Source organism: Micromonospora sp. MP36, from assembly GCF_008119785.1.
Lineage (GTDB): Bacteria > Actinomycetota > Actinomycetes > Mycobacteriales > Micromonosporaceae > Micromonospora.
Genome location: NZ_VSFA01000007.1, coordinates 114,202 through 160,969, shown reverse-complemented (window position 1 = coordinate 160,969; position 46,768 = coordinate 114,202). Strand labels below are relative to the sequence as shown.

The following is a 46,768-nucleotide window of genomic DNA, read 5'->3' as shown; positions in this document are numbered from 1 at the left end:
TTTTTTGCCGCCGGCGGGGGGGGGGTCGCGAAAACACCTGCATGACCAACGGGGGGGGGGGGGGGGGGGGGGGCCGCGGGGGGGGGGGGGGGGGGGGGGAGGGGGGGGGGGGGCGGGGGGGGGGGGGTCAGGTGGCGGCCCTGCCAGAGGTAGCCGCCGGCGAGCGTGGTGATCATCCCGACCAGGGCGAAGAGCAGGCGGTAGTCGAGGACGCCGACGAGCAGGGCGCCGGCGCCGATGGAGACCGCCTGCGGGCCGCTGACCAGCGCCTCCGAGGTGGCGGCGACCCGGCCGAGCAGCCCCGGCGGGGTACGCCGCTGGACCAGCGTGTTGAGCCCGACCATGGTTAGCGGCAGCGACATCCCGGCCAGCAGCAGCGCCACCACACCCAGCCAGAGCCGCGGGTACGCCAGCGCCAGCGCGGCCGGGCCGAAGAAGGTCACCCCGGCGGCGAGCGTCCCCACCTCGCCGGTCCGGCGCACCACCGTCGCCGAGAAGAGCCCGCCGACCAGCCCGCCGATCCCCTGCACGGTGACGAGCACGCCGACGAACGCGGCGTCCCGGCGCAGCCCCTGGTCCACGTACGCGAAGATCAGCGACTCGGTGAAGCCCATCACCAGCGAGCCCAGCCCGTAGCCGAGCAGGGCCCGGCGCAGCGCCGGTTCACCGGCCAGGTGCCGCAGCCCGGCGCTCAGCTCGGCCGGCCAGCGCAGGCCGGCCCCGGACGGGGTGCTCTCGGTGACCCGGAGCAGGCCGACCACGGCCGCGGCGGTCAGGAAGCCGGCCATGGCGAGGGCGGTCAGCAGCCAGCCGCCGACCGCGGCGTACAGTCCGGCCCCGGCCAGTGGGCCGACCAGCCGGAGGCCCTGCCGGACGGTCTGCAGCACCGCGTTCGCGTCGGCCAGTAGTTCGCTCGGCACGAGCTGCCGGATCAGCCCGCTCAGCACCGCGGTCAACGTGATGTACGACAGGCCGTAGAGCGCCGCCACCACGTAGATGAGCCACACGTCGCCGCGGTCCCGGACCGCGAAGAGCGGGCTGAGCAGCACGGCCGTCCCCAGGTTGGCGGCCACGAAGAAGGGCTGGCGACGGTACCGGTCGACGACCCAGCCGACCAGCGGCGCCAGCGTCATCGGGGCGATGATCGCGAAGATGGTCGCCCCGGCCATGCCGTCCGATCCGGTCAGATCCTTCACCCAGACGGCGAGGGCCAGCAGCAGGATCGACTCGGCCGCCATGCTGGCCAGCAGGGCGGCGAAGAGCAGGCGGAAGTCGGGGCGGCCCAGGACGGTGCGCATCAGGTTCCCTCCGGCGGGGGGTGCGCCCGGAGGCGCGACGGGGCGGGTGCCGGGCCCGGAACGGCCTCGTCCGGACCGGTCGGACCACCTCCACGGTCCTCTTTTTGTCGCAAGACACGCCCTCGCCGGGACCTCCGACACCGGCCGCGCCGTCCATACTGACCGTGGGGGGCGAATTCCATACAGTTACCGTCGCTTCTCGCGGCGGTCGACGGAAAGAGGACACCGTGCCTCCTGCCGCACCAGGCCCGATCCTGCGCCGTCGCAGGCTCGGCACCGAGCTGCGCCGGCTGCGTGAGCAGGCTGGCCTCACCGGCGACCAGGTCATCGAGCGGATCGGCTGGGCGTCCGCGTCCAAGCTGTCCCGCCTGGAGAACGGGCGCAGCCGCCCCGACCCGGACGATGTCGACGTCCTGCTGACCCTCTACGGCGCGACCGACGAGCTGCGCGAGGAACTGCTGGGGATCGCCCAGGAGGCCGGCGACATGCGCGGCTGGCTACGGAACTTCCCGGTGATGACCCAGCAGCAGCGCGGCTTCGCCGAGCTGGAGGCGGGCTGCGCGGAGATCTCCGAGTACAACCCGGTGCTGGTCCCCGGCCTGCTGCAGACCCCCGGGTACGCCCGGCACCGGATCCGCTCGGCGGCCCAGGTGGCGGAGGAGGCCGGCGACCCGGACGTCGAGGACCCGGAGACCCAGGTACGCGCCCGGCAGGCCCGCCAGTCGCTGCTCACCCGCTCCCCCGACGCGCCCCGCTACACGGCCGTGCTGGAGGAGGCCGCGCTCGGCCGCCGGGCCGGTCCACCCGAGGTGCTGCACGAGCAGATCGTCCACCTCTGCGAGCTGGCCATGCTGCCGAACGTGACGCTGCATCTGCTGCTGCGCGACACCCGGGTCGGTGACTGGTACCTGCCGCCGACCGCCTTCTCGGTCTACCGGTTCGCCGATCCGCTCGATCCGGAGACGCTGGCAATCGAAGGCGGGTTCACCGACGTCATGTCGACCGAGGCGAACACCCTAAATCGCTATAAAGTGGTGTTCGAGTGGCTATGCTCGGCGGCGCTCTCCGCATCGGACACCCTCTCCTGGCTCATCGAGGCGACGGGACGGCTGACCGACACGGCGGCCGGGTCCACAGTGGCGCACGGGCCGGCAACGGCGCCGGCCCAGCGCCGCCGCGACTCGGGGCGCCTGGCGACGGACCGGTGATCCACGGGGAGCGCCGTCCGGCCTGCGGCGTCACTCGTCCCCATCGGAGCACTCCAGACCAGGAGCAGAACCATGAACGAGATCCGCAACAACTCGTCCGACCTCGCGCCGCAACTCGCCGGCGCCGCCTGGCGCAAGAGCACCCGGAGCCAGACCTCGAACTGCGTGGAGGTCGCGCCGCTGCGTACCGGGCCGGCGGCGGTGGCACTGCGGGACAGCAAGGACCGGAGCGGTCCGGTGCTGCTGTTCAACCGGGCCGGCTGGCTCGGCTTCATCACCGGCGCGAAGAACGGGCAGTTCTCGCTGAACTGATTAGCTGAGTGACCGGGGCCGTCGGCGTGGCGCCGGCGGCCCCTTCCCCTGCCCATCCCGACAACCGTGCCGACCGGGGTCACCCGATCGGTCGGGGCGCGCGAAGGACGGTCGAGTTCACTTGCTGGGACGACCACGAGGCGTAACATCTCGATTGAGTGACGTGGAAGTTCCATCGCGTATCCGTCCGTCCGTACCGGGGGACAGCCATGCGGTTCCTGATCGTCCGCACCGAGATCCGAGCCGCCGCCGACACCGACATCGCGGCCGTCTGGGCCGACGGTGGCCGGCTGCGGGACGAGACCACCGCGCCGGAGCCGCGCCGCCAGGTCGTCCACGCCGAGGACCGGGACGCCGCCCTGCTGCTGGCCCGGGCGCTGGCGTCCGTCGGAGCAGTACGTGCCGGCCGGCACCGGGTGAAGGTGCTCCCGATCGAGGACCCCGACCCGGGCCCGTGGTACGTCAATCGGACGTGACCTGACGTCCGTCGTGGTCGGACCGGCTCCCCCGCCGCGTTCCTTGCCTCACCCGGCCACGACGGCCCGTGTTCCCGGCCCGTGACCGCCGCGGCAACGACGGCCACGGGCCGGGACCGTGTCCGGCCCCCGCCGGTCGCCGCTCGCCGGTCGCCGGTCGCCGCTCGCCGGTCGCCGGTCGCCGGTCGCCGGTCGCCGGTGCGCAACGCCACTTCGGCGAGGTGGCGGTGTCCCGCTCGCCGCAACCCCGCCATGTCGGCGAAGTGGCGATGACCCACCCGGTCGCTCAGATCCCGTCGGCCCGGCCAGTCAGCAGTGGCCGTCGAGCCAGCGGTGGATCAGGAACAGGGCGATGGAGGACGGTGGCGGAAGGGCCAGCCGGTGGCCGTCGACGTCGACCGCCTCCCCGGCCAGCGCGGCGCCGATCTCCCGCCGGGTGAACCAGCGGGCGTAGGCGATCTCGGCCGGGTCCACCCGGATCTGCTCGTCGGCGTCGGCGCGGGCCAGGAAGCCGAGCATCAGCGAGCCGGGGAACGGCCACGCCTGGCTGCCCGCGTACGCGATCTCCTCGACCCCGACGCCGACCTCCTCGCGGACCTCGCGGAGCACGGCGGCCTCGGCCGATTCCCCGGGCTCCACGTAGCCGGCCAGGCAGGAGAAACGGCGCTCGCCGGGGGTACGCGCCCAGGCGGCGTTGTTGCCGAGCAGGCACCGCCCCTCCGGGCCGGCCACCCCGTCGTGGACCAGCACGATCATGGCCGGGTCGGTACGCGGCCAGACCCGGTCGCCGCCCGGGTCGACCCGGGACCAGCCGGCCTCGTCGACCTGTGTCGGGTGCCCGGTGACCGACGAGTAGCCGTGCCGGACGTGCCAGTTCAGCAGGGCGAGCGCGGTGGTGAAGAGGCCCGCGTCCCGGTCGGCCAGGAGATGCCCCACCTCGCGCAGGTTGGCCCGCCGGGTGCCCGGCAGCTCCGGCAGCGGCGCGTCCACCGCGAAGACCGGTACGCCGTCGGGCTCGACGCCGAGGAACATCGGCACCGACCGGGGCACCTCGGGCAGCTCGGCGGGGCCGACCAGCACCAACTCCGGCGGTGCCGCCGTGCCGCGGACCAGGGCGCGCCCGTCGTCGGCCGAGTCCAGCACCAGCACCCGGGCCCGCTCCCACGCCTCGGCGAGCCAGTCCGGGTCGGTACGCCGGTGCGCCGCCCGATCCAGCGTGGACCGGGCCAGCGGTGGGGCAGGCTCGCCGGTCACGCCTCGCTCCGCTCGCCGGCGGCGCGACCCACCACGGTGCTGAGCCAACTGCTCCGCTCGCTCCGCTCGCTCACGCCGCCTCCGTCCGCACCGGACCGAGCGTGGCCAGCGAATCCGCGATCCGCTCGGCGTCACCGAGCACGACGGTGACCGCCTTCGCCGGGGCGAGGTAGCGGGCCGCCGCCTCGGCCACGTCGTCCACGGTCGCCCTGGCGAGCCGGGACGCGTGCTCGGCGAGGAAGTCCAGGCGCAGCCCGTTGCCGGCGTACGCGCTGGTCAGCGACGCCAGCCCGGTCTGGGTGGACATGCCGAGCTGGAGCGTGCCGAGCGCGTACTGGCGGGCCTGCTCCAGCTCCTCGGGCTTCGGCGGCAGCGCGGCCAGCCGGCCCAGCTCGTACGTGGTCTCCAGCAGGGCGGGGGCGGTCACCTCGGTGGCCACCTCGGCGGCGGCGATCAGCACCGACCCGGCCACCGAGTGCTCGACCAGCGAGTGGGGCCCGTACGTGTAGCCCTTGTCCTCGCGGATGTTCTCCACCCAGCGGGAGGAGAAGTAGCCGCCGAAGAGCAGGTTGGCCAGTTGCAGCGCGGCGTGGTCCGGGTGGGTGCGGGGCACCGCGGGCAGGGCGATCCGCAGCGAGGACTGGACCGAACCGGGCCGGTCGACCAGCAGCAGCGGGCCCGGCTCCAGCGGCGGGGCCGGCGGCAACTCCTCGGCGCGCCCGGCCCCGTTCCACCCGGCGAGCGCCTTCTCGGCGGCGTCCACGGCCCGCTCCGGCTGCACGTCGCCGACCAGCACCAGCACCGCGCCGGCCGGGTGCACACGTTCGGCGTGCAACCGCCGCAGGGCCGGCGGGCGTACCGCGCGCACCTGGTCGGGCTCCGGGGTCTGAACCGCGTACGGGTGCCGGCCGTAGATCCGCTTGAGCAGCGCGGTCCGGGCCAGGTGGGCGGGCTGGCTCTGGGCGACCTGGATCCGGTCGACCAGCCGGTCCCGCTCGGTCTCCACCCAGTCGCCCGGGTAGGTGGCCCCGGTGAGCACGTCGGCGAGGATCTCCAGCATCCGGTCCAGGCCGGTGCCCAGGCTCGCCCCGGAGAGCATCAGCCGGTCAGGGTCGAGCCCGGCGGACAGCGCGCCGCCGACCTTCTGCAACTCGGCGGCGATCTGCGTCGCGCTGAGGGTCGGCGTGCCGGCGAGGATGGTCTGGGCCAGCATCGCGCCCCGGGCCAGGTGGGTACGCCCGGCCGGCATCCAGAGCCGCAGCTCGACCAGCGGGACCGCGTTCCGGCGTACGGCGATCACGGTGAGCCCGTTGGCGAGCGTGCGCTCGGCCTGCTTCGGCACCTTGAGCCTGCGGTTGGGGCCGAGCGGCGGCAGCGGCCGCGTCCCGGTCTCCACGGTTGCCGTCACTGGACCTCCTCCGTTCGCGACTGCGGGGCTCGCAAACCACTCCTCGCGCTCATCGGGCACCTCCGGCGAGGACCTCGATGGACGCGCGGCGCTCCGGCCGCAGGGTGGCGGCGGCGGCGACCACCTGTTCCTCGGTGACCTCGCCGACCAGCCGGGGCAGCTCGTTGAGCAGGCCCGGCTCGCCGCGTTGCTGTTCGAGGACGGCCATCCGCAGCGCCCGGCCGAGCAACGCGTCGGTGTCCCGCAGCAGGTGGGTGGCCATCCGGGCCTGGGTGCGGGCCAACTCGCCGTCGGTCAGCCCGTCGGTGGCGAGCCGGTCCAACTCCTCGTCGATGGTGCGCAGCACCTTGTCCACGTCGCCGCCGGGCGGCAGGTGGGCCTGGAGCAGCAGCGCGGTGGGGTCGCGTACGTCGAACGGGTCGCCCATGAAGCCGAGGTAGCCGCCGAGGCTGGTGACCGTACGGTCCCGCTGGACCAGCCGTTCGACCAGCCGGGACGCGTCCCCGTCGGTGAGCACCTCGGCGAGCACCACGTACGGCAGGTAGCCGGTGAAGTCGGTCAGCGGGTCGGGCACCCGCCAGGCCCCGGCCACCGCGGGCAGCGGGGCCAGCTTGTCGGTGTACGACCGGCGCCGCTCGGCGGTCAGGTCGGGCTCGGCGAAGTCGGGCCGCGCCGGGGCGGGGCGGGCCGGCACGTCCCCGAAGTGCCGCTCGATCAGCTCCGTCGCCTCGGTCACGTCGATGTCGCCGCTGACCGCCAGCACGGCGTTGCCGCTGGCGTAGTAGCGCCGGAAGAAGTCGGCGGCGTCCGCCACGGTCGCCGACTCCAGGTCGTCGAAGGAGCCGTAGCCGTCGTGCGCGTTCGGGAAGGTGTCGAACATCACCGGCGGCAGGGTCAGCCAGGGAAACCCGCCGTACGGCCGGTTGAGCACGTTGACCCGGATCTCCTCCTTGACCACGTCGACCTGGTTGCGCAGGTTCTCCTCGGTCAGCCGGGGGCCGCGCATCCGGTCGGCCTCCAGGAAGAGCGCCCGTTCCAGGGCGTTGCTGGGCAGCGTCTCGAAGTAGTCGGTGTAGTCCAGGTGGGTGGAGCCGTTGAAGGTGCCGCCGGCACCCTGGACATGCCGGAAATGGGCCAGCTTCTCCAGGTTCTCCGAGCCCTGGAACATCAGGTGCTCGAAGAGGTGGGCGAAGCCGGTCCGCCCCTCCGGCTCGGACCGGATGCCGACGTCGTAGACCACCGCCACCCCGATGACCGGGGCGCTGCGGTCGGGGGTGAGCACCACCCGCAGGCCGTTGTCGAGGCTGAACCGCTCGACCGGGTACTTCGTCGCTGGGATCTTCGTTCTCCGCGTCGGCACGAGATCGAATCTAGCCCCTCGGCACCGGACGCACGGGCGGTGTGGCCGCGCACTCCGGACGGACGCGCCGGCAGTCGGCCGTCCGGGGCCACATACTCCACCGAACAGGTGGGAATTGCCGAGAATTCCCAGGTGAGCCGTCCCGGATGCTGGATGGGTCTTGACGCCGCTCCCACCCTGCCCCACTCTTCCTACTAACTAAGTAGGAATACTGTGGATTGGACACACGATGAGACGGCTCCCCTTCCGTCGACTGGTCTCCCTGGCCACCCTCGCCGTGGTCGGCGCGGCGACCCTGGGCAGCACGGCGGCCTGCGGCGACGACACCGGCGACGCGGCCGCCGGCCCGGTGACCCTGCGCCTCGGCTACTTCCCCAACATCACCCACGCGCCCGCCGTGGTCGGCGTGGAGAAGGGGATCTTCAAGGAGAAGCTGGGCAGCGACGTCACGCTGGAGACCAAGACCTTCAACGCCGGCCCGGCGGCCATCGAGGCGGTCTTCTCCGGCGCGCTCGACGCCACGTACATCGGTCCGAACCCGACCGTGAACGCCTTCTCGAAGTCCAAGGGTGAGGCGGTCCGGGTGGTCTCCGGCGCCGCCTCGGGCGGCGTCGCGCTGGTGGTCAAGCCGGACATCACCTCGGTCGAGCAGCTGCGCGGCAAGAAGATCGCCACCCCGCAACTCGGCAACACCCAGGACGTGGCGCTGCGCTACTGGCTCAAGGAGAAGGGCCTCAACACCACCAAGGAGGGCGGCGGCGACGTCACGGTGGTCCCGCAGGAGAACGCGCAGACGGTGGACACCTTCGCCAGCGGCGCGATCGACGGCGCCTGGGTGCCGGAGCCGTACGTCTCCCGGCTGGTCAACGCCGGCGGCAAGGTGCTGGTGGACGAGCGCGACCTCTGGCCGGACCGGAAGTTCGTCATCACCAACCTGCTGGTCAGCACCAAGTTTCTCAAGGCCCACCCGGACGTGGTGAAGAAGCTGGTCGAGGGGCAGGTCGCGGCGAACGAGTTCGTCAACACCAAGCCGGACGAGGCGCAGCAGGCCATCTCCGACCACATCGGCAAGATCACCGGCAAGCCGCTCGACGTCAAGCTGATCAAGCAGGCCTGGCCCACCCTGGAGTTCACCAACGACCCGATCGCGTCCTCGCTGAAGACCGGCCTGGACCACGCCGTCGCCGTCGGGCTGACCCAACCGGTCGACCTGAACGGCCTCTACGACCTGAAGTTCCTCAACGAGGTGCTCAAGGCGCAGGGCAAGCCCGAGGTCACCCAGCCGTGACGTCGACCACGACGACCCCGCGCAGCGCGACCGGCTCGGTCGCGCTGCGCGGCGTGACCAAGGTGTACGGCCAGGGCGAGCACGCCGTACTGGCCCTGGACGGGGTGTCGCTGGACGTCGCCCCCGGTGAGTTCGTCTGCCTGGTCGGCGCGTCCGGGTGCGGCAAGAGCACGCTGCTCAACCTGGTCGCCGGGCTGGACCGGGCCAGCGGCGGCCGGATCGAGCTGGGCGAGGGGGTCAACCCCGGCCTGATGTTCCAGGAGCCGGCCCTGTTCCCCTGGCTCACCGTCGAGGCCAACGTCGAGGTGCCGCTCAAGCTGCGCGGGCTGCCCCGCGCCGAGCGCCGGGCGAAGGTGGCCGACCTGCTGCGTACGGTCCACCTGGCCGAGTTCGGTCGCAAGCGCCCGCACGAGCTCTCCGGCGGCATGCGGCAGCGCGTCGCGCTGGCCCGCACCCTCGCCCTGGACACCCCGGTGCTGTTGATGGACGAGCCGTTCGGCGCGCTCGACGCGATGACCCGGGACATCCTCCACGACGAGCTGGAGCGGATCTGGTCCGAACGCCGGCTGAGCGTGCTCTTCGTGACGCACAACGTCCGCGAGGCGGCGCGGCTCGCCGACCGGATCATCCTGCTCTCCAGCCGGCCCGGCCGGATCATCTGGTCCACCCGGGTCGACGTGCCCCGGCCCCGGCGGATCGACTCCCCGGAGATCGCGACCATCGCCGCCGAGGTCACCGACCGGCTGCGTACGGAGGTGGGCCGCCATGGCCAGTGACACGCTCACCGGATCCACGCGTACCGACGCGGAGATCTCCGGACTGGACGCCCTGGAGACCGCCGGCCGGCAGCGCGGGCCGTCCCGGGTCCGCCGGGCCTGGTCGGCGCTGTGGCCGAAGCTGGCCGCCCTGGCCCTGGCCATCGCCTTCTGGCAGGTCGTGGTCTGGACCGGGTGGAAGGACCCGTGGGCGCTGCCCGGTCCGGCGACGGTGTTCGCGGACCTCGGCCACTACCTGGTCAGCTCGGCGCTCTGGGACGGCCTGGCCACCACCGGCCGCCGGGCGGCCGTGGGCTTCGCCGCCGCGGTCGCCGTCGGGCTGGTGCTCGGCCTGGCCGTGGCCCGGGTGGCGGTGCTGCGGGCCGCGCTCGGCTCGATGATCACGGCGCTGCAGACCATGCCGTCGATCGCCTGGTTCCCGCTGGCCATTCTGCTCTTCCAGCTCAGCGAGCAGGCGATCTTCTTCGTGGTGGTGCTCGGCGCGGCGCCGTCGGTCGCCAACGGCGTCATCCACGGCGTCGACTACGTACCACCGCTGCTGGTGCGGGCCGGCCGCAACCTCGGCGCCCGCGGGCTCCACCTCTACCGGTACGTGATCGCGCCGGCCGCGCTACCCGCCATCGTGGCCGGTCTCAAGCAGGGCTGGGCGTTCGCCTGGCGCAGCCTGATGGCCGGCGAGCTGCTGGTGGTCATCGCCACCCGGACGTCGATCGGCGCACAGCTCACCTACGCCCGGGAACTGAACGAGGCACCCCGGCTGATGGCGATCATGATCGTCATCCTGGTGGTGGGCCTGCTCGTGGACGCCGCCTTCGGCGCGGCGGACAAGGCGATCCGCCGCCGGTGGGGCGTGCTGGACCAGGCCGGCAACTGACGGTGTACGTCTCCGCGCGCGCCGACTACGCGCTCCGTGCCATGCTCGCCGTCGCCGACGCCGCCGGGTCCACCGGCGACGGGGGGTTCGGCGGCGGCGAGCTGGTGAAGGCGGCGATCCTGGCCGAGAGCCAGGACATCCCGCTCAGCTTCCTCCAGGGCATCCTGCTCGACCTGCGTCGGGCCGGGCTGCTGCACAGCCACCGCGGCACCGAGGGCGGCTACACCCTCACCCGGGCCGCCGCGGAGATCAGCGTGGGGGACGTCCTGCGCGCGGTCGGCGACGCGCTGACCAGCGTCCGGGGCATGCCCGCCGACCGGGCCGGCTACCACGGGGTGGCCATCGGGCTGCGGGACGTCTGGCTGGCGGTGGACGGCGCGATCGCCCTGGTGGTGGACCGCACCACCCTGGCCGACCTGCTGGCCGACCGCACCCCGGCGGGCTGACCCCCGGCCGTCCGTCCCGGCGCCTAACCCGCCGTCGACTCGACGGTCCGCCCGGGCGGGCTGTGCAGCTCGACCAGCCCGGCCCGGGCGGGATCGCCGGAGGTCGGATGCCAGGGCCCGAACGCGGCCGCCATGGCGAGCACCAGGCCCAGACCCGCGACCGCGAGGACCAGCAGCAGCTCGCGCGTCGCTTCCGAGTGGGCCCCGCCCGTCATGGTCACCCCTTCCGCGCCCGGCCGGCCCGCCCGACCCGCGCTCCCGGGGGACAGGATGGCGAGCCCGACGGCCGGCCGCAGTCGGCCATCGGACGCACCCGGCGCTGATCCCCGACTCAGCAATGCGATCGGGGATCCCGACGAGCCATCGGCCCGCAGCCGCCGAGCGGTCAGGCGGTCCGGGGACGGCGCGGACGGCGGGAGCGGCTGGAGGTGCGGTGCGCGGAGCGGGCGCCGTCGGCGGCCCCCTCCGCCCTACCGGCCCGGCGGGCGGGCGCCGGCTGCGGGACGGTGATTGTCACCGGCACGCCGGACGGCTCGCGGGCACCGGTCACCCGGGCCAGCACCTCATCGCCGGGCTGGATCTGCCTCGACTGCGGCTTGATGCCAGCCGCGCTCATCAGCCGGGCCACGTCCCGGCGCTGCTCGGGCAGGACCAGGGTGACCACGGTGCCGGACTCCCCCGCCCGGGCGGTACGCCCACCCCGGTGCAGATAGTCCTTCGCCTCCGTCGGCGGGTCCACGTTGACGACCATGTCGAGCCCGTCAACGTGGATGCCACGGGCCGCCACATCGGTCGCGACCAGCGCCGTCACCTGACCGGTACGGAACTGTTCGAGGATCCGGGTGCGCTGCGGCTGCGACTTGCCGCCGTGCAGCGCGGCGGCGCGTACCCCCTTGGCCAGCAACTGGCGGGCGAGCCGGTCGGCGCGGTGCTTGGTGCCCATGAACAGGATGGTGCGACCCTCGCGGGCGGCGATCCGGGCCAGCGCGGCCGGCTTGTCGGCCGCGTCGACGTGCAGCACGTGGTGCGTCATCCCGGTCACCGTGGCGGTGCCCGGGTCGACCGAATGCGACACCGGGTCGGTCAGGAAGCGGCGGACCAGCTTGTCGACGCCGCCGTCCAGGGTGGCGGAGAAGAGCATCCGCTGGCCGCCCGGTGCGACCTGCTCCAGCAGCTTGACGACCTGCGGAAGGAAGCCCATGTCGGCCATCTGGTCGGCCTCGTCCAGCACGGTGATCGCGACCTGGTCGAGCCGGGCGTCGCCCCGGTTGATCAGGTCGTGCAGCCGACCCGGGGTGGCCACGACCACCTCGGCACCGGCGCGCAGCGCGTCCGCCTGACGCTGCAGGGAGAGGCCGCCGACCACCGTGGCGCAGCGCAGCCCGACGGCGCGGGCGTACGGAGCGAGTGCCGTCTCGACCTGCTGGGCAAGCTCACGAGTCGGCACCAGTACCAGGGCGAGCGGACGGCCCGGACGGGCCCGACGACCGGCGGTGCGGGAGAGCAGCGGAAGCCCGAAGGCGAGCGTCTTGCCGGAGCCGGTACGGCCCCGGCCGAGCACGTCGCGGCCGGCGAGCGAGTCCGGCAACGTCGCCGACTGGATCGGGAACGGCTCGGTGATGCCCTGGGCGGCGAGTTCGGCGAGCAGCGCCGGAACCAGCCCGGTACGGGCGAACGACGGAACGACGGTGGTCATGGTCATACGGAATGCCTTCCTCGACGCGGCACGTGTCGAGGAAGGGCGCTGCTGCGCAGCGCGTCACCGGCGTCGCCGGTGGTCACAAGCACGAACCGAAGGGGTACGGGCCGGTCCACCGCGGCATGCCGTCCCGCGGAGGGGCGGCGCGGCGGACCGGGCCCGTCATCGCACCCGGGGGGCGCGATGGGTGTTACTTACTGGTCGATCCGAAGATCAGAGCGGGCGGATGTTCTCCGCCTGCGGGCCCTTCTGGCCCTGGGTCACCTCGAACTCGACCCGCTGGTTCTCGTCCAGGCTCCGGTAGCCGGAGCTCTGGATCGCCGAGAAGTGGGCGAAGACGTCGGCGCCGCCGCCGTCCGGGGTGATGAAGCCGAAGCCCTTGTCAGCGTTGAACCACTTGACGGTGCCAATAGCCATTTGTTTCGTCTCCTTGACGGAACGTTCGAACCCGCACCTGTTGCGGGCCGAAGAGGAGCGTCCCACGCGTCTGATGCGCGGACCGCCTGTCGCTGCTGGTCGCCCCGCCCGGAGAACTCCGGACACAACAAAGTGCGCCTGGGGCCACAATCCGCCAGGCGCACACAGAGTCTCTGGAAACCAAAACTGCAACGCGCCTAACCTATCACGAATTAGGGAACGCCGGGCCGTCCGCCGAAATTTCCGGTACTCCGGCGACCAGCGCGGTCAGCCCGGCGGCGTCGAGCAGGTCGGCGGGACGGACGGTGACCCCGTCCCGGACGTAGTGGAAGGCTGCGCCCACCCGCTCCACCGGCACGCCGGCCAGCTCGGCCCAGGCCAGCCGGTAGACGGCGAGCTGCACCGCGGCCGCGTCGGCCTCCCGGCCGCCGGGCTGCCGGCCGGTCTTCCAGTCGACCACGTCGTACCGGCCGCCGGGGCGGGCGAAGACCGCGTCCATCCGCCCCCGGACCACCACGCCGGCGAGGACGGTGGCGAACGGCACCTCCACCTCCACCGGCACCCGGTCCGCCCACTCGCTGGCCAGGAAACGCTCCTGGAGTTCGGTGAGCGCCTCGTCCGGGGCGGCGTCGTCGTCCGCCGCGCCGGGCAACTCGTCCACGTCGAGCAGTCGATCGGCGCCGAAGCGCTGTTCCAGCCAGGCGTGGAACGCGGTGCCGCGCCGAGCGTACGGGTTGGGCTCGGTGGGCATCGGTCGCCGCAGCGCCCGGGCCAGGGCCTCCGGGTCCCGGCGCAGCGCCACCAGCTGGGTCACCGAGAGATGGCCGGGAAGTTCCACCTCCACCGCCTCGGCCCGGCGGGCCAGCTCGGCCCGCTCGGCGAGAAGCAGGTCCGCCTCGCGCCGCCAGCGGGCCACCTCGGGATCGTCCGCCCGGCCCCCGGGGCCGCCGTCCCTCGGCCCGATCCCGTCCGCCGCCGCGGCCCCGCCGTCCCTGGGCGCGCCCGCCGGCCCGGCGTCCGTCGCGTCGGTGCCGCCGTCCCTGGACGCGCCCGCCCGCCCGGCATCCGTCGCCTCGGCGATCGCCGGCAACGCCGCCTCGCGCCGGGCCGCCTCCGGGTCGGCGAGGTAGCGGCGGACCAGCGCGGCGGCCTCGGCGAGCGCGGGCCGGCGGGCGCCGAGCGGGTCCGCCGGCCACTCGGCCCGCGACACCGTCTCGGTGGTCGGGTTCACCGCGTCCCCGGCCGGCTCCGGCGCCCACTCGTCGACCAGGTGACCGTCCCCACCGGCCAGGCAGGCGTCGTGCACCTCACGCAGGAACACCGCGGGGCCGCGGAACCTCTTCGTGCCCTCCCCCCACCAGTAGCCGGAACAGAGCAGCAGCCGCCGGGGCCGGGTCACCGCCACGTACGCCAGCCGGCGCTCCTCGCGCTCGTCGTGCGCCCGCCAGGCGTCGGTGAAGTCCTCCAGCGCCCGGGCCACCCCGCGCTGGTCCTCCGCCCCGGCCAGGCCCAGCACGGGCAGCCCGTCGGCGTCGCCGCGCAGCGGGAACGGCAGCACGCCCAGCCCGCCCAGCCAGTGGTCGGAGTTGCGGACCGGCCCCGGCCAGACCCCCCGGGTCAGCCCGGCCGCCGCCACCACGTCCCACTCCAGACCCTTGGCGGCGTGCGCGGTGAGGATCTGCACCGCGCCCTCCACCACCTCAACCTCGCCGGGGGTGAGGCCGCGCTCCTCGTCCTCGGCGGCGGCCAGGTAGGCGAGGAACCCGGCGAGGGTCGCGCCGGGCGTCTCGCCGGAGAACCGGGCCGCCACGTCGCCGAGCGCGTCCAGGTGGCCGCGGGCCAGGCCGGCGTCGCCGGTGCCGTCCCGGCCCGCGCGCACCGCCACCTCCACGTCCAGGCCGATGGTCCGCTCGATGTCCGCGATCAGCTCCGGCAGGGACTGGTCCAGGCGGTAGCGCAGCAGCGCCAACTCCATCCCGTACGACCGCAGCCGGGCGTACCCCTCCGCCGAGTACGCCTGCGCCGGCCCCAGGTCGGCGAGCGCCTCGACCAGCGTGGCCTCGTCGAGCGCGTCCACGGTGATCTCGGGCCCGTCGTCGCCGGCCAGGTCCCGGCGGGCCTTGGCGATGGCCTTCGCCCGCCGGTGCAGGGCGACCAGGTCGCGCGGCCCGATCCGCCAGCGCGCACCGGTGAGCAGCCGCAGCAGCGCCGCCCCGTCGGTCGGGTCGGCGAGCACCCGCAGCGTGCAGACCACGTCCCGGACCTCGGGGGTGTCCAGCAGGCCGCCGAGCCCGACCACCTCGACCGGCAGACCCCGGGCGCGCAGCGCCGACTCGATGGCGGGGATCTGGCTGCGCAGGCGGACCAGCACGGCGGTGGTGGGCCGCCGGGGCACCGGGATGTGCTCGGGCAGCGCGTCCGGCATCCCGGCCTCCCCGCGCCAAGCGGCGAGCACACTGTCGCCGATCCACTCGGCCTCGTCGGCGTACGTCTCCAGCAGCGCGCAGTGCACGGTGCCGGCCGCCTGCCCACGGGGGCTACGGTGCGGGATCGGCTCGCGGACGCTGAACGCGGCGTGCAGCTCGGGCACCTGGGCGCCGGCCGCGCGCAGCGGCACCGACAGCGCGTTGGCCACGCCGAGGATCTCCGGCCGGTTACGCCAGCTCGTGGTGAGGCTCAGCACCTGGGCCGGGGTGCCGTCGGCGCGGGCGAACTCGGTGGGGAACCGCTCCAGCGTGCCGGCGCTGGCGCCACGCCAGCCGTAGATGGACTGGCACGGGTCGCCCACTGCGGTCACCGGGTGCCCGCCGCCGAAGAGCGCGTTGAGCAGCACCACCTGGGCGTGGCTGGTGTCCTGGTACTCGTCGAGCAGCACCACCCGGAACCGGTCCCGCTCGATCACCCCGACGCCGGGATGGTCCCGGGCCACCCGGGCGGCGCGGGCGAGTTGGTCGGCGAAGTCCATCGCCTCGAAGTCGTCCTTGCGCCGGGCGTACGCGCGGACCAGCGGCAGCAGCTTCAGCCGGGTCTGCTGGAGCTGCAACGCCTTGCGCACGTCGGCGTAGACCCGACCGGGGCGGGACTGCACCTCGGCGAAGAACCGGCCGGTCCAGGCGGCCAGCGCGTCCGGGTCGACCAGGTGCTCGTCCAGCTCACCGGCGACCGCCAGCACGGCGTCCGTGACGGTGCTGGGCATCCGGTCCACCTCGGACATGTCGCCGTCGTAGTTGCGCACCAGCAGGTCGACGAGCTGCCAGCGGGACGCCTCGGTGAGCAGCCGGGTGGTCGGCTCGTACCCGGCGCGCAGCCCGTGCTCGGTGACGATCCGCCCGGCGTAGGAGTGGTAGGTGGAGACGGTCGGCTCGCCCGCGAGCGGGTCGTCGTGCGGATCGCGACCCTGCCGGCCCAGCCGGCGGATGAGCTGGTCGAGCCGGGTACGCACCCGGTGCGCCAGCTCGCCGGCGGCCTTGCGGGTGAAGGTGAGGCCGAGGATGTGCTCGGGTCGCACGTAGTGGTTGGCGACCAGCCAGACCACCCGGGCGGCCATCGTCTCGGTCTTGCCGGAGCCGGCGCCGGCGACCACGAGCAGCGGCTCGACCGGTGCGGCGATGATCGCCGCCTGCTCCCGGGTGGGCGCCGGCAGCCGCAGCAGCTTCGCCAGCTCGACCGGGGTGTAGCGGGGGCCGGCGTCGGCGGTCCGCGGCGCCGGGGTGGTGGCGGTGCCGAAGAGCGCGGGCTGGGTCACGGCATCGTCCTCGCGCTCACTGGTCCCCGGGCGCCGGCTTGGTCGGCGGCTCGACCACCTGGCGCCCCTGCCCGGACACCGGGCAGCTCGTCCGCACCGGGCAGACCCGGCACTTCGAGTTGGCGACCGCGGCGAAGGTGGCCGCGGCCATGGTATCCGCGGTACGCCGGACCAGCGCCGTCGCCCAGCCGGCCTCCGGTCCCTCCCCCGCCGCGGCCTGGGTCTGCTCCTTCGCGTCCTTGGCCGACGTGCCGAGCTGCACCAGCGCGGCACCCCCGGGCTCGTCGCCGAACTCGGCGAAGGCCCCCGCCTCCACCGCCGCCTGGTACGCGCCGAGCTGCGGGTGCTCGGCCACCTCCCGCTCGGTGACCGCGGTCGACTTGCCGGTCTTCAGGTCGATCACCACGAGCCGCCCCTCGGCGTCGACCTCCAGCCGGTCCACCCGGCCGGTCAGCTCGACGGGCCGGTGCGGGTCGTCGAGGCGTACCGCGAACTCGTGCTCGATGGCGAGCAGCCGACGCGGGTTGCCGGCCAGCCAGCGGAGCAGCTTGTCCACCATGGCCTCGGCGCGGGTGCGTTCCGGGCCGACCATCCAGCGGGCGGCCAGTTCGATCGCGTCGAACCGGGCGGCCACGTAGTCCAGCAGTGCGGTCCGGTCGACGCTGGCGTCCTCGGCCAGCATCGCGGCGGCGTGCACCAGGTTGCCGACGCCCTGCGCAGCGCTGGCCGGGGCGCTGCCGCCGTGCCGTTCCAGCAGCCAGCGCAGGCTGCACCGGAGCGCGCTCTCCATCGCCGACGGGGTGACCCGGACCGGTTCGCCCTCGTCGACCAGCGGCCGGTCGTCGGAGAGGCCGCGCAACCCCCACCAGTCGTCGGGGTGCGCGCCGGGCACCCCGGCGGCGGCCAGCCGGGCCAGCTCGGCCGCCGCCGCGTGCCGCCGGGTGGGCGGCGCCGCCGGGTCGGTGACCGCGGTACGCAGCTCCGCCACCAGCGCGGACAGGGTGAGCCCGCGCGGCGGCAGGGTGACCGGCAGGGCGGCGGGCGGCCCGTCCTGCGGGTCCTCCTCGACGGTCGGCACCGGCCCGTCCGAGCCACCGGACCCGCTCGGCGCAGCGCCCACGCCCGCGCCGGTCGACGCGGCGCCGTCCCCCGGCCCGCCGGCCGGATGGGTCCCGGGCTCAGCCAACGCGGCGCCGTCTTTCGGGCGGGTGGCGCCCGGACCGGGCGGCCGTGGCGCGGGATCCGGGCCGGACGGGGTGGTGCCGCCGCCGGTCGTCGGCGGCTCGGTGGCGCCCAGCTCGTGCAGGAAGCGGCTGGGCTGCTCCTCGTGGTCGTCGCCGCCCACCGCCGCCGACGCGACCGCGGTGACCAGCAGTCGGTGCCGGGCCCGGCTGACCGCGACGTGGAACAGCCGCCGCTCCTCGTCGAGCAGCGCCGAGGTCTGCCCGACCAGGCTGGCCCGGACCGCGGTGCCGTCGGCCCGGCCGGCGAGCACGTCGACCAGCCGTTCCGAGCCGAGCAGGCTGCCGCGCAGCCGCAGGTCCGGCCAGACGCCCTCCTGCACCCCGGCGACCGCGACCAGGTCCCACTCCAGGCCCTTGGCGGCGTGCGCGGTGAGCAGACGTACCGCCTCGCCCCGGTCGGCGCTGGCGGCCAGGGTGTCGGCCGGCAGGTCCTGCCCGAGCACATGGTCGAGGAAGACCTCCGTACGCGCACCGGGCAGCCGGTCGGTGAACCGGGCCGCCGCGTCGAAGAGCACCAGCACGGCGTCGAGGTCCCGGTCGGCGGCCTCCGCCCGCCAGCGCTGCGCGGTCTCGTGCTCGCCGGTGGCCGCCCGGCCCCGGGTGATCGCGCCGGCCCAGCGCTCGGCCAGCCCGCTCTCCCGCCACACCGCCCAGAGCACGTCCTCGGCGGTGGCCCCGGGCGTGGCCGTGGCCTGCCGGGCGGTCGCCAGCAGGTGCGCCACCGCCTGGGCAGGCGCCGCCCAGCGCCGCTCGATGGTGGCCAGCTCGGCCGGGTCGCGCAGCGCCTCGACGATCAGCTCGCCGGACGGGCGGCGGTCGCCGGCAGCCAGCGCGAGCGCGCGCAGCCCCTGGCGCAGCCGCCGCTCGGCGAGCGGGTCGGCGCCACCGAGCGGCGAGTGCAGCAGGGCGACCGCCGCCTCCTCGTCCAGCCGGTCGGGCTCCAGGGCGCAGCGGAGCAGGAGCAGCAGCGGGGCCACCCCGGGCTGGAGGTGCAGCGGCAGGTCCTCGCCGTGCACCACGGTGGGCACCCCGGCGGTGTGCAGGGCGCGTTGCAGCGACGGCAGCTGCCGGCCGGTGGCGCGGACCAGCACCGCCATCCGGGACCAGGGCACCCCGTCGAGCAGGTGCGCCTCGCGCAGGGCGTGGGCCAGCCAGGCGGACTCGCTGGTCGCCGAACGGAAGGTGCGAACCTCGACGGTGCCGGGTGGCGCGTCGGGCAGCGGACGCAGCCGCCGGTGAGCCGCCGGGCCGCGCAGCCGGCGGGACAGCCGGGCGGTCGCGGCGAGCAGCTCCGGACCGGCCCGGTAGGACGTGGTCAGCACGACCTGCGCGGCCGGCGCCCCGGAGGCGGTGCGGAACCGGTGCGGGAAGGTGGTGACGCCGGCCGGGTCGGCGCCGCGGAAGGCGTACGTCGAGGAGTCCGGGTCGGCGAAGGCGACCAGGGACTTGCCCCCGCCAGCCAGGACGGCGAGCAGCTCGAGCTGGGCGGGGTCGGTGTCGGCGAGCTCGTCGACGTAGACGTGGGCCAGCCGGCGGCGCTCCGCCGCCAGCAGCTCCGGGTCGTCGCGCAGCATGCCGGTGGCGGCCCGGACCAGCTCCGCCGGGTCGTACGCGATGGAACCGCGGTTGCTCACGTCGCGCAGGGCGAGGACGGCCACGTACTCCCGGAGGAAGCGGGCGGCGGCCGGCCAGTCGGCGCGGCCCAGCTTCTCCCCCAGCCGGGCCAGCTCGACCGGGCCGACGCCCCGCTCGGCGGCGCGCATCAGCAGGTCGCGCAGCTGCTGCGCGAACGCCCGGGTGCGCAGCGCGGGACGCAGGTCCTCCGGCCACCCGACCGGGTCATCCTCCGGCTCCGCACCGACCACGTCGAGCAGCTCGCGGATGATCAGATCCTGCTCGGGGCCGGTGAGCAGCCGGGGCGACGGCTCGCCCCGCTCGGCGGCGGCCCGGCGGAGCAGGCCGAACCCGTACGCCGGGAAGGTGCGGACCAGCGGCTCGCGGACCACCCGGGCGGGTCGGGCCGCGGTGCTGCTCGCCGCCGGCGGGCTGCTGGTCGCCCGCCCGGTCTCGGGAAACTGGCCCGCGCCGGCGATCCGCGCCTCGATCCGTTGGCGCAGGTCGGTGGCGCCCCGCCGGCTGAAGGTGAGCACCAGGATGCGCTCGGGGTCGACGCCCTCGGCCACCCGCGCGGCGACCGCCTCGACGAGGGTGCTGGTCTTACCGGTGCCCGGCCCGCCGATGACCAGCATCGGCCCGTCGGTGTGCGCGACCACCTCGGCCTGCACCGGGTCGGGCCGGCGTGGCGGCGGGTGCGCGGGATCGCCCGCCGACCCCCCGGATCGCGGCTCCGCCACGGTCGCCCCACCGGGCCGACCGACCCCCTGCCCCGCCCCGCCGGAGTGGGCGACCCCCGCCCCCGCCCCGCCGGGCCGACGCACCAACCGGTACGCCTGCACCACCTCATCCCACCACGCCCCTCCGACACCCCACCGCCCCCACCCGCCCTTCCTGCGTGATCATGAAGTTGGCGACACTCAGGGAGATCGACTTCGCCGCCAACTTCATGATCACCGGGGCGGGGCCAGGCGGGGGGTGGTCAGGTGAGGTGGGCGTCTAGGAGGTCCAGGGCGGCGGGGACCGAGTCGGCGACCAGGAGGAGGTCTAGGCCCGCCGGCTTGAGGAAGTGGCGGTCGGCGAGGGTGCGCAGCCAGTCGAGCAGCGGGCGGTAGAAGCCGTCCGCGTCGACCAGCACCATCGGCTTGGCGTGCAGGGCGAGTGTGGCCGTGGTCCACACCTCGAACAACTCGTCGAGGGTGCCGAGCCCGCCGGGCAGCGTGATGAAGGCGTCCGACTTGTCGATCATCAAGGTCTTACGGCTGGCCATCCCGTCGGTGACCAGCAGCTCGTCGGCGGCCAGGTCGGCGACCTCCAGGTCGACCAGGGCCTGCGGGATCACCCCGAGGGTGTAGCCGCCGGCGGCCCGCGCGGCGTCCGCCACCGCGCCCATCATGCCGACGCAGCCGCCACCACTGACCAGGGTGTGCCCGCGCCGGGCCAGCTCCGCGCCGGTCTCCCGCGCCAGGTCCAGCCAGCGCTGGTCAAGCGTACGGGAGGAGGCGCAGAACACGCAGATGGCGGCCACGGTCAGCCCCGCCCCGCCGGGCGCGACCCGGGCTGGCCTTCGGCCGGGGCCTCGGGCGCGGCCTCGGCCGGCGGCTCGGGTGCGCTCTCCGCGGCGGCCTGCTGGTCGGCGGCGGCCCGGGCGACCGCCTCCTCGCGGATCGCCTCCTGCTCGGCGGAGAGCACCGCCTCGGCCTCCACGATGTGCCGGACCGCCTCGTCCACGTCGTCGGTGAGGCAGATCAGCTCCAGGTCGGTCGGGCCGATCTTGCCCTCGGCGGCCATGCTCTCCCGCAGCCAGTCGATCAGGCCCCGCCAGTAGTCGATGCCCATCAGCACCACCGGGAAGCGGGTGACCTTGCCGGTCTGCACCAGGGTGAGTGCCTCGAAGAGTTCGTCCATGGTGCCGAAGCCGCCGGGCAGCACCACGAACGCCTGGGCGTACTTGACGAACATTGTCTTGCGGGCGAAGAAGTAGCGGAAGTCGATGGCCAGGTCGACCCACTCGTTGATGCCCTGCTCGAACGGCAGCTCGATGCCGAGCCCGACGGAGAGCCCACCCGCCTCGCTGGCCCCGCGGTTGGCCGCCTCCATCACCCCCGGGCCGCCGCCGGTGATCACCGCGTAACCGGCGCGGGCCAGGGCGGCGCCCAACTCCTCGGCGAGCCGGCACTCGGGGCTGTCCGGCTTGGCCCGAGCCGAGCCGAAGACACTGACCGCGGGCGGCAGGTCGGCGAGGGTGTCGAAGCCCTCGACGAACTCGGAGAGGATCCGCAGCGCCCGCCAGGCGTCCTTGGTCTTCCAGTCACCCCGGCCCCGGGAGTCCAGCAGCCGCTGATCCGCCGTGCTGGTCGGGATGGCCCGGTTGCGCAGCGTGACGGCACCCCGGTGCCGTTCCGCGCTCGGCCCGCGGCCGAGTTGCCGCCCGTTGCTCTGACTCATGGAGCCACCGTAGTGGAGCCACGACGGCACGGTGCGGAGCCGGGCCAGCCGGAGAAATTCTTCGCGATCTTGGGCAACTAATTCGGTCGCTCGTACGTCTTACTATTCACATACGGGGTATGCCCCGGCGCGACCTTCGGGGGAGGGAGCAAGCGTTGATCAGCAACACCGAGATGATCCGGATCCGCCGGCAGATGCAGCGGCGGATCCGCGACGTGGTGGCCGAGCGCCGCCGCGCCCGCATGATGGAGACCCACCACACCGACCTCACCGGCGACACCACCGAGCCGGACACCACGCTGACGACGGCCGGCTGACCGTCCGCCGAAACGACCTCGGGGGGTCCGCGTCACCGACGCGGGCCCCCCGGTCGCGTACCCGGGGGGTCAGGCGGGGGCGAGCCAGCGGTGCAGGGTGGCCGCACCGTCGCGGATCTTGGTCAGCTCGACGTGCTCGTCCGGGTGGTGGGCCAGGTTCGGGTCGCCGGGGCCGAAGTTCAGCGCCGGGATGCCCATGGCCGCGAACCGGGCCACGTCGGTCCAGCCGAGCTTGCCGATCGGGGCGGCGCCCACCGCCGCGAGGAACTCCTGCGCCGGTGCGGCCGTCAGGCCGGGCGGTGCGCCGGCCGCCGCGTCGGTCACCGCCAGCTCGAAGCCGGCGAAGACCTCACGCAGGTGCGCCTCGGCCTGCTCCGGTGTACGGTCCGGGGCGAAGCGGTAGTTGACCTCGACCTCGCACCGGTCCGGCACCACGTTGCCAGCCACCCCGCCGTGGATGCGGACCGCATTCATGCCCTCCCGGTAGTCGCAGCCGTCGATGGTGACCCGCCGCGCCTCGTACGCCTGCAGCCGCCGGAGCACCTCGCCGGCCGCGTGGATGGCGTTCACGCCGTGCCAGGAGCGCGCCGAGTGGGCCCGTACGCCGGTGGTCGACACGATCGCCCGCATGGTGCCCTGGCAACCGGCCTCGACGATCCCGTACGTCGGCTCCAGCAGCACCGCGAAGTCGGCCTGGAGCCATTCGGGGTGGGCCTGGGAGACGAGGGTGAGCCCGTTGTACTTCGACTCGATCTCCTCGGCCTCGTAGAAGAAGTAGGTGACGTCGTAGCGCGGGTCGGGCAGGGTCACCGCCAGGTGCAGCGCGAAGGCCACCCCGGACTTCATGTCGGAGGTGCCGCAGCCGTACATCAGGTCCCCGCGCATGGTCGACGGGAAGTTGTTGTTGAGCGGGACGGTGTCCAGGTGGCCCGCGAGCACCACCCGCTGCGCCCGGCCCAGGTCGGTGCGCGCCATCACCGTGTTGCCGTGCCGGAACGTGGTCAGGTGCGGTACGCCCCGAAGCACCGCTTCGACGCAGTCGGCGATGGCCTTCTCGTTGAGGGAGACGGACTCTATGTCGACCAGGGCGCGGGTCAGCGCCACCGGATCTGCCAAGACCTCGGGGGTCAGCGGGTTCTGCATGGTTGGCACGGTACCGTCATTTTCGTGACGACCGCACAACCCGCCTGGGGCATCGGCCTGGCCACCATCACCGCTGACGACCAGGTGCTCGACACCTGGTACCCGACCGGCAAGCTGGGACTCGGCGAGCTGCCGCTGGTCCCCGGGGAGGACCAGGCCGACGTGCTCGACCTGCCGCCCGGCGCGATCGGCGAGCGGGCGCTACCCGGCCTGCGTACCGTCGAGGTGACCACGGTGATCGGTTCGCTGGACGACCCGATCAAGGACGCGGCCGACGCGTACCTCCGGTTGCACCTGCTCTCCCACCGGCTGGTCCGGCCCAACGAGCTCAACCTCGACGGCATCTTCGGCAAGCTGGCCAACGTGGCCTGGACCTCGGCCGGGCCGTGCCCGCCGGAGCGGGTGGACGAGCTGCGCGTCATCGAGCGGGCCGCCGGCCGCCACCTCGCCGTGTACGGGGTGGACAAATTCCCCCGGATGACCGACTACGTGGTCCCCTCCGGCGTGCGGATCGCCGACGCGGACCGGGTCCGGCTCGGCGCGCACCTGGCTTCCGGCACCACCGTCATGCACGAGGGCTTCGTCAACTTCAACGCCGGCACCCTCGGCACCTCGATGGTGGAGGGCCGGATCGTGCAGGGGGTGCTGGTCGGCGACGGCTCCGACATCGGCGGCGGCGCGTCGATCATGGGCACGCTCTCCGGCGGCGGCACGGAGAAGGTGCGGATCGGCGAGCGGAGCTTGATCGGCGCAAACGCCGGCGTGGGCATCTCGCTCGGCGACGACTGCGTGGTGGAGGCCGGCTGCTACATCACCGCCGCCTCGAAGATCACCCTGCCGGACGGCCGGGTGGTCAAGGCCCGCGACCTCTCCGGGGTGGACGGCCTGCTCTTCTGGCGCAACTCGGTCACCGGTGCGCTGGAGGCGAAGCCGCGTACCGGCCGGGGCATCGAGCTGAACGCGGCCCTGCACGCCAACGACTGACGCGGCCCGGGCCGGGGGTTCGACCCCGCCGCCAGCGGCCCCGGGCCGGGGCCGCTGGCCCCGGCCCGTCCGCCGTCCGGGCCCGCGGCGGGGAGACCGCGGACCCGGACGGGTTTCTCATCGCAGGCGGTACGCCTGGATGATCCGCTGGGACACCGTGTTGCCGGCGCTGTCCCGGGCGGTGGCGCGCAGCGAGACGTAGCCGGGGCCGGCCGGGTGCCGGACGATGGCCGCCCAGCCCGCGTCCTGCCGGTGCAGGTCCGCCTTCCGCCAGGTCTTGCCGCCGTCGTACGAGACGTCGACGGTGAGCGCCGCGACCGTGGCGGCCGGTGCGCCGGGCTGCCGTTCGACCGTCACCGGGATGGTGAAGGTCCGACCGGCGGGCGCGCTGTTGTCGACCGCCAGCGGCGGCGCGAACCGGACCGCCATGGCCGGCAGCCGCGCCCAGTCCTCACCCGACACGTGCCCGGAGCGGAACGTCCAGGCGGCCGACACCTCGGTGCTCAGGTCGGTGACGCTCCGGGTGGCCGAGGTCTCGACCCGGTAGTTCGCCAGGCCCGGGGGCACCTCGAACTCGCCGTACCCGGGATAGGGCTGCTCCGCGACCAGCGTGCCGTTGCGGTAGAGGGCGGTCCGCTCGGTGTCAACCAGCGACCCACCGCCGTGCCCGGCGGCGTCGCTGAACACCGGCAGGCTGACCAGCAGGGTGTTGCCGTTACGGGTGATGCCCTGGTACGGGAACCGCGGCCGGGGGAAGGACGGCCCGTACGGCGCCGCGTTCCAGTCCTCCCGGACGGTACGCGCCGGCCGGTAGCCGGCCTGCGTCGAGCTGAGGCCGACCTTCGGCACCAGCCAGCCGTCCTCGTCCAGCGCCCCGAAGTTGATCTCCGAGCTCCAGCGCATCCCGGCCGTGTTGTAGTGCTCGACCCGCTGACCGGGTGCGGTGGTGGGCAGGACGATCGCCGAGCCACCGATGTTGTAGTCGCTCTCGGGGAAGACGACGCGCTCGGCCGCCAGACCCGGGTAGCCGCCGCGGAACCGCTGCACCACGGTCGCCAGGTCCCGCTGCTGGTAGTGCTTGACGAAGCCGGTCGGGAACCGGCCCGGCAGGACCCCGCTGGTCGCGTAGAGGTAGGGGCTGCTCGTCGCCTGCCAGTCGGCCCACTGGACGCTCACCGCGCCGACGAACGTGCTGGCCGTCGCCGCCTGGCCGAGCTGGCCGCTGGTCAGCCCGGCGAAGTCGAACGACCACAGGGTGAAGCCGTAGCTGGCGTCCGCGCTGAACCAGTTGGCGGACACGTCGATCAGCGCCACCTTGGCGTCACGCTGCGGGACAGTGGCGAGGACAGGCTTCGCGGATCGGGCGTCCACGGTGATCCGCAGGTCCTGGTCCACCACCAACTGCGGCTGCGCGAGCATGCCGGCACCGGCCGGCTCGCCCTGCGCGTCCGTCTCGAAGATCACGCTGTTCAGGCCGTACCGGCCCTTGGGGACGCGCACCTGGGCCTCGCCGTCGGCGTCGTAGACGTCGACCGAGCGGTATTCGTCCAGCCCGACCAGGGTGGTGAAGTAGAACTCGGGGGTGCCACCGGCGCGGTCGCGGTGGCTGACGGTCAGGTTGTAGCTCTCCACCTCCCGGTTGACGGCCAGCGGGGTGACCGCGACCAGGCCGCCGGAGCGGGCCCGGATCCGCCCGGTCCAGTAGCCGTCCACCCCGAGGCGGGTGTCCGCGGTGACCGTGACCTGGGCGGTGCCGCCGGCCGGCACGGTGAGCCGGGACGCGCTGAGGGTGAACATGCCGGCCGGCGCGGAGCGCCCGTCCGGACCGGTGACCTCGGGCGCGAGGTCGAGGGTCAACGGCGCGGTACCGGCGTTGCGGTAGGTGAGGGTCCGCGCGATCGGCTGGTCGTCGTTGTGCGGCCAGGCCGCCACCCCGAACGAGACGCTGGCCGGCTCGCTGGTGATCTGCTGGTTGATCGCCTGCGCCACGTCGACCCGCCCGGCGCCCTGCTGGAACGCTGTCTGGTCCGGGTGCGGCTTCGCCGAGGCCATCAGGGTGGCCTTGTACTGCCCGGCCGTCCAGCCGGGGTGCTGCTGGGCCAGCAGCGCCGCCGCGCCGACCACGTGCGGGGTGGCCATCGAGGTGCCGGAGAGTGACACGTACTTCTCCCCGACCGGGTCGCCGATGGCGCCCTTGGCCGCCCGGGCGGCCACGATGTCGACACCGGGCGCGGTGATGTCCGGCTTGAGGCCGCTGTCACCGACGCGCGGCCCCCGGCTCGAGAAGACGGCCAGCTCGTCGTTCCGGTCGACCGCGCCGACGGCCAGCGCGGCGTCGGCGGTGGCCGGCGAGCCGACCGAACCGTCCGAGCCGTCGTTGCCGGCCGCGACGACGAAGAGGGTGCCGTGCTGCGCGGTCAGCGTCTCCACGGCCTGCTCGAGCGGGTCGGTCTCCGGGGTGTCCCAGCCACTGAGGCTCATGTTGACCACGGTGGCCCGCTTCTCCGCGGCGGCCCACTCCATGCCGGCCAGGATCGCGGATTCGGTGCAACCGTAGTCCTCGCAGACCTTGCCGGAGAGCAGGGTGGCGTCCGGGGCGACGCCCCGGTACTTCCCGCCGGAGGCGGCGCCGCTGCCGGCGATGATGGAGGCGACGTGGGTGCCGTGGCCGACCGTGTCGTCCGCGTCGGACTCGCTGAAGTTGCGCGAGTCGGCCACCTTGCCGGCCAGGTCCGGATGGGTCGCGTCCACTCCGGTGTCGAGCACCGCGACCGTGACGCCCTTTCCGGTGAAGCCGGCCGCCCAGGCGGCCGGCGCGCCGATCTGCGGCACGCTGTGGTCCAGCGTGACCTTCCGCCGGCCGTCCAGCCAGATCCGGTCGACACCCTCCGCCGCGTCGATCCGGGCGCCGGCTCCGCCGGTGGTGAGGGCGGCCCAGACCGTCCCCGCCTGTGACTTCGCCGCGCTGAGCGCCGCGCCGCCGATCGCCGGGAGGTCGCGGGTCACCCGGGTGCCGGTCACCGGGGCGCCGCTCCGCCTGGCCAGCCCCTTGGGGTACGCGACCAGCAGCGGCAGGCTGTCCCGGTGGGCGTCGTCGTAGCCGGCGGAGACCAGCTCGGTGATGTCGAAGAGCCGCCGGTCGACCCGGCCCGAACGGATCAGTGGCAGCGCGTCCCGGGGCACCACCGAGAGGTGGCCCCGGTCCCGGCCGACCACGAACTCCATGCCCGTCCGGTCCGGGCCGGGGCGTACCGCGGCCTGCCCGGTGTCGGTGACGGTGACCCGGTCACCGGTGAGCAGGGTGACGGTGACCGGGCGCCCGGCGGTCGTGGCCGCGCGCTCGCCAGCGGCCGGGGTGGTCGGTACCGCGGCCGGGGCGGCGCCGGCCGTCGCCGGCAGGCCGAGCACCAGTCCGACGGCGAGGCCGAGGCCGGCCAGTTTTCTTCTGTTTCCGCGCAACGTTTCCTCCTCCGGAAGCGTCTTCATCGATGAGGGATCCATCGATGCGAACCGCCAGAATTACATACCGCGTATGCAATTGGAAGTCGCCAACCTGACTGTCGCCGCACGAGAAGCAGGGCGAACCGGGCATGATCGGCCGGTGGAATCCATGCGGGAACGGATGCTCGCCGGCGAGCTCTACATCGCGGACGACCCCGAGATCATCGCCGACCTGGACCGGGCGGCCCGGCTCACCGAACGGTTCAACCGCAGCTCCGCCGACGACCCGGAGGGGCGGCTCGCCGCACTGCGCGAACTGCTCGGCTCGGTGGGCGAGGGCGCCTGGGTCCGGCCACCGTTCCACTGCGACTACGGCTGGCAGACCCACCTCGGGCCGCGTACCTTCGTCAACTTCAACGCGGTCTTCCTGGACGTCGCCCGGATCACCATCGGCGCGGACGTACAGGTCGGACCGAACGTGCAACTGCTCACCGCCACCCACCCGATCGAGCCGGAACCCCGGCGGGCCAAGTGGGAGGCGGCGAAGCCCATCACGATCGGGGACAACGCCTGGCTCGGGGGCGGCGCCATCGTGCTGGCCGGGGTCACCATCGGGGAGAACACCGTGGTCGGCGCGGGCGCCGTGGTGACCCGGGACCTGCCCGCCAACGTGGTGGCCATGGGCAACCCCGCTCGCCCCGTACGCACCCTCTGACCGACGGGCCCGTCACTCCGCCAGCGGGTCGGCCAGCCGGACCACCAGGTCGGCGTGCCCGGCGGTCCGGGCGACCAACGCGGCGTTCGTCTCGTCGCTGCCGAGCGCCCAGGCCCGCGCCTGCTCCGGAGTCTTCCCGCACGCCTCGTGCCGGGCGGTCAGCCGGCGCACCCGCAGCTCGGCGTCCAGGTCGAGGAACCAGACCTCGTGCAACAGCGTGCGTACCTCGTCCCACGGTTCGTCGCGGAGCAGCAGGTAGTTGCCCTCCGTCACCACCAAGCGGACCTCTGGCGGCACCTCGATCGACCCGGCGATCGGCTCCTCCAGGTCGCGCCGGAACGCCGGCGCCCACACCGACGTGGGCTCCAGCCGGCGCAGTCGGCGCAGCGTGGTGACGAACCCGTTGACGTCGAACGTGTCCGGGGCGCCCTTGCGCCCGCCCCGGCCCAGCGCGACCAACGCCGACTGGGCCAGGTGGAAACCGTCCATCGGGACCAGCCGGGCGAGCGGACCGACCTCGCCGACGATCCGCTCGGCCAGGGTCGATTTGCCGGCACCGGGCGCACCGGCGATGCCGAGCAGCTGTCGTGGGCCGGCGTCCGCGAGGGCACGTGCCCGGGCCACCAGCTCCTCGACGGGGAGCACCTGCGCCGGAGCGTCCGCCATGCTGCTCACCCTAGTGGCGCGGCAGTTGGCAGGTGCGCCGTGTAGGTGACCGCTCCGGCCTCGACCCGGCAGCCGGTCAGGTGGCCGCCGGCCGCGCCCAGCTCCCGCAGGTAGGCCAGCTCCCCCGCGTGCTCCGCGCTGGCCGGAAACTCGCACCGGTGGGTGGTGAACGAACGCTCACCCAGCGCCGCCCGGGCCGCCCGTCCCTCGTCGAGCCGGCCGGCGAGCGCCCCGGCGTCCCCGGTCCGCAGCGCGTCGGCAAGCTCGTCGAGGACGTCCCGGACCGCGTCCAGCTCGATCAGCACCCGCTCCCGGTTGCCGAGCAGCATGTTCGCGGTCCGCTCGGGCGGGCCGCCGGCCACCCGCGTACCGTCGGAGAAGCTGCCGGCGGCGAGCGCGAGCACCGCGTCGCGCAGCGCGGACCGCTGCACCGCCCCGGCCAGCGCGGCGGCGAGCAGGTGCGGCACGTGTGAGGCGAGCGCCGCGGCGATGTCGTGCTCCGGGGCGGACATCGGCACCACCCGGGCGTGGAAGACGTCGATGACCAGCGTGGCGAGCCGCCGGAACGCGTCCAGCCCGGTCGGCCCCGGGCAGAGCACCCACGCGGCCCCGTCGAGCAGCGTCGGGCTGGCGGCGGCGAGGCCGGCCCGGTCGGCGCCGGCCATCGGATGGCCGGGCACGAACCGGTGCCCGAGCCCGTGCATCATGGCGGCGGTGGCGACGTCCGACTTGGTGCTGCCCACGTCGGTGAGCACGCACCGGTCGTCGGTGGCGGTGGCCACCCGGGCCAACGTGCCGGGCAGCGTCGGCAGTGGGCCGCAGAGAAAGACGACGTCCCGGCCGGCGACCGCCTCCTCCACCGTGTCCGGGGCGGGGACGCCCTGCCGGTGGGCGTACCGCCGGATCGCCGGGTCCGGGTCCCAGCCGGTCACGTCGAGGCCGGCGTCCCGGAGCCGGAGCAGCACCGAACCACCGATCAGGCCGGTGCCGACCACCGCCACCCGCACCTGCCCGCCGACCCCGCCCGTCATCGGCCCACCTCGGCGTCCCGTCGTACGGGGCCCGGTCGGCCCCGCTGGAAGTCCCGCCGAGGATATCGCCCGGGCCCCGGTCCCCACCCCCGGTCACCCGGCACCGTGCCGCCGGCCCGGTGCCGGAACCGCCCATCGGCCCGCCACGATCCTCTTCGAAGATCCAAAGGGTGGTCGGATGGGGACGGAAGGGGGTTGTCCGCGCAGCGCGTACGTCGTACGGTCCCCCGGCGACCCGCCCGGCATCGACGGCGGGCTCTTCTCACGGGGAAAGGAAGCACATGTCCGCGACGTACCGGGCACTCGCCTCGGTGGTCATGTTGATCGGTTTCTACGTCGTCGCGCTGCTGCAGCTCGCCGCGGTGGCCGCGCTCGGCGTGTGGTTGTTCCATCACACCACCGGCGCGGTGACCGTGAAGCTGCTGCTCCCGCTGCTGCTCGCCCTCGGTGCGGTGGCCGTCGGGATGTGGAAGGCGATCAGCACCAAGAGCGAACCGGCGCCCGGCCTGATCCTGAGCGAGCAGGGGGCGCCGCTGCTCTGGGCGACCGTACGGGAGCTGGCGCAGGCGGTCGGCACCCGGGCGCCGGACGAGATCCGCCTGGTGCCGAACGTGAACGCGGCGGTCAGCGAGCAGAGCCGCCTGCTCGGCCTGCTCAGCGGCCGGCGCACCCTCTACGTCGGCCTGCCGCTGCTGCAGGGGATGCGGGTCGACCAGCTCCGGGCGGTGCTCGCGCACGAGCTCGGCCACTACTCGGGCAGCCACACCCGCCTGGGCGGGGTCGCCTACCGGGGCCGCCTGGCCATCGAGGAGACGATCGAGCGGATCAGCCCGCGCAACCCGATCGGGTGGGTCTTCAAGGGCTACTCGAAGCTCTACCTGCTGGTCGACCGGGCCAACGTGCGGCGGCAGGAACTGGAGGCGGACCAGGCCGCGGTGCGCCTCGCCGGCCACGAGGCGATGACCTCCGCGCTGCGTACGCTGCCCGCGCTCGGCGCGGCCTGGAACTTCTACGAGACCCGGTACATCGACCCGGGCTGGGCGGCCGGGCTGGCGCCGGACGACTTCTTCGGCGGTTTCGGTCACCTGCTCGAGGCCCGCCGCGACGAGATCGACGAGCTGCGGGAGAACGCCCCGGACCGGGAGCCGTCCCGCTGGGACACCCACCCGCCGGTCGGGGTCCGGGTGGCCGCGATCGCCCAGATGGCCCCGGTGCCGGTGGCGCCGGACGACCGGCCCGCGTCGCTCATGCTGGCCGACGTGGCCGCCGCCGGCCGCGCCCTGCAGGGCGCCGTCGTGGCGTACGGGTCGCGGCGCTCGCTGCCCTGGGCCCAGTTCACCGCGGAGTCGGTGGCCGCCTCGGTGCAGGAGCGGGCGGACCACCTCTACCGGGCGGCCGGCCGGTTCACCGGTACGCCGTCGCCGGGGCTGCCGACCATCCTGGACCTGGTCCGCGCCGGCCGGCTCGGCGAGTTCGCCGAGCAGTTCTTCACCGGCGCCACCCGCAAGGAGGCGGCGGCCGCCTTCGCCGGGCCGATGGAGACGCTGCTCGACAACGCGGCCGTCCGCTCCGGGCAGGCGTACTGGCAGCTCTCCTGGTCCGGTCCGGCTCAGCTGGTCGGCCGCTCCGGCGAGCCCTGGGACCTGGCCGAGATCGCGAAGCTGGCGGTCTCCCCGGAGACTCTGGACGAGGCGCTCGCCCGTTTGGCCGAGCGCGGTGTCGACGTGCGGCAGTCGACGGTGGTGCAGGCCCGCGCCTCCGCGCGCAACGCCGACCTGATCGGCGCCCTCGCCAACATCAAGATCGACGGCCGGGAGCACGACGTGTTCGTGCTGGACAACGGGCTGGTCCTGGTCCCCGACCCAGGGAAGTCCCACGAGGGCGAGAAGCGGCTCAAGCAGGTGCTCGGCGCGACGCCGATCGCCGAGCTGGCCAGCCGCCACCCGTACCTGCCGTACGAGGAGATCCGCTCGGTGGAGGTGACCAAGCGGGTGCCGCTGAAGGCGACGCTGACCCTGCACGACGGCCGGACGGTGCAGGTGCAGGAGCTGATGGCCAGCGAGCTGCTGGAGAAGCACAGCCGGGACACCCTGCTGCGGGTGTTCGAGCAGTTCGACGACTGACCGGACGCGGCGGCCGACCCCACCGGGCCGGCCGCCGCGCGAGGGCGGCCGGCCGCCGGGTGGATCCCACGCGGGGCCGGCCGCGGTCGACGGTCAGGGTTGGGCGAGCGGCTGAGCTAACGATGCGGCGGCCGCCCCGACGACGGTCAGGGCCGCGCGAGACGATTGGCGACGGCCGCGATGTGCTCGTCGGACTCGGTCAGCGCCGCCCGGACGTGCCGGGCGCCGGCCGGGCCGTAGAAGATCCCGGCGGCGACCAGGATGCCCCGCCGGGCCAGCCAGTCGACGGTCTCCCAGCAGTCCTCGTCCCGGGTCATCCACAGGTAGAGCCCGGCCTCCGAGTGCTCGACCGTGAAGCCGGCGCCGGTGAACGCCGCGTACAGCCGCTCGCGCCGGGCGCGGTAGCGCTCCCGCTGCTCGTCGGCGTGCGCCTGGTCGCCGAGCGCGGCCACCATCGCCGCCTGCACCGGGGCGGGCACGATCATGCCGGCGTGCTTACGGATCTTGAGCAGTTCGGCCACCAGCGCCGGGTCACCGGCGACGAACCCGGCCCGATAGCCGGCCAGGTTGGAGCGCTTGGAGAGCGAGTGCACCGCCAGCACGCCCTCGTACGACCCGCCGCAGACCTCGGGCGAGAGGATCGAGACGGGCTCGGCGTCCCAGCCGAGCGGCAGGTAGCACTCGTCGCTGGCCACCACCGCGCCGCGTTCGCGGGCCCAGTCGACGACCTTGCGCAGATGGGTGGCGGGCAGCACCCGCCCGGTCGGGTTGCCGGGCGAGTTGACCCAGACCAGCCGTACCCGGGGGGTGGGGCCGACCGCGGTCAGTGAGTCGGTGCGCATCGTGGTGGCGCCGGCCAGCCGGGCCCCGTCCTCGTAGGTCGGGTAGGCAATGGACGGCACCACCACCACGTCACCCGGCCCGACGCCGAGCAGGGTGGGCAACCAGGCGACCAGTTCCTTGGAGCCGATCGTCGGCAGGACCCCGAGCCCGTCGACGCCCGCACCGCAGGCCCGGGCCACCCAGGCCACGATGGCGTCGCGCAGCGCGGGGGTGCCCGCGGTGAGCGGGTAGCCCGGGGCGTCCGACGCGTCGGCCAGCGCCTGCCGGATCACCGGCGGCACCGGGTCGACGGGCGTGCCCATGGAGAGGTTGATGAGACCGTCCGGGTGCGCCGCGGCCGTCGCGGCCGCGGCGTCCAGGGTGTCCCAGGTGAACTCGGGCAGCCGCGACGAGACCGGCGCGGGCCGGTTCAGTGGCCCTCTCCGCGCGGCGGCTGGGCGGCCACGAACGTCGCGTCCTTGTCCACCTTGCCGATCTTGGAGGCGCCGCCGGGCGAGCCCAGGTCCTCGAAGAACTCGTAGTTGGCCCCGGTGTAGTCCTTCCACTGCTCCGGGACGTCGTCCTCGTAGAAGATCGCTTCGACCGGGCAGACCGGCTCACAGGCACCGCAGTCGACGCACTCGTCGGGGTGGATGTAGAGCATCCGGTTGCCCTCGTAGATGCAGTCGACCGGGCACTCCTCGATGCATGCCTTGTCGAGCACATCCACGCACGGCTCGGCGATGATGTAGGTCACCGGTCTTCTCCTCCGCAAGACTCATCGCGATCACCCGCGACGGTAAGAGCCTAGTATCTCGCCGGGGAGGGGGTCGATCGTGCTCCGACAGCAGGACGTAGGACACCGGATCGTGGTCCGCCGGATTGTGGGGATTCGCGAGGGCAGACCGCTCTTCTCCGACGCGCTCGGCGACCTGGTCGAGCTGAGCGAGACCCACATCACGTTGGCCACCGACCAGGGGCGGCTCCGGGTCCCGGTCGGCGAGGTGCACCGGGCCAAGCGGGTTCCGGCGGCCCGCCGGCCCACCGCCACCGCGGTGGCCGCGCTGGAACTGGCCGCCGACGAGGCCTGGCCCGCCCCGGTACGCGGGCGGCTCGGTGACTGGCTGCTGCGCAGCGCCGCGGGCTGGACCGGCCGGGCCAACTCGGCGCTGCCGGTGGGCGATCCCGACCGTCCGCTGCCCGCCGCGCTGGACGCCGTGCAGCGCTGGTACGCCGACCACGGCCAGCCGGCCCTGGTGAACACCCCGCTGCCGCTCGCCGCGCCGGTCGGAGCGGAGCTGGACGCCCGCGGCTGGGCGGCCCGACCCCCGGTGCTGGTGCAGACCGCCCCGCTCGCCGCGCTGGCCGCACCCGCGGCGCCACCCGCCCGGCGGACCGGCGCCGGCCTGCCCCCGGTCGAGCTCACCCCGAGCCCGTCGGATGACTGGCTGGCGATAGCCGCGGGCCGCAAGGGCGGCCTGCCGGATGCCGCCCGGCACGTGCTCACCGCCGTGGAGAAGATCCGCTTCGCCCACCTGTACGCCGACGGCCGGCTGCTCGCCGTCGGCCGGGGCACGGTGACCGGCGAGGGCCGTTGGCTCGGCCTGACCCTGATCGAGGTGCTGCCCGAGGCGCGCCGGCAGGGGTTCGCCGGCCGGGTGATCCGAGCGCTGGTCGACTGGGGCGCGGCGGAGGGCGCCACGCGCGCGTTCCTCCAGGTGGAGCAGCGCAACACCCCGGCGGTGAATCTCTACCGGGGGCTCGGCTTCACCACCCACCACACCTATCTGACCCGGGTCGCCCCGGCCTGACCCACGCCCCGGCCTGACCCACGCCCCGGCCGGCCACCGGCCGTGATCAACTCCAGGTCGGCGACCTGGCGGTATCACGCGGCACGGACACCGCCAGGTCGGCGACCTGGCGGCGCCACGGTCAGCGGCGGACCACCTTGCGTGGCTTGGCTGCCTTCAGCTCGGCGAACCGCTTGAGCTGCTGGGAGCGGTAGTCCCGGCCGAGCGCGGTGAGGGTCAGGTAGCCCACCAGCACGCCGGCCCCGGTGGCCGCCAGGTAGAGCCAGATCTGGGCGAAGAACAGGCCGGCGCCCCCGCCGAACGGGTTCTCGCCGACCAGCAGCGGACCGATGAACACGGTCAGCGCCAGCGCCACGGCGACCGCGGCGGCCAGATCACCGGCCAGGCGGCCCAGCGGCCGGTCGGCACCCCAGCGGAAGGCCAGCACCGCGAGGACCAGCCCGATCACCAGGAACATCGCCAGAGAGACGCGGTCACCGGCAGTGTCGTTGTCCGGGAAGGCAAACTTGATCACCAGCCGGGCCACCACGTTGACCACGAACAGCGCCGCCGCCAGCACGCCGACCGCGCGCCACCGCTCCCTCATCGCACGCCTCCCGCCGTAAGCGCCCGCCCCCACGGCGGACTCCTTGGCAGGAATATCTACCACCGCAACCTGTGCGGCGTCTGCACCTCAATGGGCGGTCAGTGGCACCACGAGCTGCCGGAAACCCAGCACCGCGAAGGTGATCGCGCCGGCCACGACCAGCGCCACGCCGAGCACGTTGTCGCCGCTCAGCCCGAGGTCACCCTCGGTGGTCCGGAGCCCGCCCGCGACGATCACCACGAACCAGGGCAGGGCCGGCAGCGCGGCCGCCCAGCGGGTGCCGACCGCGGCGTGGGCGAACGAGGCCACCAGCACCGTCAGCATCACCACCGCGGCGATCCCGCCCACCGCGAGCGCCGTGCCGACCAGGCCCTTGGCCGCGCCGCCGGACAGGCCCTTGACCACCTGCCACGCCCAGGTGGCGAAGAGCAGATCCAGCACCGCGGCCAGCACGCCGGCCCAGACCGCCACCACGCCGCCGGCGACGCGCAGGGCGACGTCCAGTGCCCGCGCCGGCCGGGCCGGCGGCGCGGCGGGCTGCTGCTCGGGGGCAACCGACATCGGTACGGCCGGCAGCGTCACCGGAGGCCGGCCGCCGCGACCGGGGACCGGTCCGGCTCGTCCAGCGCGAGCCCGGCGAAGAGGTCGTCCTCCCAGCCGTACGGGCCGTTGCCCGGGCCCTTCTCGCCGACCGCGAGGGTGAAGTATTCGACGCCCATGAACTCGGCGCCGAAGTTGCCGGCGATCGAGTAGAGCCAGGACGTGGCCGGGATCTGGGTGGCGTGGGCGCGCATGGCCGCCTCCTTGGCGGCGTGCCGGTCGGTGGCGTCGATCCGCGCGGCGATCTCCGGATCCGGCGTGCCGAACGGCAGGTCGTCGGCGCTGTCGATGCCGGCGAAGGGGTTGTCCGAGGCCTCGGTGAAGGCGTCCAGGCCGGCCTCCAGCACGCTGCGCGGCATCGCCGTCCAGTAGACCTTGGCCGGGGCGATCCCCTCCGCGACGGCCAGCTCGTGGGCGCGCATCGCCACCCGGTGCGCCTGGATGTGGTCCGGGTGGCCGTAGAAGCCGTTCGGGTCGTACGTGATCATGACCTGCGGGCGGACCTCGCGCATGATCTCCAGCAGGTGGCCGGCGGCCTCGTCGAGATCGGCACCCCAGAAGGCCCGGGGGTGCTCGTTGGTGGGCAGGCCCATCATGCCGGAGTCGCGATAGCGGCCCGCGCCGCCGAGGAAGCGGTGGTCGGTGACGCCGAGCGCGGCGCAGGCGGCCCTCAGCTCGCCGATCCGATAGCCACCGAGCTGGTCGGCCTCGGCCGCGGCGAGCTGGGTCAGCTCCGGCACGTGGATCTCGCCCTCCTCGCCCAGGGTGCAGGTCACCAGGGTGACGTGAGCGCCGGTGGCCGCGTAGTGGGCCATCGTCGAGCCGGTGCCGATGGACTCGTCGTCGGGATGCGCGTGGACCAGCAGGAGGCGTCGATCGGGCAGCTTCGTCACGACCGTCACTCTATCCGGCGGTCCTCCTCCACCGAGGCTGACGCGTCCGCGCAGGTCGGCCACATCACGCCCGACGCGCCTCTACGATCCGAGGCGTGGACTATCCCGAGCTGGCCGCCCGTACCCGTCGGTTCAGCCACGGGGCGCCGCGCGCCGTCTCCGTCGCGGACGACGGCTCCCGGGTGATCTTCCTGCGCTCCTCTGGGCCGGAGGACCCGGCCGACGCGCTCTGGCTGCTGGACGTCGCTTCCGGCGAGGAGCGGCTGGTCGCCGACCCGGGGGTGCTGCTCGGCTCGGAGAGCGACCCGGCCGCGCTGGCCCCGGGCGAGCGGGCGCTGCGCGAGCGGCTGCGGCTCGCCGCCGGCGGCATCGGCTCGTACGCGCTGGACGCCGCCGGCCGGGTGGCCGCGTTCGCGCTGGCCGGCCGCCTGTTCCGGGCCGACCTGGTACACGGCGACGTGGTCGAGGTGACCGCGATCGGCCCGGTGATCGACCCCCGCCCCGACCCCACCGGCGAGCGGCTTGCCTACGTCACCGACGCCGCCGAGGGGGTACGCCGGGGCCAGCTGCGGGTGGTCGAGCCGGACGGCACCGACAACCTCCTCGCCGGTGAGGACAGCGGCGTGACCTGGGGGCTCGCCGAGCACATCGCGGCGGAGGAGTTCGACCGGTTCCGCGGCTACTGGTGGGCCCCGGACGGGCGCTCGGTGCTGGCCGCCCGGGTGGACGAGTCCCGGCTGCCGCACTGGCACCTGCACGACCCGGCCGACCCGGCGAGCCCACCGACGACCGTCGCGTACCCCCGGGCGGGCGGACCGAACGCCGAGGTCAGCCTGCACCTGCTCGACCTCGACGGCGGCTGGGTCGACGTGCACTGGGACCGGGAGACCTACCCGTACCTGACCTCGGTCGACTGGGCGGACGGCGGGCCGCTGATCACCGTGCTGCGCCGCTCGCAGCAGCACGGGCTGGTGCTCGCGGTCGACCCGCGTACCGGGGAGACGCAGGTGCACGCGGAGCTGGCCGACCCGCGCTGGGTGGAGCCGATCCCCGGCACCCCGGCGCACCTGCCGGACGGTCGGGTGCTGGTCGGCGGCGAACTGGCCCACGACGGGTACGACGCGCGGTGCCTGTTCGCCGACGGCACCCTGCTCACCCCGCCCTCGCTCTACGTACGCCGGGTGGTGGGGCGGCTGCCCACCAGCGGCGGCGGGCCGACCGACCTGCTGGTGGAGGCGAGCGAGGGCGAGCCGAGCCAGCGCCACCTCTACCGGGTGCGCACGGTGATCGGCGGCGGGGTGGACGCCCGCCGGATGGGCAGTGACCCGGGTTGGCACACCGCCGCGATCGGCGGCGCCACGCTGGTGGTCGGCGCCGCCTCGCTGGAACACCCGGGCATCCGCTGGTCGGTGTGGCACGGCGACCGGGAGGTGGGCGAGCTGCGCTCGCTGGCCGCGGTCCCGCCGTACGCGCCGCGGCCGATGATGGTCCGGGTGACCGACCGGCGGCTGCCGAGCGCGGTGCTCTACCCGGGCGAGCACGTCAAGGGCACGAAGCTGCCGGTGCTGCTGGACGTCTACGGCGGGCCGGGGCACCAGGAGGTGATCGCCACCCGGGCGGCCTGGCTGGAGCGGCAGTGGTGGGCGGAGCAGGGCTTCGCCGTGGTGACCATCGACAACCGCGGCACCCCGGGCATCGCCCCGTCGTTCGAGAAGGCGATCCACCGCCGGGTGGCCGACGTGATCCTGAGCGACCAGGTGGACGCGCTGACCGCGCTCGCCGGCAAGCACCCGGACCTCGACCTGGCCCGGGTGGCGGTGCGGGGCTGGTCGTTCGGCGGCTGGCTGGCCGGGTTGGCGGTGCTGCGCCACCCGGAGCTGTTCCGCTGCGCGATAGTCGGCGCCCCGGTCACCGACTGGGCGCTGTACGACACCGCGTACACCGAGCGCTACCTGGGCATGCCGGACGACGGGATGGACGTCTACGCCCACCATTCGCTGGTCGAGCTGGCCGCCGAACCGGTCGGCGACCCGGCGCAGGCCCGGCCGATGCTGCTGGTGCACGGCCTGGTCGACGACAACGTGGTGGCCGCGCACACGCTGCGGCTCTCCGCGGCGCTGCTGGCCGCCGGCCGGCCGCACGCCGTGCTGCCGCTCACCGGGGCCAGCCACATGGCCGCCGGGGGCGTCGCGGAACGACTGCTCCGCCTGGAGCTGGACTTCCTCCGCCGGAACCTGTGACGAAGAGGGCCCCGCCCTGACGCCGGGCGTCAGGAAGGGGCCCCTTGCTCTCAGGCCGTCACTGCTTCACGTAGGCGTCCACGAAGCTGGGCCAGCCGAAGATGCTGCCGATGAAGACGCCGCCGGCCTTCTCGCCGTGCGCGACTGAGGTGACCTCGTTGTACAGCGGCACCGCCGGCGCCGACTCCTTCATGAGCCGCTCGTCCAGCTTGCTCCACTCCTCGGCCTGCTTCGCCGGGTCCTCCGCGAGTACCCGGTCGAATTCCGCGTTGATGGCGTCGTTGTTGAGCTGGGAGGTGTTGTTGCTGCCCTCGGCCTTGATGCCGCGGCCGTCGAAGAGCACCGGCAGGATCGCCGCACCGCTGGGCCAGTCCGCCGCCCACGAGTCGACCCAGATGTCCCACGGGTTGCTCTTCTTCTTCACAAAGTCGAGGTAGCCGTCCGCGGGGATCGGCTTGATGGTGACGGTGAAGCCGGCCTTCTCCAGGGCGGTCTTGACCTGGGTGGCAGTCTCCTGCTGCCAGGTCTCGTCGCCAGTGCCCAGCACCAGGTTCACCGACTTGCCGGCGAGCAGCTCCTTCGCCTTCTCCGGGTTGCCGCTCTCACCGGCCGGGTACGCGTCGAACTTCTGGTAACCGAGCGTGGTGGGCGGCAGCAGCGTGGTCAGCGGCACGGCGCCGTACGGGCCGCCGAGGTTCTTGGTGATGCTGCTGCGGTCGATCGCATAGTTGATCGCCTGCCGCACGGACAGGTCGGTGACCCGCGAGGTGTTGATGCTCAGCCGGTACGCGTTCGGCGTCGCCGCGACGATCATCCGCGCCTTGAGGGCGGGGTCACCGGTAACCTTCGCGATCAGCTCGGAGGGGACGCCACCGGTGGCCACCGCCGCCGCGTCGTTGCCGGTGCCGGCAAGGACCCGGTTGGTCTGGGTGGCCTGGTCTGGGCCGAACGACCAGATGAACTTGTCCGGGTAGGCGTGCCGCACCGGGTCGGTCGCCGGGTCCCAGTTCGTGTTGCGCTCGAGCACCATCTCCACGCCGGGCTTGTGGCTGGTGATCTTGTAAGGCCCGGACGAGAACGGCTGGAGGTCGAGGTTGACGCCGGTGTCCTTGTCCGGCGGCAGCGGCGCGGTGGCCGGCAGCGACACGGCGAACGGCAGGTCACAGCGCGGCTTGTTGAACTCGAAGCGCAGCGTGTGGTCGTCCGGCGTGGTCAGGCCCGGCGGCAGCGAGGTCTTGTTGGCCTTGAAGTTCCACTTGGTGTCGTACTGCGGGCTGTCGACCAGCCACTCCTGCAGGTAGGTCGGGCCGCCGGTGAGATCCGGGTCGAACGAGCGGGCGATCCCGTACGCGATCTCCTTCGACGTGATCGGGCGGCCGTCCTCGAACTTCACCCCCTGCTTGATCTTGAATTCCCAGACCTTGCAGTCGTTGTTCACGTTCTTGCCGGGGGTCTCGGCCAGGTCGCCGACCAGGGTCACGTTGCCCTTGCCGTCATCCTTGAAGGTGGTGAGGAAGCGGGCGTAGAGCTGGCTCCCCATCAGGCCGGCGAACGAGTAGACCCGCTGCGGGTCCAGGTGGGAGATCTTGTTCTCCCGCAGGATATAGAAGGTCCCGCCCTTGGCCGCGCCGGCCACCTCGGCCGCCGGCCCGAGCGAGTCCTTCGGGTCGCTCGCGATGGCGCCGGTGCGCGGCTTGTTGGTGTCCACGCTGTCGGCGTTGTCGCCGGTGTTCTTGCTGCATGCACTGAGGGCAACCACCAGTGCCATCGCACCGCCCATGGCGGTGGCGAGTCTTGCTCGCATACTCACTCCTCCGGGTCCGATGAAGGAAAGCTTCGCCTAGCTTTCGCTCGCGGTAAATTTCGAGCAGATAACGGGGGCACAACGATCGGCACCCGGGCTACGGGAGGTCAGCCGAGGCGTACCCGCGGGTCGATGAACGCGTAGAGCAGGTCGACCACGATGTTCGCGACGACCACGAAGAGCGCGGAGATCAACACGGTGGCCATGATGGTCGGCAGGTCACCCTGGCGGACCGCCTCCACCGCGGTACGCCCCAGCCCCTGGATGCCGAAGGTGGTCTCGGTGATGACGGTGCCGCCGAGCGCGGCGCCCACGTCCAGGCCGGCGATCGTCACGATCGGCGTGATCGCCGCCCGCAGCGCGTGCCGCCCGTAGACCTTCCGCTTCGCCACGCCCTTGGCCCGGGCCGTCCGCACGAAGTCCTCGGACAGCGTCTCGAGCATCTGGGCCCGGGACAGCCGCGCGTAGATCGCGGAGAAGAGCAGTGCCAGGGTCAACCAGGCGAGCACCAACCCACGGGCCCACTCCACCGGATTATCGAAGATCGGCGTGTACCGCGGTGTCGGCAGGATCTTCAGCGAGTAGACGAAGATCAGCAGCAACACGGCCCCGACGAAGTAGAGCTGCAACGAGGCGAAGGTCAGCGTGATCCCGATCGAGACGCGGTCGAGCAGCGAACCTCTCCGGAGTGCCGAGATCATCCCGAGCCCCACCCCGATGGCCAGCCACAGCACCGCCGCCGGGAGCACGATGTTCAACGTCACCGGCAGCACCCGGGCGAAGGTGTCGCTGACCGCCTCGCTGTTGACGTATGAGTAGCCGAGACAGGGCGCCTCGCACTTGCCGCCCTGCGCGCTGCCCAGGTCGCGGCCGACGAAGATGCCCTTCATGTAGTTGACGTACTGCTGCGGCTTCGGATCGTTCAGCCCCAGCTCGGTACGCACCCGCTCCAGGCGTTCGGCGTTGCAGTTCTTCGGACACATGCCGGTCACCGGATCGCGGGGCAGCGCGAAGAACATCAGGAAGCTGACGACGCTCACCGCGAGCAGCACCGAGACCGCCAGCAGCAGCCGCTTCAGCAGGAACCGCACCATGTGCCGAACCCCTTACCGTGACGACTTCGGGTCGAGCGCGTCGCGCAGCGCGTCGCCGAAGAGGTTGAACGCCAGCACGAGCGCGAAGATGGTGATGCCGGGGAAGAAGACGTACGCCGGGTCGGTCTGCAGGTAGTCGATGCTGCGGTAGATCATCCGGCCGAAGCTGGGCACCGACTCGGGCAGCCCGACGCCGAGGAAGGACAGTGCCGCCTCGCCCGTCACGTACGACGGCACGGCGAGCGAGAACGCCACCAGGATCGGGGCCCAGATGTTCGGCAGCAGTTGCCGGAAGAGCATGTGCCACAGCCCAGCCCCGCTGGCCCGGGCCGCCTCCACGAACTCCCGCTCGCGCAGCGACACCACCTGCCCGCGTACCAGTCGGGCGGTGCCGGTCCAGCCGAACGCGGCGAAGACCACGATCAGCGTGGTGACCGCGAACCAGGTCGGGATCGCGTCGCGGGGACCGTAGAAGCGCAGCGAGAACGTCGGCACCACGGCCAGCGCGAAGACGAGGAACGGCATCGCCAGCGCGACGTCGGTGAACCAACCGATCACCGCGTCGACCACGCCGCCCAGGTAGCCGGCGATGATCCCGAGCACCACGCCGATCGTCGTGGTCACCACGGCGGCGCCGAGCGCGATCAGCAGGGAGGTGCGAATGCCGTAGATCATCCGGATGAAGATGTCCCGGCCGAGGCCCGGCTCGAGTCCGAACCAGTGGTCGCCGCTGACCCCGCCGACGTAGCCGAGCGGCATGCCGGTGGCGTCCAGCAGGTCACCGAACTGCTGGCTCGGCGACGTCCCGTAGAGCCGCGAGATCAGCGGCGCCGCCACCGCCGCCAGGATGAGCAGGACCAGCACGATGCCGCTGACCAGCGCGGTGCGGTCGCGTCGCAGCCGGTTCCAGACCAGTTGGCCGGGTGAACGCCCGACGAGTCCCTTCTGCTCCGGCCCCTCACCGGTGGACTCGATCTCGGCGAGTGCCACGCCCTCGACCGGGGACAGGCTCATTTCGACACCTCCTCGGCGGTCGCGCCGACCGGCCCGGAGTCCTGGCTGATCGTTCCCGTCTCCGGGAAGTGGCAGGCGGTGAGTTGCCCGCCGCCGTCGCGGGTGATCAGTGGGGGTTCTTCGGTGGCGCAGCGGTCCTGGGCTTTCCAGCAGCGGGTGCGGAATCGGCAGCCGGATGGTGGGTTGAGTGGGGTGGGTACGTCGCCGGCCAGGCGGATGCGTCCGGCGGGTCCGAGGGTGGTGACGTCGGGGATGGCGGACAGCAGGGCCCGGGTGTAGGGGTGCTGGGGTCGTTGGTAGATGTCGTCGCGGTCGCCGATCTCGACGATTTTGCCGAGGTACATGACCGCGACGCGGTGGCAGAAGTGGCGTACGACGGCGAGGTCGTGGGCGATGAACACGAAGGCCAGGTCGAGGTCGCGTTGCAGGTCGCGGAGCAGGTTGATGACCTGGGCCTGGATGGAGACGTCCAGGGCGGAGACGGGTTCGTCGGCGACGATCAGTTTCGGGCGCAGCGCGAGCGCGCGGGCGATGCCGATGCGTTGGCGTTGGCCGCCGGAGAACTCGTGCGGGTACCGGTTGTAGTGCTCCGGGTTCAACCCGACCAGTTCGAGGAGTTCCTGGACGCGTTTCTTGATGCCGCCGGGTGGGTTGATGCCGTTGACCTGCAACGGCATGGCCACGATCCGGCCGACGGTGTGGCGGGGGTTCAGCGAGGCGTAGGGGTCCTGGAAGATGATCTGCAGGTCCTGCCGCAACGGCCGCAACTGCGCCCGGCGGGCGTGGGTGATGTCCCGCCCGTCGAACTCGATCGACCCGGAGGTCGCGTCCAGCAGCCGCACCAGCATCCGACCCGTGGTGGTCTTCCCACAGCCGGACTCCCCGACCAGACCCAACGTCTCACCCGGCCGCACGTCGAAGTCCAGCCCGTCGACGGCGCGAACGGCGCCTCTGGCCCGGAAACCGTCGCGGACCGGGAAGTGCTTGGTCAGCCCGCGCACCTTCAGCAGTGGTTCGGTCATTGCGCGACTCCCACCTGGGCGATGTCCTGCTGGTAGAGCCGGGTGCGCTCGTCGGCCGGCAGGTGGCACGCGACCAGGTGCCCCGCCTCGCCAGCCGGGCGCAGCTCGGGTACCTCGGTGCGGGAGCGGTCGCCGTTCCGGTCGGCGTAACGACAGCGAGGGTGGAACGCGCACCCCGACGGCAGATTGATCAACGACGGCGGGTTGCCCTTGATCGGCACCAGATCCGCGTCCGCGTCACCGTGCAACGACGGCACACTCGACAACAAACCCCACGTGTACGGATGCTGCGGCCGCCGCAACACCTGCTCCACACTGCCGTGCTCGACCGCCCGCCCCCCATACATCACCAACACGTCATCAGCCACCTGGCTGACCACACCCAGGTCATGCGTGATCAGAATGATCGCCGACCGGAACTCCCCCTGAAGATCCTCCAACAGATCCAGGATCTGCGCCTGCACCGTCACATCCAACGCCGTCGTCGGCTCATCCGCGATCAACAGATCCGGATCGTTCACCAACGCCATCGCGATCATCGCCCGCTGCCGCATCCCACCCGAAAACTCGTGCGGATACTGATCAAACCGCTTCCCCGGCTGCGGAATCCCCACCCGACCCAACATGTCCACCGCCCGGCCACGCGCCTCCCGCTTACCGGCCCTCGGATGATGCACCCGGTACGCCTCAGCGATCTGCCGCCCCACCGTGTAATACGGATGCAACGCCGACAACGGATCCTGAAAGATCATCGCCATGTCCCGGCCCCGCAGCCGCCGCACCTCCTCCTCCGGCATGCCGACCAACTGCCGGCCACCAACGGAGATCTCCCCACTGATCGCGGCGCGCTTCGCGTTGTGCAGACCGAGGATCGCCAGCGACGTGACACTCTTCCCCGAACCCGACTCCCCCACGATGCCCAGGGTGCGACCCCGCTCCACCGAGAAGGACACCCCGTCGACAGCGCGGACGACCCCGTCCTCGGTGTCGAACCGAACACGCAGATCCTTCACCCGCAGGTAGGGGCTCTCACCCGAGCGGGGCTCCGGCAGCTTCACCATCTCGATCCCTCCCTCAGCTCAGCCGAACCCGCGGGTCGATGACCGCGTAGAGCACGTCGACCACGATGTTGGCGACCACGATGAACACCGCCGCCAGCAGCACGGTCGCCATGACCACCGGCAGGTTGAGGAACTGCACCGCCTCCACGGTCGCCTTGCCCAGCCCTTGGAGGCCGAAGATGGTCTCCGTGATGAACGTCCCGCCGAGGCTGGTGCCGATGTCCAGGCCGGCGATGGTGACGATGGGCGTGATGGCGGCCCGCAGCGCGTGCCGGGTGTGCACCTGCCGCGCGGAGAGGCCCTTCGCGCGGGCCGTCCGCACGAAGTCCTCGGACAGGGTCTCCAGCATCTGCGCCCGGGACAGCCGGGCGTACAGCGCCGAGTTGAGGAAGCCGAGCGTCATCCAGGGCAGCAGCAGGCCCACCGCCCACCGGCCCGGGTTCTCGGTCAGCGGGGTGTAGCTGGGGAACGGCAGCAGCCCGGTGGCGTACACCAGCAGGTAGAGCAGGATCAGCCCGAAGAAGTAGACCTGCATGGACGCCCCGGCCAGGGTGATGCCGATCGCGGTCCGGTCGAAGACCGTCCCCCGACGCAGCGCCGACACCATGCCCAGCGAGATGCCCAACACCAGCCAGAGCACCGCGCCACCGAAGACGATGCTGAAGGTGACCGGGAGACGCTGGGCGATGATCTCGGTGACCGGCTGGTTGTTGCGGAACGAGTAGCCCAGGCAGGGGGCCGGACAGTCCTGGCGGAAGTCCCCCGAGCCGTACGTGCGGCCGACGAAGATGCCTTTGACGAAGCCCGCGTACTGGCGGGGCAACGGCTGGTCGATGCCGAGCCGCTGCTCGACCTGCGCGATGTCCGCCGCGGTGCAGTTCTTGCCGCACATCACCTTGGCCGGGCTGCTCGGCACCGCGAAGAAGAGACCGAAGGTGACCAGGCTGATGACCACGAGGGTCACCCCGGCGACGAGCAGCCGCCGGACGACGAAACGGAACACTCCGAACACCTCCCCGGTGGACGGTGGGGGCGGCTCGGGGCCGCCCCCACGGACGGTCACTTCTTCACGTAGATGCCGTTGAGCGAGATGATCCCGAAGGCGTCGCTGAGGAAGGCGTTGCCGACCTTCGACCCGTGCAGCTCGTAGGTGGCGTCGTAGTAGCAGGGCACGACCGGGGCGTACTCCCGCATGATCTTTTCGTCCAGGGCCATCCAGCCGGCGTCCTGCTCGGCGGCGGGCAGGTTGCGGATCCGGTCGACCTCGGCGCTCACGGACGGCTCGTTGAGGTACGAGAGGTTGTTGTTGCCCTCCGCCACGATCTCCCGCCCGTCGTAGACCGGCGGGATGATGGTGGACCCGGTCGGCCAGTCCGAGCCCCAGCCGCTGAGGTAGAGGTCGTACGGGTTGTCTTTCCGGCCGACCTCGTCGTAGTAGCTGCTGCTCTCGATGGGCTTCATCACGATGTCGAAGCCCATGTCGGTGAGGTTCTTCCGGATCGCCTCGGCCTGCTGGGTCCGTAGCTCGGTGTTC

40 protein-coding genes (1 of these 40 cut by a window edge) are annotated in these 46,768 nt (G+C 73.3%); 13 read left to right on the top strand and 27 right to left on the bottom strand.

Annotation, left to right across the window (positions count from 1 at the left end; translation table 11 throughout):
• Positions 1–1,298 (bottom strand): MFS transporter (locus FXF52_RS10095; protein ID WP_187413412.1); only part of this gene is annotated, 1,298 nt, incomplete at its 3' end.
• A 227-nt stretch (positions 1,299–1,525) separates the two neighbouring features.
• Between FXF52_RS10095 and FXF52_RS10090 the strand changes: the two genes are divergently transcribed.
• The 3 genes from FXF52_RS10090 (at position 1,526) to FXF52_RS10080 (ending at position 3,294) form a co-directional block, all read left to right on the top strand.
• Positions 1,526–2,506 (top strand): helix-turn-helix transcriptional regulator, encoded by a 981-nt coding sequence (locus FXF52_RS10090; RefSeq protein ID WP_148795745.1) that lies wholly within the window; start codon positions 1,526–1,528, stop codon positions 2,504–2,506.
• Between the two features lie 72 nt (positions 2,507–2,578).
• Positions 2,579–2,818 carry a DUF397 domain-containing protein gene (locus FXF52_RS10085; RefSeq protein WP_148795743.1) on the top strand — a complete coding sequence of 80 codons (240 nt, stop codon included), beginning with the start codon at positions 2,579–2,581 and terminating at the stop codon, positions 2,816–2,818.
• 209 nt (positions 2,819–3,027) lie between these two features.
• Positions 3,028–3,294, top strand: coding sequence for a hypothetical protein (locus FXF52_RS10080; protein ID WP_148795741.1), 267 nt, complete (start codon positions 3,028–3,030; stop codon positions 3,292–3,294).
• A 309-nt stretch (positions 3,295–3,603) separates the two neighbouring features.
• Here the strand turns inward: FXF52_RS10080 and nudC are convergent, their stop codons facing one another.
• The 3 genes from nudC to FXF52_RS10060 all read right to left on the bottom strand — a co-directional run bounded on the left by nudC (position 3,604) and on the right by FXF52_RS10060 (position 7,316).
• Positions 3,604–4,548 (bottom strand): NAD(+) diphosphatase, encoded by a 945-nt coding sequence (nudC, locus tag FXF52_RS10070; protein ID WP_148795739.1) that lies wholly within the window; start codon positions 4,546–4,548, stop codon positions 3,604–3,606.
• A 70-nt stretch (positions 4,549–4,618) separates the two neighbouring features.
• Entirely contained in the window at positions 4,619–5,956 is a 1,338-nt protein-coding gene (locus tag FXF52_RS10065; RefSeq protein WP_148795737.1) for a pitrilysin family protein, read from the bottom strand.
• A 49-nt stretch (positions 5,957–6,005) separates the two neighbouring features.
• Positions 6,006–7,316, bottom strand: coding sequence for a pitrilysin family protein (locus FXF52_RS10060; protein WP_148795735.1), 1,311 nt, complete (start codon positions 7,314–7,316; stop codon positions 6,006–6,008).
• A 229-nt stretch (positions 7,317–7,545) separates the two neighbouring features.
• On the opposite strand from FXF52_RS10060, the gene FXF52_RS10055 reads away from it, so the two are divergent.
• The 4 genes from FXF52_RS10055 to FXF52_RS10040 are packed head-to-tail and all read left to right on the top strand — an operon-like array spanning position 7,546 to position 10,700.
• Positions 7,546–8,604, top strand: a complete 1,059-nt coding sequence (locus tag FXF52_RS10055; protein ID WP_148795733.1) for an ABC transporter substrate-binding protein — start codon at positions 7,546–7,548, stop codon at positions 8,602–8,604.
• Positions 8,601–9,380: an ABC transporter ATP-binding protein gene (locus tag FXF52_RS10050; protein WP_148795732.1), complete on the top strand. Its 780-nt coding sequence runs from the start codon at positions 8,601–8,603 to the stop codon at positions 9,378–9,380. The genes FXF52_RS10055 and FXF52_RS10050 overlap by 4 nt, the downstream gene beginning before the upstream one ends.
• Positions 9,370–10,254 carry an ABC transporter permease gene (locus tag FXF52_RS10045; RefSeq protein ID WP_148795730.1) on the top strand — a complete coding sequence of 295 codons (885 nt, stop codon included), beginning with the start codon at positions 9,370–9,372 and terminating at the stop codon, positions 10,252–10,254. The genes FXF52_RS10050 and FXF52_RS10045 overlap by 11 nt, the downstream gene beginning before the upstream one ends.
• A gap of 2 nt (positions 10,255–10,256) precedes the next feature.
• The gene (locus FXF52_RS10040) at positions 10,257–10,700 is read left to right on the top strand and encodes an Rrf2 family transcriptional regulator (protein WP_148795728.1); all 444 of its coding nucleotides are present in this window, start codon (positions 10,257–10,259) and stop codon (positions 10,698–10,700) included.
• A 23-nt stretch (positions 10,701–10,723) separates the two neighbouring features.
• On the opposite strand, the gene FXF52_RS10035 is transcribed toward FXF52_RS10040, so the two are convergent.
• From FXF52_RS10035 to FXF52_RS10005, 7 genes are all read right to left on the bottom strand, one after another.
• Positions 10,724–10,915: a hypothetical protein gene (locus FXF52_RS10035; protein ID WP_148795725.1), complete on the bottom strand. Its 192-nt coding sequence runs from the start codon at positions 10,913–10,915 to the stop codon at positions 10,724–10,726.
• Between the two features lie 170 nt (positions 10,916–11,085).
• Positions 11,086–12,396 carry a DEAD/DEAH box helicase gene (locus FXF52_RS10030; RefSeq protein WP_148795724.1) on the bottom strand — a complete coding sequence of 437 codons (1,311 nt, stop codon included), beginning with the start codon at positions 12,394–12,396 and terminating at the stop codon, positions 11,086–11,088.
• Between the two features lie 216 nt (positions 12,397–12,612).
• On the bottom strand, positions 12,613–12,816 hold the full coding sequence (locus FXF52_RS10025; RefSeq protein WP_007464836.1) for a cold-shock protein: 204 nt from the start codon (positions 12,814–12,816) through the stop codon (positions 12,613–12,615).
• A 205-nt stretch (positions 12,817–13,021) separates the two neighbouring features.
• Positions 13,022–16,561 carry an ATP-dependent helicase gene (locus tag FXF52_RS10020; RefSeq protein ID WP_148795722.1) on the bottom strand — a complete coding sequence of 1,180 codons (3,540 nt, stop codon included), beginning with the start codon at positions 16,559–16,561 and terminating at the stop codon, positions 13,022–13,024.
• Between the two features lie 16 nt (positions 16,562–16,577).
• Positions 16,578–20,261 (bottom strand): ATP-dependent DNA helicase, encoded by a 3,684-nt coding sequence (locus tag FXF52_RS10015; protein ID WP_148795771.1) that lies wholly within the window; start codon positions 20,259–20,261, stop codon positions 16,578–16,580.
• A gap of 140 nt (positions 20,262–20,401) precedes the next feature.
• On the bottom strand, positions 20,402–20,947 hold the full coding sequence (locus FXF52_RS10010) for a TIGR00730 family Rossman fold protein (RefSeq protein ID WP_148795720.1): 546 nt from the start codon (positions 20,945–20,947) through the stop codon (positions 20,402–20,404).
• Positions 20,948–20,949: 2 nt separating this feature from the next.
• Positions 20,950–21,867: a TIGR00730 family Rossman fold protein gene (locus tag FXF52_RS10005; RefSeq protein ID WP_148795718.1), complete on the bottom strand. Its 918-nt coding sequence runs from the start codon at positions 21,865–21,867 to the stop codon at positions 20,950–20,952.
• Between the two features lie 155 nt (positions 21,868–22,022).
• On the opposite strand from FXF52_RS10005, the gene FXF52_RS41560 reads away from it, so the two are divergent.
• A complete protein-coding gene (locus FXF52_RS41560; RefSeq protein ID WP_187413411.1) occupies positions 22,023–22,184 on the top strand; it encodes a hypothetical protein in 162 nt (53 codons plus the stop codon).
• A 69-nt stretch (positions 22,185–22,253) separates the two neighbouring features.
• Here the strand turns inward: FXF52_RS41560 and dapE are convergent, their stop codons facing one another.
• Positions 22,254–23,327, bottom strand: coding sequence for a succinyl-diaminopimelate desuccinylase (dapE, locus tag FXF52_RS10000; protein ID WP_148795716.1), 1,074 nt, complete (start codon positions 23,325–23,327; stop codon positions 22,254–22,256).
• A gap of 24 nt (positions 23,328–23,351) precedes the next feature.
• Between dapE and dapD the strand changes: the two genes are divergently transcribed.
• Positions 23,352–24,311, top strand: coding sequence for a 2,3,4,5-tetrahydropyridine-2,6-dicarboxylate N-succinyltransferase (gene dapD, locus FXF52_RS09995; protein WP_148795714.1), 960 nt, complete (start codon positions 23,352–23,354; stop codon positions 24,309–24,311).
• A 117-nt stretch (positions 24,312–24,428) separates the two neighbouring features.
• On the opposite strand, the gene FXF52_RS09990 is transcribed toward dapD, so the two are convergent.
• Entirely contained in the window at positions 24,429–27,797 is a 3,369-nt protein-coding gene (locus FXF52_RS09990; RefSeq protein ID WP_148795712.1) for a S8 family serine peptidase, read from the bottom strand.
• 115 nt (positions 27,798–27,912) lie between these two features.
• Between FXF52_RS09990 and FXF52_RS09985 the strand changes: the two genes are divergently transcribed.
• Positions 27,913–28,467 carry a sugar O-acetyltransferase gene (locus tag FXF52_RS09985; RefSeq protein WP_148795710.1) on the top strand — a complete coding sequence of 185 codons (555 nt, stop codon included), beginning with the start codon at positions 27,913–27,915 and terminating at the stop codon, positions 28,465–28,467.
• A gap of 12 nt (positions 28,468–28,479) precedes the next feature.
• On the opposite strand, the gene FXF52_RS09980 is transcribed toward FXF52_RS09985, so the two are convergent.
• Both FXF52_RS09980 and FXF52_RS09975 read right to left on the bottom strand, forming a co-directional pair.
• Complete coding sequence (locus tag FXF52_RS09980; protein WP_148795708.1) at positions 28,480–29,133, bottom strand: nucleoside/nucleotide kinase family protein; 654 nt, start codon at positions 29,131–29,133, stop codon at positions 28,480–28,482.
• Positions 29,134–29,138: 5 nt separating this feature from the next.
• Positions 29,139–30,164: a prephenate dehydrogenase/arogenate dehydrogenase family protein gene (locus FXF52_RS09975; protein WP_148795706.1), complete on the bottom strand. Its 1,026-nt coding sequence runs from the start codon at positions 30,162–30,164 to the stop codon at positions 29,139–29,141.
• Between the two features lie 281 nt (positions 30,165–30,445).
• Here FXF52_RS09975 and FXF52_RS09970 point away from each other — a divergent pair, with 281 nt between their 5' ends.
• The gene (locus FXF52_RS09970) at positions 30,446–32,287 is read left to right on the top strand and encodes a M48 family metallopeptidase (protein WP_148795704.1); all 1,842 of its coding nucleotides are present in this window, start codon (positions 30,446–30,448) and stop codon (positions 32,285–32,287) included.
• Positions 32,288–32,433: 146 nt separating this feature from the next.
• On the opposite strand, the gene dapC is transcribed toward FXF52_RS09970, so the two are convergent.
• Both dapC and fdxA read right to left on the bottom strand, forming a co-directional pair.
• Entirely contained in the window at positions 32,434–33,543 is a 1,110-nt protein-coding gene (gene dapC / locus FXF52_RS09965; protein ID WP_148795769.1) for a succinyldiaminopimelate transaminase, read from the bottom strand.
• Complete coding sequence (fdxA, locus tag FXF52_RS09960; protein ID WP_148795702.1) at positions 33,540–33,866, bottom strand: ferredoxin; 327 nt, start codon at positions 33,864–33,866, stop codon at positions 33,540–33,542. Before fdxA ends, dapC begins: the two co-directional genes overlap by 4 nt.
• 79 nt (positions 33,867–33,945) lie before the next feature.
• Here fdxA and FXF52_RS09955 point away from each other — a divergent pair, with 79 nt between their 5' ends.
• Entirely contained in the window at positions 33,946–34,920 is a 975-nt protein-coding gene (locus tag FXF52_RS09955; RefSeq protein ID WP_148795700.1) for an N-acetyltransferase, read from the top strand.
• Between the two features lie 121 nt (positions 34,921–35,041).
• Here the strand turns inward: FXF52_RS09955 and FXF52_RS09950 are convergent, their stop codons facing one another.
• The 3 genes from FXF52_RS09950 to mshB form a co-directional block, all read right to left on the bottom strand.
• Complete coding sequence (locus tag FXF52_RS09950) at positions 35,042–35,506, bottom strand: hypothetical protein (protein WP_148795698.1); 465 nt, start codon at positions 35,504–35,506, stop codon at positions 35,042–35,044.
• 87 nt (positions 35,507–35,593) lie between these two features.
• A complete protein-coding gene (locus FXF52_RS09945; protein ID WP_187413410.1) occupies positions 35,594–36,067 on the bottom strand; it encodes a hypothetical protein in 474 nt (157 codons plus the stop codon).
• 17 nt (positions 36,068–36,084) lie between these two features.
• A complete protein-coding gene (gene mshB, locus FXF52_RS09940) occupies positions 36,085–37,008 on the bottom strand; it encodes an N-acetyl-1-D-myo-inositol-2-amino-2-deoxy-alpha-D-glucopyranoside deacetylase (RefSeq protein WP_187413409.1) in 924 nt (307 codons plus the stop codon).
• An 86-nt stretch (positions 37,009–37,094) separates the two neighbouring features.
• Here mshB and FXF52_RS09935 point away from each other — a divergent pair, with 86 nt between their 5' ends.
• Positions 37,095–39,239, top strand: coding sequence for a prolyl oligopeptidase family serine peptidase (locus FXF52_RS09935; RefSeq protein WP_148795692.1), 2,145 nt, complete (start codon positions 37,095–37,097; stop codon positions 39,237–39,239).
• A gap of 58 nt (positions 39,240–39,297) precedes the next feature.
• Here FXF52_RS09935 and FXF52_RS09930 read toward each other — a convergent pair whose 3' ends face one another.
• The 7 genes from FXF52_RS09930 to FXF52_RS09900 all read right to left on the bottom strand — a co-directional run.
• On the bottom strand, positions 39,298–41,043 hold the full coding sequence (locus tag FXF52_RS09930) for an ABC transporter substrate-binding protein (protein ID WP_148795690.1): 1,746 nt from the start codon (positions 41,041–41,043) through the stop codon (positions 39,298–39,300).
• Positions 41,044–41,150: 107 nt separating this feature from the next.
• Positions 41,151–42,137 (bottom strand): ABC transporter permease, encoded by a 987-nt coding sequence (locus tag FXF52_RS09925; protein WP_148795687.1) that lies wholly within the window; start codon positions 42,135–42,137, stop codon positions 41,151–41,153.
• A 12-nt stretch (positions 42,138–42,149) separates the two neighbouring features.
• Positions 42,150–43,151: an ABC transporter permease gene (locus tag FXF52_RS09920; RefSeq protein WP_148795685.1), complete on the bottom strand. Its 1,002-nt coding sequence runs from the start codon at positions 43,149–43,151 to the stop codon at positions 42,150–42,152.
• Complete coding sequence (locus FXF52_RS09915) at positions 43,148–44,173, bottom strand: ABC transporter ATP-binding protein (protein WP_148795683.1); 1,026 nt, start codon at positions 44,171–44,173, stop codon at positions 43,148–43,150. Before FXF52_RS09915 ends, FXF52_RS09920 begins: the two co-directional genes overlap by 4 nt.
• Positions 44,170–45,234 (bottom strand): ABC transporter ATP-binding protein, encoded by a 1,065-nt coding sequence (locus FXF52_RS09910; RefSeq protein ID WP_148795681.1) that lies wholly within the window; start codon positions 45,232–45,234, stop codon positions 44,170–44,172. Before FXF52_RS09910 ends, FXF52_RS09915 begins: the two co-directional genes overlap by 4 nt.
• 13 nt (positions 45,235–45,247) lie before the next feature.
• Positions 45,248–46,237: an ABC transporter permease gene (locus FXF52_RS09905; protein WP_148795767.1), complete on the bottom strand. Its 990-nt coding sequence runs from the start codon at positions 46,235–46,237 to the stop codon at positions 45,248–45,250.
• A gap of 56 nt (positions 46,238–46,293) precedes the next feature.
• A protein-coding gene (locus FXF52_RS09900) for an ABC transporter substrate-binding protein (RefSeq protein WP_148795679.1) crosses the window boundary here: on the bottom strand, positions 46,294–46,768 show its final stretch. Its footprint extends 1,271 nt past the window's final position; only the last 475 of its 1,746 coding nucleotides appear in the window; its start codon lies beyond the right edge, outside the window — the gene reads right to left on this strand; the stop codon is at positions 46,294–46,296.

Excerpts from the sequence above, each read along its gene's own strand:
- FXF52_RS10085 (WP_148795743.1), top strand. The coding sequence starts at position 2,579 with ATGAACGAGATCCGCAACAACTCGTCCGACCTCGCGCCGCAACTCGCC.
- FXF52_RS10080 (WP_148795741.1), top strand. The coding sequence starts at position 3,028 with ATGCGGTTCCTGATCGTCCGCACCGAGATCCGAGCCGCCGCCGACACC.
- FXF52_RS10055 (WP_148795733.1), top strand. The coding sequence starts at position 7,546 with ATGAGACGGCTCCCCTTCCGTCGACTGGTCTCCCTGGCCACCCTCGCC.
- FXF52_RS10045 (WP_148795730.1), top strand. The coding sequence starts at position 9,370 with ATGGCCAGTGACACGCTCACCGGATCCACGCGTACCGACGCGGAGATC.
- FXF52_RS10035 (WP_148795725.1), bottom strand. The coding sequence starts at position 10,915 with ATGACGGGCGGGGCCCACTCGGAAGCGACGCGCGAGCTGCTGCTGGTC.
- FXF52_RS10030 (WP_148795724.1), bottom strand. The coding sequence starts at position 12,396 with ATGACCACCGTCGTTCCGTCGTTCGCCCGTACCGGGCTGGTTCCGGCG.
- FXF52_RS10025 (WP_007464836.1), bottom strand. The coding sequence starts at position 12,816 with ATGGCTATTGGCACCGTCAAGTGGTTCAACGCTGACAAGGGCTTCGGC.
- FXF52_RS10005 (WP_148795718.1), bottom strand. The coding sequence starts at position 21,867 with ATGAGTCAGAGCAACGGGCGGCAACTCGGCCGCGGGCCGAGCGCGGAA.
- dapE (WP_148795716.1), bottom strand. The coding sequence starts at position 23,327 with ATGCAGAACCCGCTGACCCCCGAGGTCTTGGCAGATCCGGTGGCGCTG.
- FXF52_RS09990 (WP_148795712.1), bottom strand. The coding sequence starts at position 27,797 with ATGAAGACGCTTCCGGAGGAGGAAACGTTGCGCGGAAACAGAAGAAAA.
- FXF52_RS09980 (WP_148795708.1), bottom strand. The coding sequence starts at position 29,133 with ATGGCGGACGCTCCGGCGCAGGTGCTCCCCGTCGAGGAGCTGGTGGCC.
- FXF52_RS09975 (WP_148795706.1), bottom strand. The coding sequence starts at position 30,164 with ATGACGGGCGGGGTCGGCGGGCAGGTGCGGGTGGCGGTGGTCGGCACC.
- FXF52_RS09970 (WP_148795704.1), top strand. The coding sequence starts at position 30,446 with ATGTCCGCGACGTACCGGGCACTCGCCTCGGTGGTCATGTTGATCGGT.
- FXF52_RS09950 (WP_148795698.1), bottom strand. The coding sequence starts at position 35,506 with ATGAGGGAGCGGTGGCGCGCGGTCGGCGTGCTGGCGGCGGCGCTGTTC.
- FXF52_RS09945 (WP_187413410.1), bottom strand. The coding sequence starts at position 36,067 with ATGTCGGTTGCCCCCGAGCAGCAGCCCGCCGCGCCGCCGGCCCGGCCG.
- FXF52_RS09930 (WP_148795690.1), bottom strand. The coding sequence starts at position 41,043 with ATGCGAGCAAGACTCGCCACCGCCATGGGCGGTGCGATGGCACTGGTG.
- FXF52_RS09925 (WP_148795687.1), bottom strand. The coding sequence starts at position 42,137 with ATGGTGCGGTTCCTGCTGAAGCGGCTGCTGCTGGCGGTCTCGGTGCTG.
- FXF52_RS09920 (WP_148795685.1), bottom strand. The coding sequence starts at position 43,151 with ATGAGCCTGTCCCCGGTCGAGGGCGTGGCACTCGCCGAGATCGAGTCC.
- FXF52_RS09915 (WP_148795683.1), bottom strand. The coding sequence starts at position 44,173 with ATGACCGAACCACTGCTGAAGGTGCGCGGGCTGACCAAGCACTTCCCG.
- FXF52_RS09910 (WP_148795681.1), bottom strand. The coding sequence starts at position 45,234 with ATGGTGAAGCTGCCGGAGCCCCGCTCGGGTGAGAGCCCCTACCTGCGG.